This window comes from Pseudenterobacter timonensis, assembly GCF_900021175.1.
Classification (GTDB): Bacteria; Pseudomonadota; Gammaproteobacteria; order Enterobacterales; family Enterobacteriaceae; genus Enterobacter; species Enterobacter timonensis.
Window position 1 is genome coordinate 287,281 of the sequence record NZ_FCOP01000011.1, and the last position, 57,671, is coordinate 344,951.

The 57,671-nt window shown below is 51.2% G+C and carries 47 protein-coding genes, 1 tRNA gene and 7 pseudogenes (2 of these 55 only partly in view); 36 read left to right on the plus strand and 19 right to left on the minus strand.

The features are described 5' to 3' along the window. A protein-coding gene (argL, locus tag BN3796_RS21165; RefSeq protein ID WP_407681202.1) for a putative translational regulatory protein ArgL crosses the window boundary here: on the minus strand, positions 1-30 show its 5' portion. 117 nt of this gene lie to the left of the window's left edge; only the first 30 of its 147 coding nucleotides appear in the window; it begins with the start codon at positions 28-30; its stop codon lies off the left edge, out of view. A 48-nt stretch (positions 31-78) separates the two neighbouring features. Between argL and rraB the strand changes: the two genes are divergently transcribed. The 7 genes from rraB to BN3796_RS07745 all read left to right on the plus strand — a co-directional run bounded on the left by rraB (position 79) and on the right by BN3796_RS07745 (position 4,482). Further along, a complete protein-coding gene (gene rraB / locus BN3796_RS07720; protein WP_061707795.1) occupies positions 79-501 on the plus strand; it encodes a ribonuclease E inhibitor RraB in 423 nt (140 codons plus the stop codon). Positions 502-547: 46 nt separating this feature from the next. Continuing rightward, positions 548-1,306, plus strand: coding sequence for a tRNA isopentenyl-2-thiomethyl-A-37 hydroxylase MiaE (gene miaE / locus BN3796_RS07725; protein WP_061707796.1), 759 nt, complete (start codon positions 548-550; stop codon positions 1,304-1,306). 19 nt (positions 1,307-1,325) lie between these two features. Then, positions 1,326-2,042 carry a hypothetical protein gene (locus BN3796_RS07730; RefSeq protein ID WP_061707797.1) on the plus strand — a complete coding sequence of 239 codons (717 nt, stop codon included), beginning with the start codon at positions 1,326-1,328 and terminating at the stop codon, positions 2,040-2,042. Positions 2,043-2,140: 98 nt separating this feature from the next. Next, positions 2,141-2,225 (plus strand) — tRNA-Leu (locus BN3796_RS07735). A gap of 501 nt (positions 2,226-2,726) precedes the next feature. Next, positions 2,727-3,293 carry a hypothetical protein gene (locus BN3796_RS20555; protein ID WP_081430643.1) on the plus strand — a complete coding sequence of 189 codons (567 nt, stop codon included), beginning with the start codon at positions 2,727-2,729 and terminating at the stop codon, positions 3,291-3,293. Between the two features lie 23 nt (positions 3,294-3,316). Next, entirely contained in the window at positions 3,317-3,814 is a 498-nt protein-coding gene (locus BN3796_RS07740; RefSeq protein ID WP_061707798.1) for a hypothetical protein, read from the plus strand. 200 nt (positions 3,815-4,014) lie between these two features. Next, entirely contained in the window at positions 4,015-4,482 is a 468-nt protein-coding gene (locus BN3796_RS07745) for a hypothetical protein (RefSeq protein ID WP_061707799.1), read from the plus strand. Positions 4,483-4,489: 7 nt separating this feature from the next. Here BN3796_RS07745 and BN3796_RS07750 read toward each other — a convergent pair whose 3' ends face one another. Beyond that, a complete protein-coding gene (locus BN3796_RS07750; protein ID WP_061707800.1) occupies positions 4,490-4,699 on the minus strand; it encodes a hypothetical protein in 210 nt (69 codons plus the stop codon). A gap of 9 nt (positions 4,700-4,708) precedes the next feature. Then, entirely contained in the window at positions 4,709-5,269 is a 561-nt protein-coding gene (locus BN3796_RS07755) for a tyrosine-type recombinase/integrase (RefSeq protein ID WP_162267581.1), read from the minus strand. Between the two features lie 1,627 nt (positions 5,270-6,896). Here BN3796_RS07755 and BN3796_RS20870 point away from each other — a divergent pair. From BN3796_RS20870 to BN3796_RS07815, 10 genes are all read left to right on the plus strand, one after another. Next, complete coding sequence (locus BN3796_RS20870) at positions 6,897-7,055, plus strand: hypothetical protein (RefSeq protein WP_061707803.1); 159 nt, start codon at positions 6,897-6,899, stop codon at positions 7,053-7,055. Further along, a complete protein-coding gene (locus BN3796_RS07770; protein WP_073885154.1) occupies positions 7,021-8,478 on the plus strand; it encodes a DEAD/DEAH box helicase in 1,458 nt (485 codons plus the stop codon). Before BN3796_RS20870 ends, BN3796_RS07770 begins: the two co-directional genes overlap by 35 nt. 404 nt (positions 8,479-8,882) lie before the next feature. Then, complete coding sequence (locus tag BN3796_RS20955) at positions 8,883-9,266, plus strand: hypothetical protein (protein ID WP_061707806.1); 384 nt, start codon at positions 8,883-8,885, stop codon at positions 9,264-9,266. Further along, on the plus strand, positions 9,259-9,597 hold the full coding sequence (locus BN3796_RS07785) for a hypothetical protein (protein WP_061707807.1): 339 nt from the start codon (positions 9,259-9,261) through the stop codon (positions 9,595-9,597). Before BN3796_RS20955 ends, BN3796_RS07785 begins: the two co-directional genes overlap by 8 nt. A gap of 672 nt (positions 9,598-10,269) precedes the next feature. After that, entirely contained in the window at positions 10,270-10,485 is a 216-nt protein-coding gene (locus BN3796_RS07790; RefSeq protein WP_033801630.1) for a hypothetical protein, read from the plus strand. Further along, entirely contained in the window at positions 10,482-10,841 is a 360-nt protein-coding gene (locus BN3796_RS07795) for a hypothetical protein (protein WP_061707808.1), read from the plus strand. Before BN3796_RS07790 ends, BN3796_RS07795 begins: the two co-directional genes overlap by 4 nt. 16 nt (positions 10,842-10,857) lie before the next feature. Beyond that, complete coding sequence (locus tag BN3796_RS07800) at positions 10,858-11,889, plus strand: major capsid protein (RefSeq protein ID WP_060614978.1); 1,032 nt, start codon at positions 10,858-10,860, stop codon at positions 11,887-11,889. 132 nt (positions 11,890-12,021) lie between these two features. Continuing rightward, a complete protein-coding gene (locus BN3796_RS20060) occupies positions 12,022-12,219 on the plus strand; it encodes a hypothetical protein (protein WP_033801633.1) in 198 nt (65 codons plus the stop codon). After that, positions 12,212-13,753, plus strand: coding sequence for a hypothetical protein (locus BN3796_RS07805; protein WP_061707809.1), 1,542 nt, complete (start codon positions 12,212-12,214; stop codon positions 13,751-13,753). Before BN3796_RS20060 ends, BN3796_RS07805 begins: the two co-directional genes overlap by 8 nt. A gap of 42 nt (positions 13,754-13,795) precedes the next feature. Further along, positions 13,796-14,964, plus strand: a protein-coding gene (locus BN3796_RS07815; RefSeq protein ID WP_148381775.1) for an IS3 family transposase whose coding sequence is annotated in 2 segments (ribosomal slippage) — positions 13,796-14,045 and positions 14,045-14,964 — 1,170 coding nt in all. Because the reading frame shifts where the segments join, the coding sequence is not laid out codon by codon here. A gap of 8 nt (positions 14,965-14,972) precedes the next feature. On the opposite strand, the pseudogene BN3796_RS20565 reads toward BN3796_RS07815, so the two are convergent. Continuing rightward, a pseudogene (locus BN3796_RS20565) lies at positions 14,973-16,078 on the minus strand (IS3-like element ISEcl10 family transposase); the annotation flags it as partial. A 276-nt stretch (positions 16,079-16,354) separates the two neighbouring features. Here BN3796_RS20565 and BN3796_RS20960 point away from each other — a divergent pair. Together BN3796_RS20960 and BN3796_RS07835 are read left to right on the plus strand one after the other, a co-directional pair. Next, a pseudogene (locus BN3796_RS20960) lies at positions 16,355-16,540 on the plus strand (hypothetical protein); the annotation flags it as partial. A 104-nt stretch (positions 16,541-16,644) separates the two neighbouring features. Beyond that, positions 16,645-17,127 carry a hypothetical protein gene (locus tag BN3796_RS07835; RefSeq protein ID WP_061707812.1) on the plus strand — a complete coding sequence of 161 codons (483 nt, stop codon included), beginning with the start codon at positions 16,645-16,647 and terminating at the stop codon, positions 17,125-17,127. Between the two features lie 18 nt (positions 17,128-17,145). Here BN3796_RS07835 and BN3796_RS20070 read toward each other — a convergent pair whose 3' ends face one another. Together BN3796_RS20070 and BN3796_RS07840 are read right to left on the minus strand one after the other, a co-directional pair. Continuing rightward, complete coding sequence (locus BN3796_RS20070) at positions 17,146-17,388, minus strand: hypothetical protein (protein WP_073885155.1); 243 nt, start codon at positions 17,386-17,388, stop codon at positions 17,146-17,148. Between the two features lie 271 nt (positions 17,389-17,659). Then, on the minus strand, positions 17,660-18,910 hold the full coding sequence (locus BN3796_RS07840; RefSeq protein WP_061707813.1) for a site-specific integrase: 1,251 nt from the start codon (positions 18,908-18,910) through the stop codon (positions 17,660-17,662). 351 nt (positions 18,911-19,261) lie between these two features. Between BN3796_RS07840 and BN3796_RS07845 the strand changes: the two genes are divergently transcribed. From BN3796_RS07845 to BN3796_RS07870, 7 genes and pseudogenes are all read left to right on the plus strand, one after another. After that, positions 19,262-20,521, plus strand: coding sequence for a tyrosine-type recombinase/integrase (locus tag BN3796_RS07845; protein WP_061707814.1), 1,260 nt, complete (start codon positions 19,262-19,264; stop codon positions 20,519-20,521). Positions 20,522-20,943: 422 nt separating this feature from the next. Further along, positions 20,944-21,984 (plus strand): annotated as a pseudogene (locus BN3796_RS07850) (IS481 family transposase). A gap of 59 nt (positions 21,985-22,043) precedes the next feature. Continuing rightward, positions 22,044-22,817: pseudogene (locus BN3796_RS07855) on the plus strand (tyrosine-type recombinase/integrase); the annotation flags it as partial. 210 nt (positions 22,818-23,027) lie between these two features. After that, on the plus strand, positions 23,028-26,540 hold the full coding sequence (gene hsdR, locus BN3796_RS07860; RefSeq protein ID WP_061707815.1) for a type I restriction-modification system endonuclease: 3,513 nt from the start codon (positions 23,028-23,030) through the stop codon (positions 26,538-26,540). A gap of 70 nt (positions 26,541-26,610) precedes the next feature. Then, positions 26,611-28,197, plus strand: a complete 1,587-nt coding sequence (gene hsdM / locus BN3796_RS07865; RefSeq protein WP_061707816.1) for a type I restriction-modification system methyltransferase — start codon at positions 26,611-26,613, stop codon at positions 28,195-28,197. Continuing rightward, positions 28,197-28,625: pseudogene (locus BN3796_RS21170) on the plus strand (restriction endonuclease subunit S); the annotation flags it as partial. The gene hsdM and the pseudogene BN3796_RS21170, both read left to right, overlap by 1 nt. After that, positions 28,602-29,516: pseudogene (locus BN3796_RS07870) on the plus strand (restriction endonuclease subunit S); the annotation flags it as partial. The pseudogenes BN3796_RS21170 and BN3796_RS07870, both read left to right, overlap by 24 nt. Before the next feature lie 71 nt (positions 29,517-29,587). On the opposite strand, the gene BN3796_RS07875 reads toward BN3796_RS07870, so the two are convergent. Both BN3796_RS07875 and BN3796_RS07880 read right to left on the minus strand, forming a co-directional pair. Then, positions 29,588-35,908 carry a DEAD/DEAH box helicase gene (locus BN3796_RS07875; protein ID WP_061707817.1) on the minus strand — a complete coding sequence of 2,107 codons (6,321 nt, stop codon included), beginning with the start codon at positions 35,906-35,908 and terminating at the stop codon, positions 29,588-29,590. 12 nt (positions 35,909-35,920) lie between these two features. Next, on the minus strand, positions 35,921-39,208 hold the full coding sequence (locus BN3796_RS07880) for an STY4851/ECs_5259 family protein (RefSeq protein WP_061707818.1): 3,288 nt from the start codon (positions 39,206-39,208) through the stop codon (positions 35,921-35,923). Between the two features lie 439 nt (positions 39,209-39,647). On the opposite strand from BN3796_RS07880, the gene glgS reads away from it, so the two are divergent. Further along, entirely contained in the window at positions 39,648-39,854 is a 207-nt protein-coding gene (gene glgS / locus BN3796_RS07885; protein WP_238379224.1) for a cell surface composition regulator GlgS, read from the plus strand. A 37-nt stretch (positions 39,855-39,891) separates the two neighbouring features. Here the strand turns inward: glgS and BN3796_RS07890 are convergent, their stop codons facing one another. Next, the gene (locus BN3796_RS07890) at positions 39,892-40,764 is read right to left on the minus strand and encodes a phosphorothioated DNA-binding restriction endonuclease (RefSeq protein WP_061707819.1); all 873 of its coding nucleotides are present in this window, start codon (positions 40,762-40,764) and stop codon (positions 39,892-39,894) included. 172 nt (positions 40,765-40,936) lie between these two features. On the opposite strand from BN3796_RS07890, the gene BN3796_RS07895 reads away from it, so the two are divergent. Further along, entirely contained in the window at positions 40,937-41,926 is a 990-nt protein-coding gene (locus BN3796_RS07895) for a restriction endonuclease (protein ID WP_148381798.1), read from the plus strand. A 263-nt stretch (positions 41,927-42,189) separates the two neighbouring features. Further along, positions 42,190-42,588 carry a hypothetical protein gene (locus BN3796_RS07900; protein ID WP_061707821.1) on the plus strand — a complete coding sequence of 133 codons (399 nt, stop codon included), beginning with the start codon at positions 42,190-42,192 and terminating at the stop codon, positions 42,586-42,588. A 35-nt stretch (positions 42,589-42,623) separates the two neighbouring features. Here the strand turns inward: BN3796_RS07900 and ompA are convergent, their stop codons facing one another. The 4 genes and pseudogenes from ompA to BN3796_RS07920 form a co-directional block, all read right to left on the minus strand. Then, positions 42,624-43,667 carry a porin OmpA gene (gene ompA / locus BN3796_RS07905; RefSeq protein WP_061707822.1) on the minus strand — a complete coding sequence of 348 codons (1,044 nt, stop codon included), beginning with the start codon at positions 43,665-43,667 and terminating at the stop codon, positions 42,624-42,626. A gap of 113 nt (positions 43,668-43,780) precedes the next feature. Further along, on the minus strand, positions 43,781-44,410 hold the full coding sequence (locus BN3796_RS07910; RefSeq protein ID WP_061707823.1) for a helix-turn-helix domain-containing protein: 630 nt from the start codon (positions 44,408-44,410) through the stop codon (positions 43,781-43,783). 62 nt (positions 44,411-44,472) lie between these two features. Next, on the minus strand, positions 44,473-45,648 hold the full coding sequence (locus BN3796_RS07915) for an OmpP1/FadL family transporter (RefSeq protein WP_061707824.1): 1,176 nt from the start codon (positions 45,646-45,648) through the stop codon (positions 44,473-44,475). 271 nt (positions 45,649-45,919) lie between these two features. Beyond that, a pseudogene (locus BN3796_RS07920) lies at positions 45,920-46,252 on the minus strand (mechanosensitive ion channel protein MscS); the annotation flags it as partial. Between the two features lie 268 nt (positions 46,253-46,520). Between BN3796_RS07920 and BN3796_RS07925 the strand changes: the two are divergent. Further along, positions 46,521-46,934, plus strand: coding sequence for a FosA family fosfomycin resistance glutathione transferase (locus tag BN3796_RS07925; protein WP_061708821.1), 414 nt, complete (start codon positions 46,521-46,523; stop codon positions 46,932-46,934). 13 nt (positions 46,935-46,947) lie between these two features. Here BN3796_RS07925 and BN3796_RS07930 read toward each other — a convergent pair whose 3' ends face one another. Both BN3796_RS07930 and BN3796_RS07935 read right to left on the minus strand, forming a co-directional pair. Next, positions 46,948-47,472, minus strand: coding sequence for a rhodanese family protein (locus BN3796_RS07930; RefSeq protein WP_061707826.1), 525 nt, complete (start codon positions 47,470-47,472; stop codon positions 46,948-46,950). A 1-nt stretch (position 47,473) separates the two neighbouring features. Continuing rightward, positions 47,474-47,773, minus strand: a complete 300-nt coding sequence (locus BN3796_RS07935; protein ID WP_061707827.1) for an ArsR/SmtB family transcription factor — start codon at positions 47,771-47,773, stop codon at positions 47,474-47,476. Positions 47,774-47,863: 90 nt separating this feature from the next. Here BN3796_RS07935 and BN3796_RS20690 point away from each other — a divergent pair, with 90 nt between their 5' ends. Further along, positions 47,864-48,079 (plus strand): hypothetical protein, encoded by a 216-nt coding sequence (locus BN3796_RS20690; RefSeq protein ID WP_148381776.1) that lies wholly within the window; start codon positions 47,864-47,866, stop codon positions 48,077-48,079. A gap of 201 nt (positions 48,080-48,280) precedes the next feature. Here the strand turns inward: BN3796_RS20690 and BN3796_RS07940 are convergent, their stop codons facing one another. The 4 genes from BN3796_RS07940 to BN3796_RS07955 are packed head-to-tail and all read right to left on the minus strand — an operon-like array spanning position 48,281 to position 53,020. Then, a complete protein-coding gene (locus BN3796_RS07940; RefSeq protein WP_061707828.1) occupies positions 48,281-49,102 on the minus strand; it encodes an alpha/beta fold hydrolase in 822 nt (273 codons plus the stop codon). Between the two features lie 26 nt (positions 49,103-49,128). Continuing rightward, the gene (locus BN3796_RS07945) at positions 49,129-50,745 is read right to left on the minus strand and encodes an MFS transporter (protein ID WP_061707829.1); all 1,617 of its coding nucleotides are present in this window, start codon (positions 50,743-50,745) and stop codon (positions 49,129-49,131) included. Next, positions 50,742-51,149 carry a DoxX family protein gene (locus tag BN3796_RS07950; protein ID WP_061707830.1) on the minus strand — a complete coding sequence of 136 codons (408 nt, stop codon included), beginning with the start codon at positions 51,147-51,149 and terminating at the stop codon, positions 50,742-50,744. The genes BN3796_RS07945 and BN3796_RS07950 overlap by 4 nt, the downstream gene beginning before the upstream one ends. Further along, positions 51,149-53,020, minus strand: a complete 1,872-nt coding sequence (locus BN3796_RS07955; protein ID WP_061707831.1) for an amidohydrolase — start codon at positions 53,018-53,020, stop codon at positions 51,149-51,151. The genes BN3796_RS07950 and BN3796_RS07955 overlap by 1 nt, the downstream gene beginning before the upstream one ends. Positions 53,021-53,243: 223 nt before the next feature. Between BN3796_RS07955 and BN3796_RS07960 the strand changes: the two genes are divergently transcribed. The 5 genes in view from BN3796_RS07960 to BN3796_RS07980 are tightly spaced (at most 58 nt apart) and all read left to right on the plus strand, a layout consistent with a single transcriptional unit that may run on beyond the window. Further along, positions 53,244-53,930, plus strand: a complete 687-nt coding sequence (locus tag BN3796_RS07960) for a hydrolase (RefSeq protein ID WP_061707832.1) — start codon at positions 53,244-53,246, stop codon at positions 53,928-53,930. Positions 53,931-53,988: 58 nt separating this feature from the next. Then, positions 53,989-54,195 carry a DUF1427 family protein gene (locus tag BN3796_RS07965; RefSeq protein WP_061707833.1) on the plus strand — a complete coding sequence of 69 codons (207 nt, stop codon included), beginning with the start codon at positions 53,989-53,991 and terminating at the stop codon, positions 54,193-54,195. Next, on the plus strand, positions 54,192-54,446 hold the full coding sequence (locus tag BN3796_RS07970) for a XapX domain-containing protein (RefSeq protein ID WP_061707834.1): 255 nt from the start codon (positions 54,192-54,194) through the stop codon (positions 54,444-54,446). The genes BN3796_RS07965 and BN3796_RS07970 overlap by 4 nt, the downstream gene beginning before the upstream one ends. Positions 54,447-54,470: 24 nt before the next feature. Further along, entirely contained in the window at positions 54,471-54,848 is a 378-nt protein-coding gene (locus BN3796_RS07975) for a response regulator transcription factor (protein WP_061707835.1), read from the plus strand. 23 nt (positions 54,849-54,871) lie between these two features. Continuing rightward, positions 54,872-57,671, plus strand: partial view of a trifunctional serine/threonine-protein kinase/ATP-binding protein/sensor histidine kinase gene (locus tag BN3796_RS07980; protein WP_061707836.1) — the 5' portion only. It continues 2,786 nt past the right edge of the window; only the first 2,800 of its 5,586 coding nucleotides appear in the window; the start codon lies at positions 54,872-54,874; its stop codon lies beyond the right edge, outside the window.

A 57,671-nucleotide genomic window follows, 5' to 3' on the forward strand; every position in this document is an offset into this window, starting at 1 on the left:
CTTTATCACATTAAGTGGAGGCAAACACATCCGTATGTGAAAATAGAAGTATCTGCCGAACTTAAAGAGGAACGAGCCATGGCAAACCCGGAACACCTGGAAGAGCAGCGCGAAGAGACGCGTCTGATTATTGAAGAATTACTGGAAGACGGCAGCGATCCGGATGCGCTGTATACCATCGAGCACCATTTCTCTGCGGATGACTTCGACGCGCTGGAGAAACTGGCGGTAGAGGCGTTCAAGCTGGGCTATGAAGTGACCGAGCCGGAAGAGCTGGAAGTGGAAGAGGGCGATACCGTCATCTGCTGCGATATTCTGAGCGAAGGCGCGCTGAAAGCGGAACTTATCGACGCCCAGGTGGAACAGCTAATGAACCTGGCCGAGAAGTTTGAGGTGGAGTACGACGGCTGGGGCACCTACTTCGAAGACCCGAACGGTGAAGAGGGCGACGAAGACGACGAAGACTATATCGACGAAGAAGACGACGGCGTACGTCACTAAGCGTTTCTGGCGGTGGCGCAGGCCACCGCTTCTTTAAGGCATCACTATGGATTACCCGCAGATACTCGCCCCCGTTCTCAACTTCCTCCAGTGCCCGACCCCGCAAGCGTGGATTGATAAAGCCCGCGATCCGGCCAACCTGCCGCTGCTGCTGACCGACCATATGGTCTGCGAGCTGAAAGCCGCGCAGACCGCGCTCCTGCTGGTGCGTAAATATGTCGCTGACCAGAGCGGCGCCGACGCGCTGCTCGACTGGCTTAAGCCCTATGAAGCATTCACCTTCCGCGAGGGGCCGGAACCCGATTTTGTCGCCCTGCACCGGCAGATTGGTAAAAGCGTCATGCCCAAAACCGTCGATCCCTGGGGGCAGGCGCTTATCGACAGCATGGTGCTGCTGATCAAAGAGGAGCTGCACCACTTCTGGCAGGTGCGCGAGGCGATGCTCGCCCGCCACATTCCGTACGTTAAAATCACCGCCAGCCGCTACGCCAAGGGGATGCTGAAGGAAGTGCGCACCCACGAACCGCTGACGCTGATCGACAAACTCATCTGCGGCGCCTACATCGAAGCCCGCTCCTGCGAACGCTTCGCCGCGCTGGCACCCTTCCTCGACGAGGATTTGCAGAAGTTCTATCTGTCGCTGCTGCGTTCGGAGGCGCGCCACTATCAGGACTATCTGACGCTCGCGCAGCAGGTGAGCGAGGAGGATATCTCCCCCAGAATTAAGCATTTTGGTGAAATTGAGGCCACACTTATTGCGACACCGGACGAAGAGTATCGCTTTCACAGCGGCGTACCGGTCTAAATCGACAATAAGGATATCTATGAACAAGCGGATGCGTATCGGCGCTGTCGTGGTAATCGCGGTGGCCGTAATCAGTGTAATTTATTTCAGTCAACAACCGAGCCGCGACAGCCAGCCTGACGCGGCGTTCAACGACATGCCGGCCTGGCAGGTGATCAAGGAGCAGGATCCCGCTTTCCATAAGCGGATACAGGATCAGATGGTGGTCATGCAGAAAGAGGGTAAAACCGAGCAGCAGATCATCGACGCCGTGCAGCCGCAGATCCTGAAGCTTCAGGTCGGGAAGCTGCAGCACGCCCCGGACGAGAACGTGGTGGAGTATATGCGTCTCAATATGGAACAGACCGCCGCCATGCAGAAGGTGAGCGACGACGACTGTTTCCGCTTCCTCTACCCGGCGGTGAAGGGCGGGGTAAACCCGATGCGCGTGCTGGATAAATCGTTAATGGACCGCCGTATGCAGGCGGATGTGGAGATGATGCGCGCCGCCGCCGGCCCGGACAGGCACACCGTGACCCAGCAGGAGCGTGATACCGCGCGGGCGGACGTCGCGCCGATTATGCAGAAGCTGGCGAAGAAATATGGCGACGATTTTCAGCTCTTGCAGAACCCGCGTAAGGGCGTCGGCAAAGAGAAGCTCTCCTGCGATCTGGTGCAGGATCTGTGGGGTAATGTCCTCGATCTGCCAGAGGAGAGAGCGGCTGGCGTCATTCGTTTAGCCGTATCGGAGATGTAAGCTGTTTTTTTCAGCACTTAGCGTAACTTGCGCGCGCTGCCGCTTGCATGGCCGCGCGCGACAGGTATAATCCACAACGTTTCCGCATCCCCTTCAGTGCCGAAGTGGCGAAATCGGTAGACGCAGTTGATTCAAAATCAACCGTAGAAATACGTGCCGGTTCGAGTCCGGCCTTCGGCACCAAGTCACTAAATTCCTTACAAATCAATGAGTTAGTGTGAAAAACCCATCTCATTTGCATGTAAGAAATACCAGTTTCTCATCAAGTACAAAAGCCACTGTGAATGTTAATGGCTTTGGTATGTTATCACGCAGTGGCAAGTAGTTACCAGGCTCAACCTTGTACAGCTTTTCCCTTTGAAGCCGGAAGACGTGCCACCGTCTCTAAACGCTATACCAAAACAGATTGATCATACGCATTCAAGCCCGATGTGCGGCCTTATGAGCCACGTAAACAGGTTTATGGTGATAACGTACCTACAAACGACATGTAGGCTCTATCAGCGCTTCAGCCACGCTCCCGCAAGGGTACACGGTTATCCTGATAAGGTATGATCCCTCTAACAATCTGATGAAGTCGCTACGCTCCGCTTGTTGCTGTATCACCAACGGGGCTTTATGGCTTCTATTCCCTTAATTTAAATATGGTATCATGTAGAGGAAATCTTAAAAGAAGGGTAGTTTATGGGCTGGTCTTCGTTGGTTAGGATAACCATTGGTACATTTCTATTGGCTGGGTTGTCATTCTCTGCACACGCTAAGAACTGCAAGAAAGGTATTCCATGTGGTAATTCGTGCATTGCGGTTGGAAAAACGTGCCGGATTGGGTCAGGCACCTCATCTACGTATAACAATTATTCATACTCTTACCCGTCATCTTCTCTTCATAGTTCAATCCCTAAATCCTCTTCCCCTTCCTCATCAGCTAAGGTTGACGGAAAAAATACGTCTTCAACTGCTAAAACGTATCTCTGTCAATATGCTATTGCAGCGATACAGAATGGAAGAATCGGTGCTTTACGTGTGTTGGGTAGTGCCGAGGTAACGTTGTATGTCGATAGCTTCAAAGCTAACCGTTTAAATGGTACGTACCTGCTCTCACCAAAGCTGAAAGCTAACGGTAAGTTGATGATGGCAGATGATAAAAGCAAGGTGTACGCCTATGATCCGCCGCTGGGAAACTTTGCAATTAGTGACCGCATCGCAAGAAGCACTGAGCAATGGGATCATTGTAAACTGGTTCATAATTAATAAACTCAATTCGTGGGGATGGAATGAAAAAATTACTAATGGCTTTCGTGATTCTAACTTTACCCCTGCTCTCGTTCGCTAAAGGTATTGGTTACGGAAACACTAAATGGGACATGAATCCATCAGAAGTTGTAGCTGCTCAGGGCAATGGTGCACATCTGATCTCACCAGAAAAGTATAAGGATAACTTTGGGAAAGTGCGGATTGATAATGTATCGATTGGTAGCGGTCTGTATACAGTGACATTTTTGTTCGACAGCGCTGATCGTCTTGTTCAAACGAACGTAGCCAGCAATGAAAAGAAAAATGAAGGCATTGCTGCACGTCAATTTAGCACATTAAATCAATTACTAACTCAGAAGTATGGCAAGCCTGAATTTTCTGATCCAAGTAAAGTAACCTGGAAACTTCCTGACACAACGGTTGAGTTAAGTAAGATGGTCATTTCTGGGATCATGGCCCAAACTTTTGTTCGTTACATTCCAAACAGTATGGTAGCAAACGATACATCTAATCTTTAAGCCCTTACGCAAGAAACGCACACTTAACACTATAATCCAAAGGGGGCATTACGCCCCCTCGTATCATTACTGTAAAGCCCGTAGCCATATCATCAGAAAATTAAGCTGGCTTCCTGTCATTGCTGACACTTATTATCTTGAATTACATTGATTTTGTTATAACCTTGATGTAACTACAATAACATAGTAAGGAGAGGAAAATGGCAGGAGATTACAGAATTTATTATCTCATCGGTAATGAGGAACATTCTCTCAAAAAGTGGTTAGAGACTGATGCACCAACACTTCAGAGCGAAGAAGTTATTGAGGCAGTTATGAGTGTCGTCCCACATGGTAAAGCACCCAGTATCCTACGTCTTGTTGATTTGGATAAAGATGGAAAACCAATGATTTATGACGAGTTTCTCATACAAGGCTTTGGTGGCATTAACTTCGGGCTTATTTATCGTCGAGTGGGACATGATGGTTGGTTCTATCTTACAGATCCTCAGGTGTATGGTTTTAGAGAGGGGATTAAAATTACGGATAATAAACTAACCGTCGTAGCGAACTCTCGTTATTCATTTTCTGAAAAAGCTGATTTCCCGGTAATAGCTACCATCGATTGGGACAGGCTTAGTTTACGTTATGGATATAAGGAGCTTTACTTAGTCCCCACATCGGCTTAGAAAATAACTACGGTTTAGCATCCCCTGTGTGAAACGTTTTGGCATAGGGGCATGAGCCTTTCGTGGTATAAGTGAAAATATACTGGCTATTCTCGTAAACACACAGCGCTTTTCCGTTTTCTGTCTGTTCCTCTTGCGGGTTGACCATGGTTATCTGTCCGGCATTCGCCAGGGCTGGCATGATCGCCAGCGTCAGCACCAGTAAGCTGTTTTTCATGTGTACCCCTTATAAGTCCATCTCATTGATCACACGGCTAACGGCTTGCTTGTCTAAGTCCAGATAGCGCCTGGTGTCAGTGATGTTGCTGTGATTAAGCACGGTCATAGCTAAAGCGATGTTGTTTGCTGAACGCTTGTAGATGGCATTCCCGCCAGCTTTGCGGAAGCTGTGAGCCGATACAGTGCCATGAATGCCGATAGCTTTCGCGGCTTCTGCGATTTGCTTGCTCACTTCTTCGCGTCGTACAGGTGCTTGCTTGTTCATCGAGCGGTTACGCTGGCTCCTGAACACATGAACATCATGCGGATACTCAGCACGGCGACGTGTGATCATCTGCACCACTGGAGCCGGAAGGGTGAGGGCTTTACGCTTCCCTGTCTTCTGTTCTTCTATGTCTATCTCTCCATTGAGCACTTCGTCGAAGCGCAAAGCTACGGCATCCCCCACACGCAGTACGGCGGCTTGCATCATTAATGTAACGTCAGCTATTAGGCTCTTGTTATGAGCGTTTAGCCACTCCCTAATCGCTTTGGCTTGCTGTTCGTCTAACACGACTGCTCTGTTCAATTTGCCCTCCTTCAAGGTCACATATCTAAACATATTGAATAAACTATATGATCAATTTCAGTGAGTTACAATAAAGATGATCAAAAATCGAACTGTGTTGTGTGTGGTAAATGGCGCGATTGTGTCCAGTGCTTAACGCGAAGATCAGGCACACCCAGATCGAAATCTGCATGATTTTGAAATATCTGAATAAAATCATAGTGTTGGCATTTATAAACATGTGTTTGAACATTGCCAAATCCTCTACTTTGCACGAAGAACAGCGGCAACACCCGAACATCACACTACCAATGCTTGTGTGTGGTTACTGCCTATCTCATTGATTTAAATGTGATAAATGTAAGGTTGTTAGGCAAGGGCGGCGCTAACCTGCCTTTATGCACTGATTATGCGGAGTTTATGCACTTGAAACTGATTGCATAATGAAATGATTAAAATACTAACTAATTGGTGGGTTTAGGCATGAAAATAAACCGATGTTTCAATTTTAGAAAACTCGTTCAGCACTGTGCATCGAATATGGAAGTGCTCATTGTGGACAATGACCGCTGTAAGCCTTGCGCCGTGCGGCTTTACGCAAAGTGAGTGATTGTTACTATTTGCTCACTACGGTAACTTTACCCTGTAACAAGGGCATTCTTTACCTGTCATTTAAGGTAGATTAAGGAGGGATTTACCGTGGATATAACGGGGAAATTTCCGGCGCTATGGAGGCGAGTATTCGCGATTAACACGTAATCATGAGTGAAACGAGGGATGTAGGGTTAATTCTCCATAAAGTGGAATGTACAATTTGATATGCGCGTGATCAGCGCATGGAAGATAGCTATACAGGAGAGTTACCTTTGCATAGAGTTATTGATGAGAAGTGTTTCTCCTGTTAGAGATAACTTGTCATGTTCGCTTCACTCACTGACACAAACCAATTACTAACTACCCTTAATTAAATTAAGGTTATTAATTATCTCTCTTATGTTCTCGTATTCCTCGAACATACATCATTGTGCAAGATGATCATGAGCAGATACTTTTTCATGCGACATTCACCCGCTGATCGCTGGTTCATTGTGAGCCTACACTTTCCGAAGGTATCAAAATAAATGTAAAAGGGCTTATCATTTAAAATGATACCCCCTCTTACGTGATACTCTCGTAATCAGCTTGATTGTGCAAATGGCGTAGCCATAAGATCGGCTCACTCGCATGAAGAGCCGGAAATGATACCCTCGCTTGAGTTGCCATCTTCTCAAACTCACAAAAGTGATTGACATGGAATTTATTTTGTGATAGCCCTTGACAGGTGGGTAGGAAAAATGTTATAGTACTCATATCGCATAAAACTTTATCCACATAATCCAATCAACGCACTTCGAAACCATCAGGTTTGCGAGGTGTTTTTGTTTATACACCTATCCAAGGAGACTGAATATTGAGATATTTCGACGTTGAAGACACACTTCAACAATTAAAAGATGGAACTACCACCCGTTACCACATCCAAGCATTACGTAATTCCTGCCGCGCTCGTGGATATCAGGAACGGGAAGATTTCTTCACCGAAGTATTGAAGCGATGGGATACAATCCGCGCTTCTACAACCGAACAGACCAAATAGAAGGAATAGAAAATGAAAATCAACTTCACCCCTGAGACTTATCAGGCGCTGATCGCGCGTGCCAATCGTGAAAATAAAGCCGCTGCCGCACTGGTGAGCGAATTAATAACGACAGTCCTTAACAAAGAGGAACCCAATGAACCAAAGAAGAAAAGTAATAACCTACGTTGATGCAATTTGCGGATCTGGAAAATCCACCACGTTACAGCACTACATCAAGTCAAGTTTATTAACAAATTCCGAAGCAATTCCCCCTCGTTATCTTCTCGTGATGCCAACACATGATTTATGTAATCAAGTGAAGGAAGAACTTGAAAGCCGAAGGGTGAAGAGTTATCACGTAGACACCGAAACAGAAGCTGTAAGACACCTAATTTCCACCCTGGAATACGATTTCCAGCATTCGGTGATCATCTGCACACATCAATGTTTCATTCATTATTGCTATCGCGCAGCGCTTGAAACGGAACTTCAAAACCTTCTCCGTAATTTCAGAATTTTTGTTGATGAAATCCCTGATGCAATGTTTGGCGCTTACATCAAAGTGCAGCATACAAATCGGACGGAACAAAATTTCCCATTCTTGGATATGCTGGAAGAGCGGGACGGATTGTTATTCCTGCGTGAGGATGAGCGTGAAAATTTCTACGCCTACTGGCATGAAAAACAGTCGAGTGGTCAGGATTTAAAGCGCCTACTCTGGGCGATTATGCAGGGTGCTGGACTTCTCTACGAAGAGAATAAACACCTATTCGCCTTCACTGCTTCACCAATTATCAGATCTGTAGAATGGGCTGAACAACTTACACTCTTAGGTGCTGGCTCTTCTCGAAGTTTGTTTGTCTGGGCTGCTGAACATCTGGCGAAATACGAAGTTGAGGAAGCTGGTGAAGATTTAAAGCCGCCACTTGAAAGACGTAAGCATAAGCGTGTACCGATCTCCTTGGTCGCCGTATGTGAAAACAGATGCACCTTGACAGCATTACAGAAAGTTTTTCATGAACATCTCCAGGAAATCATCCAGCGCGTGCCTGGTGAATTTATCTTCGCTACCAACAGAGATAAATCCCTGTGTCAGTTTACTACGATAGGAGATGAAATTCTTACCGATGCTTCCCGTGGTATCCGTGTTTCAATGGCTTCCTATGGCCTGAACCATTACCAGCACATACACAATGCTGTATTTCTCGGATGCAGTAACCTTGATAAAGATTTCCAAGGTAAATGGCGGCAGTATGCGGAGCTTAACGGATGGGATGTTGAAGAATTTGAACATAAACAACGTGCCGCGATGAATTATGAAAGGTGCTACCAGTTTATTAGTCGTACATCTATCCGTAATGCTGACACAAATCACCCTCTGATGTTCGTAGTACCGGATCTGGCAACTGCTGAATACATCAAAGAGCATTATTTTCCTGGTGCAAAGATTGAATGTCTGAAATATGGGAAAGTGAGAAAGAAACGCGATACAAGGAAAGGCGACAACACCCGCGTCGAAGTGCAGAAACATAAAGCCAGTGGGCTTACTCAGAAACAAACTCAAGAAGTTATGAATGTTGGAATAGCAACAATCAAACGAAACTGGAACTAATCAGGAGGACTAATTGATACAATACATAAAACTGAACAACACAAACCAGATACAGATCAACGATAGCGGGAAGGGCGTTTATTATGCACTTGTCTGGTTCTGGAAAGGAAGGAAAACCAAAATTTCTTACGGAGAGCTATCTGATAAATCCGGTGTAAGTGATAACGGGATCAGATTCTGGCTTCGTGCGCTGCGCAACATTGGTGTGATTGAGATAGACGATGAAAGCCATTATCTATCATTCACGCTGAAACACATCGAACGAGACAATGTAGAATTTATCTACTCTAATTTCTAAAACACACAATCGGGAAACTTTATGATTACTGCTTTATGGTGGTTCACCATATTCTATGGCTTTTACGTCTTAACCAGACAAGGAGTTTCCCCTCTACGAGGAATGAATGGGACGAAAAGAACGAAATCCAATTAAACGGATAGAACAAGCAACACGCATCAGCAAACGTAAATACACCTCTTCTCTACAAGACCTCGCACGAGAGTCTATTCCAGGAGAATGGATCACCGAAATAATAGAATACCCTGCAACGGTGCCCGTAGGGGCAGAGTTTGAACTATTGCAGGATGTTTTAGCTTCTTCGGATAACGTCTTCTATAAACCACGCCGCCGCCGTGAATACCGTGTTGATTCATCGAATCTTAAGAAGTGGCAGCTATACGCAGAAAACTATATTGACTGGGTGGGGTATTCCCAAACTAACGGCTTATCTCACCACATACAAGATTTTGACATTCTCTTTGACGACAAGGAAAACAACAATGAATAATAAAACTATGGACATCGTGAACACCCTAATTAACTCCTTCCACGACAACTGGCATTTACCAACCTTACAGCTTGTTAATGCAGCGTGGCGTGAGAGAACGCCCTCCGCGCTTCTGGAAGCGTTGCAATACACTGAAGAGGCAATCACTGCCCTTGAACATCTGCAAACGTCTGTAGCTCGTTTGGTGCAGCGTGACGGTAGTACGATCACACCAGAAGAAGCGTGGCGTGTAGCTAATGACCTTGAGGAGCTTGCTTGCTCTCTGCAATACATCACCGTTGAACTCGGAGAGCTTTCCATCCATATCGCGGAAGAATGCGCTATAACATAAAAGTTACAAAATGTCTTGACAATATGTGCTATGTGTGTCATAATGAGTTATAGGGTAAGCATTCCAATCACTTCACCCTCGTATGTCAATACGCACTCCTTGAGAATGCCGTTTCCCATGGCGGCACTCTCTCCCTCTGAATGCTATTTTTCTGAAAGTGTTGGTTCTTTCCTCTTTGTCTTGTTTAGTTCCGAAGGAATGCGCGGGATGTAATATCTTGTTGTGTTGGTATTGCATCGCAATCACCGCGCATCTCCGACTTTTTCAGAAAGGGCATTCGCTCTTTGCTCATTCATTCCGTTAGGATGAATGTAGTCAGACTGAATAAACGCCGTAAGCGGTAGTTACGTTCAGGCTGGCAATCTCTTATTGCTATTCCAGTGGTGATATTGAGATTCCATTCCCACTTCTCGCCATGACAGAAGGGCTTCTGTTTTGAAGTGGGGCAATGACGGGCGATCCTACTTCTGTTATTCGTAACAGTTGCGCCCTTCATTTTATTCAAGAAACCATTCTTTAACTTCATAATCCTCCCAAACGATGACGTTAAACAATGCTTTCTAACAAGGGCATCTCTCCAGGGGCTTAATTGCCCCTTTTTAACAATCTGCATGTAACACTTCCGTTATTAATGGAAGGATGAACGCAGTTATAACGCGAAGGAACAACAGAATGTTCTTAATAAACAATCGCGACCGAATCCTAAAATACAAATCCGAAGTGATTCAAGTTAATCCTGAGTTAATAGCTAAAGTGGCTGAAATGGCAGGATGTACCGTTGAAGAAATAGAAAAAGCTGTAGACCAGTATTTCCCTTCTGAGGACACACCTCAACTTAGTATGCAGGAACGGATCGCAATCAAATCCAAGGAAATCAAACAACAATGATTGTAGACCTAACCGAACTTTTCCCAATTCGTAAGAGTTTCACTGACGTAGTGAGCTACGCCACTGATTCTTTTGCAGTCGTAGAAGGTCGTGTTTTCGACCTGCCAGCGGATATTCAATGCGCCGATGTTATCGGGGCTGATGGCGCTTTATACACCTCCGGCGATGATGCCTTTGTGGTGGTAAGTGATTTCGTGAGTGCTGGCGACGGTAAGACCGTGAATGTCCTACGTGCGCCTAATGTTGGCAGCTTCGTAGCACTGAAAGCCGACAACCTGCACGCAGCTAATCACGCCGCAGCTATCACCACGCTCGAATCCAAAGGGTTCGTATGCCGTCCATTCTTTACCTCTTAATCAAGGAAGATAAATAATGAGTAAAATCGCAATTGGGCGTGAGATGGTCGATTTAGCGCCAATCTTCCAGGCTCTGCCGGAACGTAACTATCTTATGAATGCCCTCGACCTATTCGACGGGGTAGGTGTTCAGAATCCGAAAGTGGTGGTGACACAGCTTCTGGATGATAACTACAGCCTGTTTAACACCCCGCAGAGCCGTTATTCATCAAACCACGACACTACCGCGCGTCAGAATGGCAAAGAATACCTTATCGAGATTCCTTGGTTTGCAAGGGAAGATGAGTTTAAACCTGTAGACGTACAAGGCCGCAGAGTGCAAGGAACGGACTACGAGCAAACCGTTACCGACCTGTACACCGAATACACTGGCAAACATAAGATTGCTTATCTGCGTACCCGTGAGTCTTACCTGGCCCGTGCTCTGTTCAAAGGTGAAGTTTATACGCCTGCAACTGATGACCTACTGATCTCTTATGCTGAACTGTTCGGTGTGGTGCCAATGACAGCCAGCGTGAGCACAGCGACAGCGGCACAGGATTTTGATGCCATCTTAGACAAAGTTCAGGCTGCCGCAGGTGGATTGGCTGGACAGATTGAACGAGTGATCGTATTCGCTAAACCTGCTGCATTTAGCCAGATTCGCTTCTCTGACAGTATGTCTAAGGCGTTCCAGTATGTAGCGCCATATGACGACCGTAACCTATTCTACCAGCGTCACGAGCTTCTCCCTGGTGTTAGTACGTTTAGTCTGCCTGGTGCGCCGATCGACATTGTTAAAGTGACAGATCCGCTGATCCTTGCACAGATGCCAGATGATGCTGACATGGTGGCGGTTCCGGTGTTCAGTAAAGGCACAAATGCTTATCAGAACATCTACGGCGCTGCCTCTGGTAACTTCGCGCTGATCGATGCTGCACCTGCTGAATACTACTCTTGGGGCTACCTGAGCGAGCGCGGCGATGCTTACCACGTTATGCACGAAAACAGCGCATTACCAGTGAACCATGCGTTAGGTATGCAGGTGAAGATCACCATCACTGCTTAATGAGCAAGCGGGAGCCTGACCCGCTGGAAATAATCAGGCTATTGAATAGGGCGTGTGAACGTTGGGAACTAAGAGAGCGCAAATCTCCCCAGTGTTCCCGCCCTTTTTTATTTCCAGAATGAGGAAAGATAAATGCAAGTGATTGTAAAAAGCGCGGGGCTTCACCTCGCCGTAAATGCTGAAACAGCAGAAGAGTTATTAAATCTGGCGGGAGTGTGTCGTGTGCTTGAAATAGATCACGGTCATCTACGTCAGTTATTACATCGTGGGCGTAGTGTATCAGATGCACTTAATTATCTGGTGAGTAAGAAAGGCGGTGGCGATGCTTGATATTTCGGTCAGTCAGATCCGCAATACGGTTACATTCGTGGTGGATAAGCAGAGCATTGCTCTGGCTAAAGCCGCAGCGGATAACCTTCAAAAGCACTTCCAGAAAATAGCCGATCCCAAGATTCGCTTCCAGGCTCAGAAGCAGCGCAGAGCTAAAGCGCGTGAACAAGTAGCAGATGCTAAGGTGGCTCCCTCTAAGAGCGCCAGTGATTTAAAACAACAGCGTCAAGCTGAGAAAGCGGCAAAAGTTCAGGCTCGTGAGGCTGACAAGCTACGCCGTCGCAATGAAACCGCCGACCTGAAACGCAGATCATCCATTCTCCAGATGAAAGGTGTAGCTGGTAAGTATGGGATTGATCCGGCTAAACAATACCAGTTTGCAAAGTTTGCTCACGAGCAGACAGAGCTTTTCCGTAACGGTCAGATCAGTAGCCAGAAGATGAACTATGAGCTACGCGAACGTATTGCTCTTATGCGTCGTGAGGCAGCGTTACAGGCAAAAGTAACTGCGTCCACTCAGGCACAGGCGGCAGCACTCAGACATGCTAAGAAAACCGACTATGCAGGGGCTGCAAAGGGTATTAAAGAAAAAGGGCTGAATGTTATCGGTGGCGGTGCTGGCTTTGTTGGTGCTACTGCTGCATTAGCTGGCGGGGCTGGTGTCTTGTCTCGTATCCGTGACAAAGGGAATGAGAACTTGGACCTGGTGAGAAAATCAGCCCTGGTTAAGACTAATCCTAACGTTGTGAAAACTCTGGTTGCATACGGACAACAACACGGCATAGATAGCGCATCTGTAGACAAGGTGACGGACAACTTCAAAGACGTGCGCGAGCGTTTGGGTGAGTCGGTGACGAACTCCACATTCGATCAGAAGTCAGGGAAATGGAAAGGCGGCAACGGTGCTATAGATAACGTTATGAACCTGTTCGGATGGACTAAAGCCGACATTGCGAAGTTCCAGGATCGTCCTGCTGATTTCGTTCAGGCAACAGTTAACGAAGGTCAGCGCCGTGGAATGTCTCAGGCATCCATCGGGCATCTGATCGAGGATTATGGGGATGACCTCGCACACTACACCGATCTATTCCTGAATAACGGTGCAGAGTTTAACAAGACGCTAAGAACCCTTGTTGATAGTGGTCAGACACTGAACGAAGAGCAGGTAAAACAGACGCTTGCATTTGGTGATTTAAGTGTGGCTTTCGGCAATTTGCAAAACGGGATCGATAACTCTCTGCTGTATGGTTTTATGAAAGGTTTCGCTGATGGTGGTGATGACCTCGTGAAGAACACCCGTGTTATCACAGAATCAGCCGGATTGCTCGGAGAGGGTTTAGGAGATTTAGCTAAACAGATGACAGGATTTGTTTCTGAAATCTCCGGTGTTGTCTCGGATCTAAATGCAGGGCTTCGCGCTCGCTTCCCTGGTTGGTTTGCTGATAAAGATAAACCAGCGGCCCAGGCTCTCTATGATGGTGTAAATAGACCCGTTTTAGTTCCATGTAGTGGTTTACTGAATTTGGCCACCTGAACAGAGGTGATATGCTCATCTCAGAACATTACAGGTGCCTCAATGAAAAAAAGAAATTTCAGCGCAGAGTTTAAACGCGAATCCGCTCAACTGGTCCTTGATCAGAACTACACCGTTACAGCTGCGGCCAGTGCTATGGATGTGGGTCTTTCTACCATGACTCGATGGGTAAAGCAGTTGCGGGATGAACGACAGGGTAAAATACCTAAAGCCTCCCCTATAACCCCGGAACAGATTGAAATACGTGAGCTGAAGAAAAAGCTACAACGTATTGAAATGGAAAATGAAATATTAAAAAAGGCTACCGCGCTCTTGATGTCAGACTCCCTGAACAGTTCTCGTTAATCGAGAAACTCAGGGCGCAGTATCCTGTGGTCACACTTTGCCACGTGTTCGGGGTTCATCGCAGCAGTTACAAATACTGGAAAAATAGCCCTGAAAAGCCAGACGGCAAGCGGGCTGTATTACGTAGTCAGGTTCTGGAGCTGCATAACATTAGCCATGGCTCTGCTGGCGCGAGAAGTATCGCCATTATGGCAACCCTGAGAGGCTTCAGAATGGGACGCTGGCTTGCCGGAAGGATCATGAAAGAACTGGGTCTGGTGAGTTGTCAGCAGCCGACCCACCGATATAAACGTAGTGGTCATGAACACATCTCTATCCCGAATCGCCTTGAGCGACAGTTCGCAGTGACAGAGCCTAATCAGGTGTGGTGCGGCGATGTGACGTATATCTGGACAGGCAGGCGATGGGCTTACCTCGCCGTTGTTCTCGATCTGTTCGCCAGGAAACCGGTAGGCTGGGCAATGTCATTCTCACCGGACAGCAAGCTAACCATCAAAGCGCTGGAAATGGCGTGGGAAACCCGAGGTAAACCAGCAGGAGTGATGTTCCACAGTGATCAGGGTAGCCACTACACAAGCAGGCAGTTCCGGCAGTTATTGTGGCGTTACCGGATCAGGCAAAGTATGAGCCGACGCGGAAACTGCTGGGATAACAGCCCGATGGAACGCTTCTTCAGAAGTCTGAAAAACGAGTGGGTGCCAGTGACAGGCTATATAAACTTTAGCGAAGCTGCTCATGCGATCACAGACTATATCGTCGGGTATTACAGCTCGCTCAGGCCGCATGACTATAACGGTGGGTTACCGCCAAACGAATCGGAAAACCGATACTGGAAAAAATCTAAAGCCGTGGCCAGTTTTAGTTGACCACTACACCAGGCATTTTTTGAGATCCCGGCCAAATGATTGTGTTGCCGATATTCCTCCGGCGTCATATTGTTCAGTGATTCATGAGGGCGTTCACAGTTATATTCTGACACCCATCTTTCCGTGATTTCCCGCACTTCATTCAGCGTTCTGAACAGATAAAAATCGAGTATTTCTGTACGATATGTCCTGTTAAAACGCTCAATAAAAGCGTTCTGTGTCGGCTTACCCGGCTGGATAAACTCCAGCTTTACTGCATGTTTCTCTGCCCATTCAGCCAGTGCCAGCGAGATAAATTCCGGTCCATTATCCATGCGTAGCATGAGCGGATAGCCGCGATTTGCCGCGATCCTGTCGAGCACACGGACCACTCGCGGAGCTGGCAGATTCAGATCTATTTCAATCGACAACGCCTCACGGTTAAAGTCATCAACGACATTGAACGTGCGAAAACGACGGCCACAGACCAGGGCATCATGCATAAAATCGACAGACCAACTCTGGTTCAGCGCTTCCGGTGTGGCCAGTGGCGAGGGATTACGCACCGGCAGCCGTTGTTTACCCTTACGGCGAAAATTCAGCTTCAGCAAACAATAAATACGATGGATCCTTTTGTGATTCCACGCGTATCCCTGCCGCCGCAGAACCTGGAAAAGTTTTGGAAAACCGTATCGTGGGTATCGTTCAGCTGCCGCCTGCAATGCGGTAATAACGGGTTCATCACGCGTGGTATCCGGACGGTAATGATAAACCGTTCTGCTCAGATTGAGACTCCGACAGGCCTGACGGATACTGAGTCCGAATGCCGTTATCAGATGAGTGACCAGCTCACGCTTAAAGGCTGGTTTTAAAGCTTTTTTTCGATAACGTCTTTCAGCGCCCGGTTCTCAAGGCTCAGGTCGGCAAACATTTGTTTGAGGCGTCGGTTCTCGTCCTCAAGCTCCTTGATCTTTTTAATATCAGAAGCTTCCATACCGCCGTATTTAGACTTCCAGTTGTAGTAAGTCGCTTCAGAGATACCGGCCTCCCGGCAGACATCCTTAACCGTTCGTCCGGCTTCAACCGACTTAATCACGGCGATGATCTGATGCTCAGTAAAACGGGCTTTACGCATAGCGATCTCCTTTGTTGGCAGATTGATTATGCCGGAGGATCTCTAAATGTGAATGGCACGATTATGCGGGATACTTACAATGGTGCTGTTACAGGCTCTGCCAATGATACTGCGCAGTGGATCGCTGATAAGACGGGCTTCGATACCCGTTCAGTGGCTCCAGCTATCAAAGATTGGCTGGGCTTCGGTAATCAGCAAGCAGGAACAGCGGCAAGTGGTTACGACCTGAATGGTGAGGCATTACGTAATAGTGCAATGTCGCTCAATAGCGCCAATGTGCCAGCTTACAATCTGAGTCCAATATTCAATCTAACAGTTGAGCCTACCGTACCTCTAACTATTCAAAGTGACACCTCACGCCTTGCTGATTATGTAGATTTCCAGGCTAAAGCAAGTCAGGCAAGCTTTATGCAGAGCTTAACGCTACAAATGAGTAGTGGACAGTCATCAACAGGTGGCTAAAATAAAGTGTGTGTAAAACTCCTTTATTATTTTCTTTCAATGTAAATAACCTAAACGTTGCTATGGTAAAATAATGTATTTGAACCAAATGCATAAGGGAAAAAATGAACTTTGACGACTTATCTTATCGTGAGCTTGATCACCACGCGATGGAACGCCTTGTGTTTGATGAGGAAGAGCTTTCACCGATTCTTAAAGGTCATATATTTATTGAAAAAGTGCTTGAAACCCTTATATCCAGAAACCTTGTTGAACCTAAAGCCTTTTTTAAAGGAAATCGGTCATTTGATTTAAAGGTAGATCTTGCCTTATCGATGGGGTTGATTGATGAGCATTATTATTCAGCTTTTAAGGCGATAAACAAAGTTAGAAATAACTATGCTCATAAGCATGACTACAAAGTTTCATTTTCTGATTTGAATGCATTCAAGTTTGATTGGGCCGATATTCAAAATCAGGCATTTGCGGTCGCATGTAAGCAGGGAGTTGGTGAAGCTGCACGAATAGCCACTATATTTCTTTGTTGGAAAGCAATACATCTTATTAGCTCTCCTGATGAAGATGACTATGAAAATAAAGGGGCCTAAGGCCCCTTTTTTCGTAGCTTATTTTGTTGACTGAGCTAACACCGTTGCTGCAAGCCGTTTGGTTTTTTCGCTTGAGCGCGGGTTATCGAGAGCCTTAGCTGCAACCGTTTCCATAGTTTCGCTGGTATGGCTGGAGGGGGCACGCTGAGAAAGAGCAGAGGCTGCCAAGCGCTTTTGTAGTTTCGAGGCGTTTGGATCGGACAGAGTTTGACCAGCGAGAGAACCAACATTCCTTGACGTTTGCTTTGGGTTTTTAGCCATGACTTTAGTCCTTCTGGGCAGTTGAGGTGAAATATATAGTGCTTATCTTCCTTATGGGCACTATATATAGTGTTATGCTAACTATCTCCGCTTCGCTTGACAAGATGTTGTAGCAACTTCACTTGATCACTTCATTTTTGATTATTTGTGCGGTGTTTTATTCTGTTAATTTGAAGATTTGTATTTCTATTTGGAGTTTTTAACTGGTTAAATAGTATGATATTTATCCGATTTTATCGTGCGATTATTATCCCCGAATGCATACCCTTTTTCATTGGTTCTCAATCTCTGGATAACGTAACAACTCGATATATTGTCTTAGCTCCACCGGAGAGGCCGCATTCTTGCTGTACGTCTTGAAACTTTCTGTAGAGCCGCGCTCATGGCCAAGTAGCAAGGCAATGCGGTCTTCTGGAACAGGCTTTAACTTCTCTATGCCAATGCCGCCCCTGTCCAGCATTTGCGCCACTTGGTGGCGTAAACTGTGGAAAACTTTTAACTCTGATCCCGCTTCGCCTAATGCCTTGCGTTTAGCCCTGGTAAAACGCTGTGAATGCCACGTAGAGCGCTTTCCGTCTGCACGGTCAGTGATTGAAGCACGATAGAATAAAAAACCGTTGTAAGGCTTCTCACGTAGAGACAACACTAACGGAGTGATAAGGCTATGCACGGGAACAATGCGGACGGCTGATTTTGTCTTTCCCTCAGTTACTTCGAAACATAACACCCCCTCAATCTCTCGGATGTTGGCTGTACGTAAAGAACAGATCTCATTCAATCTCATCCCGCTATACATCCCGATCAGTGTTACGTTCTGCATCTCTTCATCATCTGCCATTACAGCGAATACCTTCGCCAATTCTCCAGGTTCAAACACCTCATAGCTCACCTTGCTACTTTTGGCCTCCAGAGCATGGCCTCGCCAGATATTTTCCTGCGGTGCATCGTGATAACGGTTACGAGCCAGATCCCAGATCTGAGCCAATGCACTAACGTAGTTTTGTATGGTCTGTGGTGCTTTCTCCGTCTTGAGCTTATCAAGCCAGCCTGTAACAGTGGTTCGGTTAATGTCACGAAGCTGAACATCGCGCTTATTGAGATGTTCTAAGAAAACTTCTACGGCTTTGTTTGTCTTCGATAGGGTGGTGAGCTTGCGCTTCTCGCTGAACTGGAGAATGTACTGATCCCGCATCCTCAAGAGGGAGGGGCAACTCATTACAGGAGGGCTTAATGGCTCCGGCGCTTCATGTGCATACGTACCAACTTGACGTAGTTCATTGAGGATTTGCTCTACCTTCGAGCCTCGATCACGCTGCGGCTTTATCAGGTTACGAATCTTAAACCACTCCAGAGCAACCGCATCACGAAAGAGACGGGCTTCGCGCACATCGCGTGTCCCTGTGCTCTTCACGTAGTTACGTCGTCCTCCGAACAGGTGACGCATGTACTTCGGTATGGCGATCCTCACCAGATAGTTTCCGCATGGATCTAAAACTAAGTAACGATCTCTCTTGTAAATCATGCAAACCCCAGCTATTTTGTCAGGGCTTTTGCACTTGAATTTGAATAGTGTGAAATGTCGAAGTCTTTTCCTGTTTTTGCAGTTGATTCAAAGCATTACAGGAGCTTGCCAGACAAGCGAACGACCGTAGAAATACGTGCCGGTTCGAGTCCGGCCTTCGCACCAAAAGCATGTAAATGGACCTCAACTGAGGTCTTTTTTTATGTCTAAAATCCAGTATTTATCTACCTTTCCCGCTATATTAACTCTCTCAAGGTCAACCTACATCAACGTACATCTACCAACACATGTTGGTACAGATGATGGTATTTACGGTTCGATAATGCTTGTACCAACAGGAAGGGGATAAGCATGGCGTTAACAGATATCAAGGTCAGAACAGCCAAGCCAACGGATAAGCAATACAAACTGACCGATGGCAGCGGTATGCATCTTCTCGTCCACCCAAATGGTTCAAGATACTGGCGTCTGCAGTACCGCTTTGGTGGAAAGCAAAAGATGCTGGCTTTGGGTGTATATCCAGAAGTGTCTCTTGCAGATGCCAGAGCTCGTCGTGATGAGGCTCGTAAGTTGTTGGCAAATGGCATCGATCCGGGAGATAAAAAGAAAAATGATAAGGTTGAGCAGGAAGAAGCACGTACTTTCGAACAGCTTGCTATTGAGTGGCATACCACAAATAAAAAGTGGTCGGAAGAACATAGCCGACGAGTGCTGAAAAGCCTGGAGGACAATCTCTTTCCCGCCATTGGTAAGCGGAATATTGCTGATCTCAAAACTCGAGACCTGCTAGCCCCAATCAAAGCGGTAGAGTTGTCGGGGCGACTAGAGGTGGCATCCCGTCTACAGCAGCGCACTACTGCAATTATGAGATATGCCGTTCAGAGTGGTTTACTTGATTACAATCCCGCGCAAGAGATGGTTGGTGCTGTCGCTTCGAGTAACCGTCAGCATAGACCTGCGTTAGAGTTGAAACGTATTACCGAACTACTTCAACGGATTGATAACTATACCGGCAGGCCTCTAACTCGCCTTGCTGTTGAGCTAACCCTTCTTGTTTTCATTCGTTCCAGCGAATTGCGTTTTGCTCGATGGTCTGAGATCGATTTTGAAACATCAATGTGGACGATTCCAGCCGAGCGAGAAGTTATCGAAGGGGTAAAACACTCACAGCGTGGCTCAAAAATGCGCACACCTCATTTGGTGCCGTTATCTCGTCAGGCGTTAGCAATCCTTAAACAGGTACACAAACTTAGTGGCGATCGCGATTTTGTTTTCATTGGCGATCACGACCATCGCAAACCGATGAGTGAGAACACGGTGAACAAGGCGCTGCGCGTTATGGGTTATGACACGAAGGTAGAGGTTTGTGGACATGGTTTCAGAACAATGGCCTGTAGTTCGTTGATTGAGTCTGGATTGTGGTCGAGGGATGCCGTGGAACGGCAAATGAGCCATATGGAACGTAACTCAGTACGTGCTGCTTACATTCATAAAGCTGAGCATCTGGATGAGCGCAGACTGATGCTGCAGTGGTGGGCTGATTTTCTGGATGTTAATCGGGAAGGGGTAGTGAGTCCGTTTGATTTTGCGAAAATTAATTCAGGGAAATAGATAAGCCTTATTGAGTATAGTATTTGCAACATACGACATAGTGTTGCTGGCGATCTATCTCCAAGAGGACCTTTGATAAAAAAATGTCAGTAAAGCAGGCATCTGAACATGAGGATGGTTGGATGTCTGCTTTAAGCTTCACTGAATAGATTAACAAATACTTAATTTCATCTATTTATATACTTCAGGAAGCATGCTTTTAATTGGCGTGTTTTTGTGCAACTGTTTCCACGAAAATAATATCATGATCTTAATATATTTTCTCGATGCCATTTTAGATAGTGATGATGCTGTGCCGAGAATGGTGGGATATTTTTAGGTGTATTAGTCGCGACTTGATCTGACACATGGCCTTGAAAGGTTGAGAGTTACCGGTTTTGATATGGGTGTCGAATCCTTATACAAAACACGAGGTAACTCTCATGCTTCATACTACCAATCCCGTCATCAAACACAAAGCCGGTTTACTCAATCTGGCTGAAGAACTCAGCAACGTATCCAAAGCCTGTAAAATCATGGGCGTTTCGCGGGATACATTTTATCGTTATCGCGAACTGGCCGATGAAGGCGGCGTGGATGCACTGATTAATCGTAGTCGCCGCGCCCCTAACCTGAAGAACCGTACCGATGAGGCAACTGAGCAGGCTGTTATTGATTACGCCGTCGCTTTCCCGGCGCACGGTCAGCACCGGACCAGCAACGAGCTGCGCAAACAGGGCGTTTTTATCTCCGGCAGTGGTGTCCGTTCTGTCTGGTTACGCCATAATCTTGAAAACTTCAAAAAACGGCTGAAAGCACTGGAAGAAAAAGTGGCCCGCGATGGCATTGAACTGACCGATAGCCAAATCGCGGCGCTGGAGCGTAAAGCCAGTGATGACGAGGCCTGTGGCGAAATCGAAACGGCTCATCCGGGGTATCTGGGTTCGCAGGACACGTTCTATGTAGGCAATCTGAAAGGCGTCGGGCGTATTTATCAGCAGACCTTCGTTGATACGTACTCTAAGGTGGCCCACTGCAAGCTCTATGTCACTAAAACGCCGATTACTGCGGCTGATTTACTGAATGACCGTGTACTGCCATTTTATGCGTCTCAGGGCCTGCCAATGCTGAGGATACTGACCGACAGAGGCACGGAGTACTGCGGTAAAGTGTAGCAACATGATTATCAGCTTTATCTGGCGATAAATGACATCGAACACACGAAAACGAAGGCAATGTCCCCGCAGACCAACGGCATCTGCGAGCGGTTCCATAAAACGATACTGAACGAGTTTTATCAGGTGACGTTCCGCAAAAAGTTATATGGCGATCTTGATACATTACAATCGGATCTTGATGAATGGCTGGCTCACTATAATAATGAGCGAACCCATCAGGGGAAAATGTGCTGTGGCCGGACGCCAATGGAGACATTGCTTGATGGAAAACACATCTGGGCTGAGAAAAACTTAAGCCAGATGTAATCTGGCAGATACCTGTATAAATAACCGGTAACTGTCAGATCAGGTCTGAGCTAGTACAGATTATGCGCTTTGCCGTACAGAGCGGCTTAATCGACTACAACCCCGCGCAAGAGATTGCCGGTGCGGTTGCTACGGCTAAAAGACAGCATCGTGCGGCATTAGAACTTAACCGCATTCCCGAATTACTTCATCGAATTGATCACTACTCCGGTAGGCCGTTAACCCGGTTAGCTGTTGAACTCACCTTGTTGGTTTTCATCCGTTCAAGCGAGCTACGCTTTGCTCGCTGGTCAGAAGTGGATTTCCAAACTGCTATGTGGACGATTCCGGGCGAGCGTGAGCCACTGGAAGGAGTCAAGCATTCTCAGCGTGGTTCGAAGATGCGCACTCCACATCTTGTTCCTTTGTCGCGACAAGCTCTCGCTATGTTGGAAAAGATCAAAAGCATGAATGGGAACCGAGAGCTGATTTTCGTGGGCGATCACGATCCGCGTAAGCCCATGAGTGAGAATACGGTTAACAAGGCTCTGCGAGTGATGGGATACGATACGAAAGTTGAAGTTTATGGGCATGGATTCAGGACGATGGCGTGTAGCTCACTTATTGAATCAGGATTGTGGTCGAAGGATGCAGTGGAGCGGCAGATGAGCCTGGGAGCGTAGTTTTGTGCGTGCAGCTTATACCCATAAAGCGGAACATCTGGGGGAGAGGAGTTGATGCTGCAGTGGTGGGCTGATTATTTTGATGCGAATCGGGAGAAGAGGGTTAGCCCGTTTGATTTTGGGAATAATGGTAATGTATTGAAATATTTTAATTATTCATCGATTTTATGATTTAAAAGTGTGTTCGATATGGTCAGCTGACTTGGTTGAAGAGTTTGGGGCTTTTTGTGTTTAGTACAGCACTACAAAATAGACGAACCCTTAAGAATTAGTCAGTTGCTGTGACGTTGCTCATTGCCCGGTAAGATGTGTAAAGCTAAGATAAAGAGTTATGAGCCTTAAATATATGGATAGGCTTGTACAGCGATGGATTAAAACTTAATGATGACTAAATCCAATTTTGAGTTCCTGAAAGGCGTCAACGATTTCACCTATGCCATCGCCTGTGCGGCGGAAAATAATTACCCGGATGATCCCAACACCACGCTAGTGAAAATGCGTATGTTTGGCGAAGCGACGGCTAAACACCTTGGCCTGCTACTTGATATCCCCCTCGGTGAGAATCAACACGATCTTCTGCGTGAACTAGGCAAAATTTCCTTTGTTGATGACAACATCCTTTCTGTATTCCATAAATTGCGCCGAATTGGCAACCAGGCCGTCCACGAATACCATAATGATTTGGATGATGCTCAGATGTGCCTGCGCCTGGGTTTCCGTCTTGCCGTCTGGTATTACCGGCTGGTAACCAAAGATTACGACTTCCCTGTGCCGGTTTTTATGCTGCCTGAGCACGGTGAGAAGCTCTACTACGCCGAAGTCCTCACGCTCAAACAGCAACTGGAACAGCAGACACAGGAAAAAGTACTAAGCCAGGCGGAGCTAGAAGCTCAGCAGCAACGCTTAATTGCACTCAACGGTTACATTGCCGTTCTCGAAGGCAAACAGCAGGAAACCGAAGCACAAACCAAAGCACGCGTGGCCGCACTGGAAGCGCAACTCGCCGCCAAAAACGCCGAGTTAGCAAAACAAACCGAACAGGAACGCAAGGCATATCATAAAGAGATTACCGACCAGGCTATCAAGCGCACACTGAATCTCAGCGAGGAAGAAAGCCGCTTCCTGATTGATGCCCAACTGCGTAAAGCGGGCTGGCAGGCCGATAGTAAAACGTTACGTTTCTCCAAAGGCGAGCGTCCGGAACCGAGTGTAAATAAAGCCATTGCCGAATGGCCAACTGGCAAAGATGAAACCGGGAAGCAAGGTTTTGCGGATTATGTTCTGTTCGTGGGCCTTAAACCTATCGCAGTGGTCGAAGCAAAACGTAAAAATATAGATGTTCCCGGCAAACTCAACGAATCATATCGTTACAGTAAATACTTCGATAACGCGTTCTTACGCGACACGTTGTTAGAACATTACTCTCCTGATGAAATACATGAAGCGATACCTGCTTACGAAATTAGCTGGCAGGACACCAGCGGCACACAGAGTTTTAAAATCCCCTTTTGCTACTCCACCAACGGGCGTGAATACCGCGCGGCAATGAAAACCAAAAGCGGTATTTGGTATCGCGACGTCCGCCACACCACCAATATGTCGAAAGCGCTGCCGGAATGGCATCGCCCGGAAGAGCTGCTGGATATGCTGGGCAACGACCCGCAAAAACAGAATCAGTGGTTTGCCGATAACTCCGGAATGAGCGAACTGGGTCTGCGTTATTACCAGGAGGATGCCGTTCGTGCGGTAGAGAAGGCCATTGTTAACGGCCAACAAGAGATCCTGCTGGCGATGGCGACTGGTACTGGTAAAACCCGTACCGCCATCGCCCTGATGTTCCGCCTGATCCAGTCGCAGCGTTTCAAACGCGTCTTGTTCCTGGTTGATCGTCGCTCGCTCGGCGAGCAGGCGCTGGGATCGTTTGAAGATACACGGATTAACGGCGACACTTTTAACAGCATTTTCGATATCAAAGGATTAACCGATAAATTCCCGGAAGACAGCACCAAAATTCACGTCGCCACGGTTCAGTCGCTGGTTAAACGCACACTGCAATCAGATGAACCGATGCCGGTCGGCCGCTACGACTGTATTGTCGTCGATGAAGCACATCGCGGCTACATTCTCGATAAAGAGCAGACCGAAGGCGAGCTGCAGTTCCGAAGCCAGCTGGATTATGTTTCCGCCTACCGCCGCATTCTCGATCATTTCGATGCGGTAAAAATTGCGCTGACCGCCACGCCAGCGCTGCACACGGTCGATATTTTCGGCGAGCCGGTTTACCGCTACACCTACCGAACGGCGGTGATCGACGGCTACTTGATCGACCAGGATCCCCCCATTCAGATTGTCACACGTAACGCGCAGGATGGGGTCTATCTTTCCGAGGGCGAACAGGTGGAGCGCCTGAACCCGCAAGGTGAGCTGATCAACGACACGCTGGCTGACGATCAGGATTTTGAGGTTGCCGATTTTAACCGCGGCTTGGTGATCCCGGCGTTTAACCGTGCGGTATGCGGTGAGCTCACCAAATACCTGGATCCCACCGGCCAGCAAAAAACGCTGGTGTTCTGTGTCACCAACGCCCATGCCGACATGGTGGTTGACGAGCTGCGCACCGCGTTTAAGAAAAAGTATCCGCAGCTGGAGCACGACGCGATTATCAAGATCACCGGTGATGCCGATAAAGACGCGAAGAAAGTGCAAAGCATGATCGTCCGCTTCAACAAAGAGCGGCTACCCAATATCGTGGTCACTGTTGACCTGCTGACCACCGGCGTGGATATTCCGTCTATCTGCAATATTGTGTTCCTGCGCAAAGTCAAAAGCCGCATTCTCTACGAGCAGATGAAGGGCCGCGCCACGCGTCTGTGTCCGTCGGTAGGGAAAACCAGCTTTAAGATTTTCGACTGCGTCGATATCTACAGCTCGCTGGAAAGCGTCGATACCATGCGCCCGGTGGTTGTGCGTCCGCAGGTGGAACTGCAAACGCTGGTCAATGAAATTACCGACTCAGAAACCTACAAAACCATTGAAGCGGATGGCCGCATTTTTGCCGAGCACAGCCATGAACAGTTGGTCGCTAAGCTGCAGAGAATCATCGGCCTCGCCATTTATAACCGCGATCGCAGCGAAGCTGTGGATAAGCAGGTTCGCCGTCTGGACGAGCTGTGCCTGGATGCCGCGGGCGTCAACTTTGGCGGTCTGGTCTCACGACTGCGGGAAAAAGGACCGCACTGGAGCTCCGAGATTTTCAATAAGCTTCCCGGTTTTATCGCGCGCCTCGAAAGGCTGAAAACCGATATCAACGCCCTGCGCGACGCCCCCATCTTCCTTGATATTGACGATGAGGTGGTGAGCGTCAAATCGCTGTATGGCGACTACGACACGCCGCAGGATTTTCTCGAAGCGTTTGATGAGCTGGTGCAGCACGCCCCGAACGCCCAGCCCGCGCTGCAGGCGGTGATCAATCGCCCGCGGGATCTTACCCGTAAAGGGCTGGTAGAATTGCAGGAGTGGTTTGACCGCCAGCATTTTGAAGAGTCATCCCTGCGCAGCGCATGGAAAGAGACGCGCAACGAAGATATTGCCGCCCGCCTGATTGGCCATATCCGCCGTGCGGCGGTGGGCAATGCGCTCAAACCGTTCGACGAACGTGTCGATCACGCGCTGGCGCGCATCAAAGGTGAGAACGACTGGAGCCCTGAGCAGCTAAGCTGGCTCGACCGTTTAGCGCAGGCGCTCAAAGAGAAAGTGGTGCTCGACGACGACGTCTTCAAAACCGGCAATTTCCACCGTCGCGGCGGTAAGCCAATGTTACAGCGCACCTTTGACGACAACCTCGATAGCGTGTTGGATAAGTTCAGCGATTACATCTGGGATGAGCTCGCCTGACGCGTTATCATCCCCGGCAATTTCTTCTTCTGCGGCCCCAATAAGGGCCGCTGTTTTACATGGGATCTTCATGAACAATAACGATCTGGTCGCCAAGCTGTGGAAACTGTGCGACAACCTGCGCGACGGCGGCGTCTCCTATCAAAACTACGTCAATGAACTCGCCTCGCTGCTATTTTTGAAAATGTGTAAAGAGACCGGCCAGGAAGCGGACTACCTGCCAGAAGGCTACCGCTGGGATGACCTGAAATCGCGCATTGGCCAGGAGCAGTTGCAGTTCTACCGTAACCTGCTGGTGCATCTGGGCGCAGACGAGAAAAAACTGGTGCAGGCGGTGTTCCAGAACGTCAACACCACCATTACCCAACCGAAGCAACTGACCGAGCTGGTGAGCAATATGGACTCACTGGACTGGTATAACGGTAGCCACGGTAAGTCTCGCGATGACTTCGGCGATATGTACGAAGGGCTGCTGCAGAAGAACGCTAACGAAACAAAATCCGGCGCGGGTCAGTACTTCACCCCACGTCCGCTGATCAAAACTATTATCCATCTGCTGAAGCCGCAGCCGCGTGAAGTTGTGCAGGATCCGGCCGCCGGGACCGCGGGCTTCCTGATTGAAGCCGACCGTTACGTGAAGTCACAGACTAACGATCTGGATGACCTTGATGGTGACACCCAGGATTTTCAGATCCACCGCGCGTTTATCGGCCTTGAACTAGTGCCCGGCACCCGTCGTCTGGCGCTGATGAACTGTCTGCTGCATGATATTGAAGGTAACCTTGATCACGGTGGCGCCATCCGTCTGGGCAACACGCTGGGCAGCGACGGCGAGAATTTACCGCAGGCCGATATCGTCGCCACCAACCCGCCTTTTGGCAGCGCCGCGGGCACCAACATTACCCGCACCTTCGTGCACCCGACCAGCAACAAACAGCTGTGCTTTATGCAGCACATTATCGAAACCCTGCGCCCCGGCGGTCGTGCAGCGGTGGTGGTGCCGGATAACGTGCTGTTTGAAGGCGGTAAGGGCACCGATATTCGTCGCAACCTGATGGACAAATGCCATCTGCACACCATCCTGCGTCTGCCGACCGGCATCTTTTACGCCCAGGGCGTTAAAACCAACGTACTGTTCTTTACCAAAGGCACGGTCGCCAATCCGCATCAGGATAAAAATTGCACCGATGACGTGTGGGTGTATGACCTGCGAACCAATATGCCGAGCTTCGGCAAGCGCACGCCGTTTACCGAACAGCACCTGCAGCCGTTTGAAACCGTCTACGGTGAAGATCCGCATGGCTTAAGTACGCGCACCGAGGGCGAGTGGAGCTTTAACGCTGAAGAGAGCGAAGTCGCCGACAGCGAAGAGAACAAAGACACCGACCAGCACCAGGCGACCAGCCGCTGGCGCAAGTTCAGCCGCGAGTGGATCCGCACCGCCAAATCCGATTCGCTGGATATCTCCTGGCTGAAGGATAAAGACAGCATCGACGCCGACAGTCTGCCGGAGCCGGACGTGTTAGCCGCAGAGGCGATGGGTGAGCTAGTAGAGGCGCTGAGCGAACTGGATGCGCTGATGCGCGAGCTGGGTGCGGGCGATGAAGCGGATGCGCAGCGTCAGTTGCTGAATGAAGCGTTTGGTGAGGTGAAATAATGTTATTACAAAATACGCGCATTTGGCCAAAAATAAAGCTTCTTGATATTTCAGATGTTAAAACAGGTAAGGTTGATGCAAACCATGCTTCTGCTTTTGGTAAATATAAATTTTTTACATGTGCGTTAGAACCTCTTGCTGCTGATACATTTACTTTTGAAGGTGAATTAATCATTCTTCCTGGTAATGGAGCTAATGTAGGCCAAGTATTTTATTATAATGGTAAAGCTGAAGCCTATCAGAGAACTTATGTTTTATATAATTTTCTATGTTCTCCAAAGTTTATTTATTATCATTTAAGATGGCGGTGGAAGACAGTAAATCAAAAAAAACAATATGGCTCTGCGACTAATTATATAAAAATGGGTAATTTCACGGATTATGATATAAAACTTCCGTCATTACATGAACAAAAAATCATCGCCGAAAAACTCGATACGCTACTGGCGCAGGTAGACAGCACCAAAGCACGTCTTGAGCAAATCCCACAAATCCTGAAACGTTTTCGTCAGGCGGTCCTGGCTGCGGCAGTGAGTGGAAAACTGACAACCGCCTCTAGAAATAGCCATAGCCTTATTGGCTGGCATACTATAAACCTCGGGGCCTTAATTGTCGATTCCAGTAATGGGCTGTCTAAAAGACAAGGATTAAATGGTAATGAAATTACTATTTTGAGATTGGCCGATTTTAAAGACGCTCAGCGTATAATTGGCAATGAAAGAAAAATAAAATTAGACTCTAAAGAAGAAAGTAAGTATTCATTAGCAGATGGTGATATCTTAGTTATAAGAGTGAATGGAAGCGCGGATTTGGCTGGTCGATTTATTGAATATAAATCAAACGGTGATATTGAAGGGTTTTGCGATCATTTTATACGTTTACGCTTAGATTCAAATAAAATTATGTCTAGATTTTTAACTTACATTGCAAATGAAGGCGAGGGTAGATTTTATCTACGTAATAGTTTGTCAACAAGTGCAGGACAAAATACAATTAACCAAACATCAATCAAAGGACTTAGTTTTTTACTCCCACCATTAAAAGAACAACACGAAATCGTCCGCCGCGTCGAACAACTCTTCGCCTACGCCGATACCATTGAAAAACAGGTTAACAGCGCCTTAGCCCGCGTCAACAACCTCACCCAGTCAATCCTGGCGAAAGCCTTCCGCGGTGAGCTTACCGCCCAGTGGCGTGCTGAAAACCCAGAGCTTATCAGTGGTGAAAACAGCGCCGCCGCCCTGCTGGAAAAAATTAAGGCCGAACGCGCCGCCAGCGCCGCCAGCGGCGGTAAAAAAACCGCGCGTAAAAAAGCGTAATGATGGTTATCGGCTATCGCTGACTCGAGTCGTTTTAGCACTCCCAATTCCTTATTGGGAGTGCTAATCCATTAAGACGTCATCACCTCTACCAGCACATCCGTTGCCCAGCTCTCCTCGCTATTAAGGACTTTGCCCTCCTGGCAGGCTTGCGCCATTTTTACTAGCTGATAAGTCACATCATCAGTAAAGTCAAAGTTACGCCAAACGTTAGGGAAGTCGATACGCCAGTATCCCATTCCCTGGTCGAATCGAATCTTCAACGTCTGACCATCCTCAAAGGCCACCGTCAGCTTACGATGATGTGGAATATCTCGCGGTGAATCGAACACCGTCAGTTCTATTGCTCTACCCATGGCTGCCGCAAACCACTGGTCGGCGAAATCCTGAAAATCCGCGTCGCTCATCCAGTCATGAAATGGCCGGTTGCCGGGGCGATCTTTGGGCTTAAACAGCGTATCAAGCCTCAGCTCCACGTTATCGGTCAGCTTTGTTTTTAGCGGTTTCAGGATCTCCCCCAGCAGTGCCAGCGCAACCGGGTTTTGCAGATAGCGATCGGTATAGTGAACGCTGGTGATTCGCTGGTTTTTCATCAGCGATTGTGCTTCTTCATGGCTGTTAAACAGCGTGTCCCAGAAGAGTTGTCCGAACTGCGAAAGTGGACCATTTAACTGTTTATGAATCTCTATGTCTTTTACACGCTCAACAGAGTTCGCCGCTTTCCCCGGTAGAACAAACTCGTTCAGTTTTACCGTTTTATAGCCGAGGCTGCGAACGACCAGTTTGTCATTCAGGTGCCAGCCTGGCCCCGGGATAGTTGCCTGCTGGCTGCGTGAAGCCAGCGTCATTATGCGATCGGCAAAGGCGATTTGCGCCACAATCGGCAATTCCAGAGCCTGTTCGCTATGACACAAACGCACACCCAAAGCAGTAAACTGCGAAAGCTCATGCAACAGCTCCGGATCATCGACGCCAGCAGGAATGACAAGGTCGACCGCAACATTGTCTTTAACCCGGTAGTTCTGAATAGCCGCCCGGAATTGACGGGCATAAAGATCCCATTCATTGAGTGGCCCATTCATCCACAGTGTGAGTTTTTCAGCTCCCTCGTTAATCGCCCGACGAAGGGTATCGCTAATCGGTCCCGGGCAATATCGGGCATCTGGTAGCGAGAATGTCTCTTCATCTGGTAAACCAATGTAGAAACTGAAGTCATCCCCAAGCCAGGTCAGCGCCGCTTTACGATCCAGCAGGTCATGATCGTGGCGGGTTTGAGAATCGAGCAAACATTCACTGCATGCGGTATCACAATGGTTGCAGCCCAGCTGATTCACCATCCCCAGCAGAATGGTCTCAATGTGTAATGGCGCACTGGACGCAAAACCTGCGCCACCGCTAATCACATCGTAGAGTTGAACGGCTAACACCGATTGTCCATCTTCCAGTCTGACTGGACGCACGGCGTAGCCCAGTTCTGCAGCAGAAATACCCAATACACCTGCCAGCGTCTGACGCAGGGCAACTGCCAGAGTCATGGCGACAAGCCGACCCTCTTCTGTATTATCCGGGAGGTATTCACCGTTTTGTGGCTTGCGCAGAACCATTTCAAATACATCCGTTCGCGCTAATGCACCCAGCGTGACGTTTTTCATCAGTGCCGTCGAACCGGGGCAAATCAGCCGCTGATTTTGGCTATCGCGGTCCGCTTTTCCCGGACGCGGTGGGTAGTGAGCTTCCATACTTCTCGGTGCATCATTTTCATTCAGCATCGACTCCGCACGCCCACAGCTCAGGCATAACGCGTAACCATGACCACCTTCTCCGAGACTTTGCTGGAAAACATGACCATCAGCACCAGACGTCATATACCCCATTGTCGGGTTAGGCAGCGGTACGGGTTCCGCTTTAACAAACACCCAGGCAGGGACAACCGGGATAAATTTCATGGCTTCAATGTTGTTTGTCACCGGCGCATGCGCATCGGTTACAAACCCGGCAGGCTGCAGCACCTGGCGGCGATTATCCATGATGATTTTTTCACCACAGGTGCTGTTGGTACAGCATAATACCCCGGAACTGCTCATTCCCTCTTCATAGCCGATGGTCCCGCATTTGTGGCAGCGCCAGGCACAATCCAGACGCTGCGCTTCATTGGTATCGGCATTAATATTGTGCCAGTGCAGTGAGACGCCAGCAGAGCGGAAGACTCTACCATCAAGAATTATCTCTGCACCTGGTGCATATTCACGGATGGCAACGCCCAGGTTACGCGAGGGAAGTCCTTTATAACGTGACACGTTATCTTCGCGATCTTTTTTATCCCGGCTTTTCTGTGATTTTTCACGGATATAGTCTTCCATAGTGAAGTTATCAAACGTCACCACATCCGTTGGAAAGCCGTATCCGGGAAGGAAGGTTCTGGCCGCCAGATCGCGCAGTAAATATTCGCCACAATGTCGTTTTTTTTCCAGTTCTATGCGCTTGCGATAAGGCGTTTGCGGCTGCGATTCGCGTTCCTGTGCAACAAGATCGCGATAGACGGAAAGCCATCTCTGTTGCAGAAAAGTAATCGCATCAACTGTTTTCTCTCGCAATTTGTGGGAGCTGGCGCCATGCAGCGCCGTGCCTTTTACCAGCCTTTCCAGCGCTGCGTCAATATCAAGTACGGGGCGTTCAAGCCAGACTTTAAAGCGTTCACACTTTGATTGCCCGTCGTCTTCACCGAAAAACCAGAGGCTATCAAGACTGGTTTTTTCTTTATCCGTTTCGCCAATAACGTGACATAAAAAGTCGGACAGTAATAACGCATTGACGTGGCGTTGCACCAGCCGGGCGGAATTCATTGCCACCATCGGGGCTGGGATCATCGTTTCAAACGGCCAGAGCGGGTTGGCAAATACCTGTTGATCGTGCGGGTTACCTTTACACAATGTGTAAGATATCGCGCGCGATTCCTTGCTACGTCCGGCTCGTCCGGCTCGCTGTAAATAATTTGCCGGATGCGGCGGTACGTTGTTCATCACCACGGCGGTAATGCCACCGATATCAACCCCCATTTCCATGGTGGTGGAACAGTTGAGAACATTAAGCTGCCCGTTCTTAAACATCTTTTCGTAGCTTTGCAGGCGTTCTGAAGACTGCTGGGCAGAGTGCTCTGCAGTGCGGTAGTAGAAGCCACCTTCTACGACACGATCGTTGATATCCGTCCAGACATTTTCCGAACGCAATTGTGCGATCAGCGGCTCGTTGCTGACCCAGTCACGTACTTTAGCCAAACCCGGAGCGTAGTCTTCTTGTGAGCGATCCACCTTCCAGATCTCTGGCATGGTGACCTTTTGCGCGACAAATGCGTCATATTGCGTCTGGGTGAGTTGTTCAAAGGAAATGTGAGTGGGTAGATATGGGGTTAACCCTTTAAAAGCAGTGTCCAGAATTTTATTGGTGACCGGACAAATCCAGGCATCCGTGATTAAAGAGAAGGTCAAATGCTCTTTCGGCAAATAGAAACGGTTACCATCAGGCTTCAGTACGGCAAGTGACCCGGTAAGCTGGTTCCATGCTTCTTTTAACCATGTATTGATAATATCAATCGTCGCCGTATTTACTTTTTTTAATCCCGCACCAAGCATTAATAGCTTCACCAAACGATGGGACAAATTGCCATTACGAATTTGTGGCCAGCGTCTGTTCTGATTATCTTCAGGATCTTTTGTTTCCGGGTTACGGACGAATTTTGACGAAAAACGACTACCAATCCAGTTTTTTAACTCATCGTCCAGTTGTGTGAAGTTGCTTTCACGTACGTACAGATCCAGAGTAACCTTAAGAAAATCTTTCCAGTCATCCAGCGTCAGCCCTTGCTCTTGCCAATGCATCGGCATCTTATGAATCTTCTCTAGCCCCTGATAACCAACCCGCACCAGCCCTTGCGTTTCCAGGCTGTTAGTTCGTTTAGGACGACGCATGAACTCCCGGAAAAGCAACATTTCCGAAAGCTTCAGCGGCCCGCCGTTTTCGTTGAAAATTTCAGGCTTCAGATAGTGATTATATTGCAGAATAGGGCCGCTAATATCGGCTTTCTCTCTAAGCTCATTGACTATTTCTATCCATGTTCGGGAAATGAGAATGGTCGCTACGTTACCTCCGGTCGCAGCCTGAAAAGCTTGTTCAAGCTGCTCAGCCTGTACTTCTGCCAGCTTCGCTTGTTCAGGTAATCCCCAGCTTCTAAATTCATCGGCCTGTTGGCGTGCCTGTTTTGCCAACGCTGCTAACTTTTCCAGATCTGTATTGGCATTTGGTGTGGTGGAAGTCTGTGTTCGTTGATGCCAGCCCAATATTTCTACTACGCTGCCACGTAAGCGACTGCGTTCAGCTTCTTGCTGCATGCGTACCGCCATGCGCGCTGTTCCCTGGCGGCTGTCGGTGAAGGTAATGAGACGGCGGCCTCTACCTGGCAGTGAATCAGGCCCCACTCCCTCCTTTCCATCTTCGCTGACAAAGTCCTGACAATACTCCAGAACGGTTGGCACAATATTGGTGACATAAAACGGTCCACCCAACAATGCGCGGCGGAAAGGTTGTTTTCCGCTCGTGCCTCTGTAGCCGCAGCCACTGGCACTACATACCTGTTCAATATCGTTAATAATCAGTTCAATACTTTCATTATTAACTACACCAATACGACGAGTCTTGCGATCGAGTCGCTGTAGGATATAACCTGCTTCACTGGCCTTTTCTGCCGCAATAATAAGTGGAGGGCGGTAACTACTTTCTTTCTCAACTTTTTCTTCAGTAGCGTCGTTTTCAACATTCACCTCATCTTGCAAAGAAAATTCATCGCCACCTTTATTTTCCCATTGGACAAGTTTGCCATTTTTATCCCGGGCCAGAAGATGCGGTTCGTTACATTCATTACAGAATGCCAGTTCGTAGACGGGGCTCCCGCATTCACAATTTTGCCGTTGATTCACATACACATAACCAAAGGGCCAGCCCTTTTCCAGCGGAGTACCATGCTTTTGTCTGCACTCTTTATCAACACAAGCCCACACTCCCTGGGTATTGCGCTGGAAAATATGCGCTCTTATCTTCAGGAATGCCGGATCTTTAGGATTAGGTTGTGTACCAGAGCAGACGTCGATCCAGCGAAGTACTTCCTGCTGGCTATAATTCTGCTTGGTCAGCGTATTCAACCGCTTCGTCATCGTATCCAGCTTCATTGGATCCGGCTGAGTAACTAACATTTCACGCAAGTAATGTGCTTCAGGTGAATGCGTAAGAGCTTCAAAGCGCTCTGGGCTTACGCCCTTCATGTCTGTATCAGGGATTTGTTCAATTTCTTCTAAAGGAATATAAACGTGTTTGCACGATGCTAGTTTCGGAATCACCCGGCTTCCGTCCAGTACGTCGATGCGCTCCTGCGGTATACCGGATAATTCAGAGAGGAATTTTTTCAGTTGTTTTTCGGCATCGCTTCCGGCAATAGTTGCAGAGGTTGCCACGAAACGCACATCGTCTGGCGTCACGCCAAAGGCCGTCATCACGCGGCGTAACTGCAGCGCTAATTCAGCGGCCTGCGATCCGACATAGGTATGCGCTTCATCCAGTACTATCCAGCGTAATGATTTTTGTGCTTTAGACTGTTGAATAATTGGAGCATCAATTTGGCGGACCATCATATATTCCAGCATCGTGCCGTTTGTTACCAGAATTGGTGCGGGTTCTTCACGCATCTTTTCGCGTGAAAGCACTTCATTTGGCCTTTTTGCCTGCTCGCTTTTTACCGAAGCGTGAAGATTTTCTGTATTGCCATTATAAAGACAGTAACGGATCCCAGTACCAAATCCACGTGTCCACGCATCCAGGCGCTCCCGCTGTGAATTAATTAGGGCATTGAGGGGGTAGAGGAAAAGGGCCCTGACGCCGACAAGTGGGTTGTTGCCATTTTCATGTAATTCTCTGTAGAGGTCTTCCAGCACAGGAACCATAAAACATTCCGTTTTGCCTGACCCCGTACCACTTGTCACCACTACCGAATGTTTATCTTCCAGTAAAGCCTTCCAACTGGCTAGCTGGTGAGTGAAGGGTTTCCAGTCTGCACCAAAACGGTAACGACCGTTGTTATGATCATCAAGTGAATCAACAACAGCTTTACTCAGTAATGCCTTACCTTCGGTCAGGTTGCTCATTGTATAATTTGACTCTTTCCAGCCAAACATTTGCTGGAATACTGGTGAGGCAAGAAATGAGCCTGATTTCCCACAATCGGCACCCATTTGCTCTGCGAGATGCTTGCGTAAGTTCGGGTTTGTGATCCCCATAATACTGAGCGTTGCTTCGGTTGAGCGAGACAACGATTGTTCAATAAGCGACGAAAAATAGCGTGTAGTCATTCTTAACCCTTTTTATTTTTGAGCAAAATAACGTAACAGGCTGCACTGGAAAATGGCCTTAAACCAGCGGGAATCGAAGTCCCTGACCTGTCTCAGGAAAAATACAGCACCAGGTTTACGGTCAAATACGGCTTCAAAAGAGGTATTACCGCTTGCTACAGCTGCGGCAAAGACGGGTAACCAGGCAACGGAATAGCGGTATTCTGCGTCAGGATTAATGCTGATCACTGGATTTTTTTGTGATGTCATCCAGCTATGGAGCCGCTTGCTGCCGTACTCTGGCCAGCGAGCTTCACTATGCTCACGTAAAAGCTCCTGATACCACTCGCGAATGAAGAACTCTGGAATGGGCGGAGGGAATTGTCCGTAACTTAACCATTTCTCAATTTCGTCGGCATATGTCGGAAAAACGAGCCCCAATCGCTGATACATGCTCTTCACCAGTAAATTCTGGGTTTCTTCCGGTGCACCCTTTTGGCTCAGGAACAATTTAAATCGATCGGCTGCGGTTTTGATTTCGAAGATGGGGAAGAACTCCCATAAAATAGGGAACTCATTTTCAATGCGGCTCAGATACTCAGCTGACATCTCAAATTTAAATAGCGACATCGCCAGTGCTCGTGGATGCTGTACTAGCGCACGCCAAACTTCAAAGGTTGCCAGCGGCAGATAACCAAATTGGTCGTACAGGCAACGCATAAACTGCCAGCCGGAATGAGCGGGATCGTTAGCCATTTGTTCAAGTACCAGCGTAATAGTATTAACTTCAGACTGGGGATTAAAAAGCTGGGTCGCTTTCTGCAATGAACGAATACAACTTTCATCCACGGGTAACGACGGTTCCCCACGGATGAAGCAGGGGCGAAACGCCATTTCCTCACCCTGTTTGGGGACGACTAACCACGGCCCATTTTTGTTAATAACCGAACTCAGTTCATATTCCCCTGTCGGTATACCTTCGCTCATTCTTGATGATAATGGGGTGATTTTTCTCTCCGGTTCACTCAATAACATGAGAAAAGGAGAAGGCATTTGCCCGGTACGATAATAGATTGATTGGCTGATGAGAACTTCTCTTTCGTAATCATAGCGTAAACTGTATTTATAGCGGCGAATCTGCCAACTCATTACAGCACCTGCGCCTTTGATTTGCATCTCTACAACCTGATCAATTCCTGTCTCGAGAGACAATAAGTTTTCAATGTGCTCTCTCAGGCTATATAAATTAAGTTCGACAGGGTGTTCCCCCGCGGTATAACACCATTCATACCATGCTTGTAACCCACTTTTGGAACGTAAATGTAATTCCAGTGAAAAACGTGTCGGATCGCCATTTTTGCCAAATAAAAATGCTCTCGAACCTAGCAAATCATGCAGAGTAATATTTTTATCCAGAGTGCATCCATTTGCATCAAGGGCCAGGCAACCTTTGGCAGGGAAAGGTAGAGTAATTTCTACTGGGGCTGCTACCAAATTTGGATAAATCTGCAAAGAGACAAACGCAGGAGGTATTCCTTCTGCTTTAAGCAATATTTCTGTTTGCCCTGCTGAGCGTTTACGAGCAACCTCTAGTGTTTTATCTTTTAAGACAGACATACAGGGATGTTGCGTTAAGATAACAATGGAACCTTCATTGGCTAACTCACCACCTTTTATTTCAATGTTAAAATCTGCCGGCAATATTCCAATTTTTCGACGCAGTAGTGTTTCATTGTGAGTATTTCTGACAGAAACATATTGCGTACCCATCATCTCTTGTACCTGACATTCATCTAACGGTATGCCACTCAGATAACGTTTGAATTGTATATCTTTAGCATTCAGATTTTTTGCCGTAACTTTAGGTACACCAAGGAACGTTTCATCAGGATGGCAATTCCAGGTCACTTGTTTCCCATAAAAATCAAATCCGCTCTGATTAGATTGTTCTCTCCCGGTGCGGATCCTGTATGTTTCATTTCCGGAAATGATTACATCCTGGCGTCCTTTTACGGACATTGTCCTAAGTCCTAATAACAAGGCTGTACCTGAAGAGCCTTCATACCCTGAAAGAGTAGTTTTTTCTTGAGGTAGGGCAATAAGAACATTGCTGTTACGTACGGTACAAGAAGCTTGTCCTTGCAATAACCAGAGTTCCTCATCATCAACAAAAGTAAGTGGTACCTCGCCAACGGCGATTTCACTACCTTCAAGTTTTATGGTGCCAACAATCATTCCTCCAGTTCGTGCAACAATCGTTAAGCTCGCAGCTGGCTGGCGTCTGACAAATCTCGACTCACTTTTACGCAGGCGAACTTTGGCATGGGCGTTCTCCAGGGATGCATAGGCGGGGCCGAGACAGGCGACTTCTTCACCATCTTCATAAATGGCAAGTTCAAATCGCGTCGTTGAGGGGGTGCTGATGATTGGGAAAGTGAGTTCATCAGGCAGCGAAATTATGGCCTGGATTTGATCGGGATGGTTTTCCGACCAATAGAATTGACAACCGGAACCCTTATTTTTTTGTAAGTGGGATTTAGTTTCTACGGAGGCAGTACATAGCAACCCATTAAGAAAGCGGGTACCTGTTTCATCATCCAGAGGCATAGGAAACTCATCGCGCCATTTGGGATGCACTTTATCAAGCTGCTTCACGGGTTCGGTATGATTGCTCAAGTTGTACATTAGAACCAGCGAGCTGAGTTTTTCCGCTATATGGCTGATGAGTTCTACAGAAGTGTCTTCGCTAAAAACAGTTGGCAGGGCTGATTTTTCTATGACAGTTCTTACTAGAGAAAGTATGGAAAATCCTGCCAGTTGTGCCTGCCCATATTGATTGAGAATCCGGGAGAATACATTCTGAAAATGGCTATCCGACTCCTTCAGCAAGCGGAACGGTAATCCCCCCTCACTGAACAATGTTCCGAGAAAATTACGTCGTTCCGATTCGTAAAATCGGATTGGGCGGTTCCAATAACCTTCCATCCCTTTAGGGATAATAATCCTTAATTCAGTCGACGTTAATGATACCCCTAATGCTTTATATATAGGGTCCCACATCCAACCACAATGACGCTCATAATCTCTGCGATACCATTCAGAGCAAAAAAGGACAAAACAGGCAGCGTAACCTTTATCATCGATATTACTCTGTACTTGACCAACTGCACGAAGTAGTTGTGTTAGATTATTGTATTCATCGTTGGTCGCATGATATTCATATAGTGGACGGCTATCAGGTTGTCTCAATCCTCTACGATTAAGAAAGTTACTTAGCCAGGAAGTACATTTTACCCAAGAAATGCATTCTGATTGACTCAAGGTAAACTCCTTACAGACAAGCGAAAAAAAACTCGTAGTTTAGTTAAAAACAGACCAGCTTACTCTTGCGTTAGTATAACTTCAACCACTAATTTTTGTGGGTAAATCTCACGAATGATTTTTAATTAAATGATAACAAAAATCAATCGATTTCATCCTATTCATTGAATCGTTGTATTATTGAAATAAAAGGAAGTTTTACTTTAGCATCGCTATGGACAATGACGAATAATTTATCTTCTATGATATAGGGCTACGATCAATCTGGCCAAGATCACAAAATATGCGTGAAACTAAAACGGGTCTATTTATAGTTCCCAAAATGTGACCACAGTCAGACTGATGCGCACGCATCGCTCAAAAAATGATCTTTCTCAGGCGGATACTGAAATCAGAAAAGCATATGACCTTGAACAGTAATCACAATGACTGGAGGGGTATGCTAATGAACCAACAAAATATAAACGCACTGAAGAATTTTGATTTTCTGGCGCGCAGTTTTGCCCGTATGCACGCCCTGGGCCAGCCAGTTAATATCGATGCCGTAACCGGCAATATGAGTGAAGCACAGCAAGCATGGTTCCGGGAGCGATACGACCACTACCGAAAGCAGGCTGAGCGGGCGAGGGTGGTAGAACTGCGGTAATGTAACGGGCAACGGGCTTAACGGCCCGTTGCGTTTTTCAGGCTTTGAAAATCTGCTTCCGGTGCCAGCCAACATACTGTTCAGCAGGCCATTGCGTTTTATCATAAGGGAGGAATAACTGCTGGCCGTCCCGGTGCCAGAACAGATGGTCTACCACCGGACTGCGGCTGACTCCGCCGGAGATGCGGATGGTCATATTCTCATCCAGCCCGAACGCCCCCATATCAAACGCATCGTGGTGCAACGTACAGAGCGCCAGGCCATTGTTTACCACGCACGGGCCACCGTACGCTTTCCAGTGAATATGGGCCGCTTCAATACCAACCAGTGCGCCATCGAGCCTGAGATCGTAACCACAGAACGCGCACCGTGAGTGGTAAGCGCGAAGAACGATATCCCTGAAACGCGGATCGCGGTTCCTGGAGCGATCGATAAAATCGAATCCCAGTTGGTTCGCCAGGATCCGCTGAATACTTTCCGGAAAGCGATCGGTGAGGATCTTCTGGGCCAGTTGGTCGATCATCTCAGGGTGGGCCAGCAATTGCTGGTAAGCCGCCTCATCGAAGCCGCCCGCCACCTGGTTATCAATCAGTTCTTTCTTTGTCGGCTGAGTATTGCCCTTACGCGGTTTGCAGCCTTCTGCGTGAGCGATCTCCCAGAAGCCGTCTGTTCGCAGCCGCCAGAACGGCATATTGGGGTAATCGGTGCGTCGCTTAGGACCAAACTCTTTCAGCAGGCGGGTAAGCGGTTCGTGGATCTCCAGACCGTAGTTAAACAGGCGCGGATGGCCCGCTTTGTACTGCGACAGCACGTACAACAGCAGCAGCGGTTTATGCGGCGCGCATACGTCACCCTGACGCCAGACAGAGACGTTAGAGATGGCGGATTGCAGCGTATCTGGAGAGAGCATAAGAATGAACCGGGTAACAGGCTGATGTTACTGCGATCATGCTCGCAAAACTTAATTGATTCAAGGCGAATGACGTAACGTTGATTTGCTTCCGGTATAGCAAATTGTGTTGTGCTAAAGTGCCGATTAACAAGCTCATTCAGAAGGGAAAATCATGGCTGGCAAGATGTGGATGATTCGTGGCGATGGTGGAAAACTATATGATGATTTTCGTGATAAGCAAGTCGCGGCGATAGGGTGGTCACCCTTTGCACCATATGTAAAACCGGGGTTATCCAGAGAAAAGTTGTTCGATTTATACCAAGAGCTTGAACCTCAAATTAAACCGGGAACTGCACGTTCTGGTACTTCTCAGATTTGGCGCTTTGTGAATGAAATGCAGAAAGGTGACTGGGCCATCACTTATTCACCTTCTAATCGAACCTACCTGTTAGGAAAGATCGTTTCAGATTTTGAATATCACGCAGAGTGGCTTGAAGATGGCATGGGCATTGCCCGCCAGGTGAAATGGAATCCGGAAGAAATCGATCGTGATAACCTGAGCGATGCAACCAGAAATACATTGGGTTCTACGCTGACCGTTTTCCGGGTTCCGGATTTTGCGATGAATGAATTGTTGCAAGGGAAAAAACCTGCATCTGACGTCGCGAAAGAAGCGCCTGGTTCAGTTGATGAGGACGAAGCAGTATCCAATCCCTTGCGTGATATGGAAATGATCGCCTTTGAAGGTATCAAAGATCGTATCAACCGCCTTGACTGGGATGAGATGCAAAATCTGGTGGCAGGCGTATTGCGCAGCATGGGGTATAAAACTCAGGTTTCGCCAGCTGGCGCGGATCGGGGCAAAGATATTATCGCCTCTCCCGACGGTTTCGGTTTTGAAAATCCGCGCATCATCGTTGAAGTGAAGCATCGCCGCGAACAGATGGGCAGCCAGCAGATCCGCAGCTTTATCGGTGGCCGCCATAAGGACGATCGCGGGCTGTATGTGAGTACCGGCGGATTCAGCAAAGATGCGCGTTATGAAGCCGATCGTTCAACGATCCCGCTGACGCTGTGGACGCTTGACGATCTGGTGCGCGCGCTGGTGGAAAACTACGAGCAGGTTGATATTGAAACGAAGCTGTTAGTGCCGCTGAAGAGAACCTATTTGCCCGCATAATCCGCAGCACACATGCGTGGGGAAGATCTATTTCGCCATCATCTTCCCCACAGCTCCGCCAGCCCCCTTAACATCCCCCCGCAGGCACCACTCCGGCCACGGCGCCGCCAACCCTCGCGTCCGCCCAAGCCAGCCTGCAAGCCAGAGCATCTATCCTGCCAGCGCGATAAGAAATAATTATTTAAAAATAAATAACTTAACCCTGCATCCCGTGCGTCGGTTCTGGATAATTGTAATGACCTATTTTTTACAGGCAGAAACCGATGAAAAAAGATCCCCGACCAATTCTGATTATCGCGCTGCTGGGCCTTGCCGGATGCAGTTCCTCCCAGCCGGATGAGGTGGAGCATATCCAGCATATGCCGGTTCCGGTGGTGCAGCCCAGCGGCAGAGCGCCACAAATTCCCTTGTCGCAGATGGCCTCTCTTTATCAACGTAATCAGCAGGAGTTAACTACGCTGACCACGTCGATAAAAGCCCGCTATCTGCAGGACGTTAAGCCGCGCGATATCTTTGACGATCGCAGCGATGTGCAGCGCGTCTACGCCTCGTTGACCCGACTCGAGCAGTTGCAGATGTTGAATGAGCAATATTTCAAAGAGCAGAACGACAGGGGATTACAGGAGATAGAGGAGCTTCTTTCTCCTCTGATGCAGGGATAAAAAAAACCGACACAGGCTGTGTCGGTTTTTTTTATTTACTTGTCGGTGATTTCCACCACCACACGGCGATCCGGTGACAGGCAGTCGATTAACGCCTGAGCCTGGCGATCGTCGCATGTCGTCCCGGTTACGGATTCGCTTTCGCCGCGGCCTTCGGCACGAATGTTCTCCGCCGGAATACCCAGCGCCACCAGTTCATCGGCTACGGTACGGGCGCGACGGGCGGAGAGCGCCTGGTTGTAAGCTTCATCGCCGGTGCGGTCGCTGTAACCCACCACCACCGTGGATTTATCTTTCGCTGGCTGCAGACCCGGGCTGTTGTACAGCTGGCGGATAGCGGCCTGGCCTTCCGGCGTCAGGGTGGCGGAGTTGTAATCGAACATCACGTCAGATTTCAGATTAAAATGCTGCGGTTCCGGCGCCGGAGCGGGGGCGGCAACCGGCGTCGCGGCAACCGGGGCATCATCATGCTGACCAAAACGGTAGGTAACGCCCGCCGTGACGGAACTGATGTCGCTGCTTACGCCGATCTGGCTGGCGTTGCCCACGTTGCTGACCCACTGGTATTCCACGCGGCCTGCCCAGTTTTTGTTGAAGGCATATTCGGTACCCACCGCCGCCAGAGGACGCACGCCGGTTTCAAAACGGTTATGCCCGCTGATGTCAGATTCCGCCCGGTAGCCCATCGCTCCGGCGCGACCATAAATATCCCAGTTATGGGTGACCGCGTAGCTGGCCTTCAGGGACATTTGCAGCCCTTGCGCTTTCAGTTTCGCGCCGTTGCCGCCATGTCTGCCGTTAATCTGCATGTTGCCTAAATAGTCATAGCCACCTTCCACGGCCAGCCACGGCGTAATTTGATAGCCGGTATAAAGACCGCCGCCGACATTATCGCGGGAGATATCAAACTGATTGGAACCGTTATTATTTTCATGCGCTTTGGAGCCGGTTTCGGTGTCAAAATAATGTGACCAACCGAATTTCGCGCCACCATACCAGGTGCCTGCATCTCCTGCCGCAAGCGCTGAGGTTGCGGTGAAAGCATTCACGATGATCAGAGCAAGAACTGTCTTTTTCATAAATTTCCCGTTTACTGGAACTCAAGTTAATTTCGTCAGAAATGCGACTCAGTGGGCAAACGATATAACGAAAGTTCCAACGGGTTAATTTCTAATCTGTTTAATTTTAAACTTCAGAAGCTCTCCGGCAAATTGCCTAATTCCATAAGATAGCCGCCGCGTTTGAAGACGATATAATTCCCCTGTTTTAGCGCAGATAAGACATTCAGAATACTGCTGCGCGATAACAGGGTGCGGTCCTGAATATAATCCAGGATCGTGGTGCGCATACGCGTCTCTTCCGGCAGTAATATCATTTCATGAAGATGGTTACGAATGACAGAATAGGTGCGCTGCTGCACCACCTGCGCGTCGCGGTAGATCAGGTAGGCGGTGTGATAGGAGAGCAAGGCAGCCACATCCTCCCAGACGCCCTCCTCGCGAAAACGCTTCGTCGCCAGCTGCGCATCGACGCGCAGCACCGTGGAGGCCGCCTCCGCGCGCAGAATATGACCGTGCGTCGGCTGTATCATCTCCGCAATGCCAAAAAGATGAGGCTCATAGACCGTAACGATAAGCAACCCGTCCGAGGCGCGGATCACGGAAAGCTCCCCCTCCTGCAGCAAATACATCTGCTGGTGGCCTTTATAACGCCAGGTCATTCGTTTTCGCGGGGCGACGGTGAGCCTCTCGGCGAGAGGCTCAATGATCGCGGTAAGACGTGAAATGGACTCTTCGGGGCGAACGGGAGGAAGAATAAGCATGACGGCTCCTTATTACAGAAGATTCATGGGAGTATAGTCCAGCGGGCACGCTAAAAAGTGAATCAAAACTGATAGCTATAGCTCACGCCGGCAAACCAGAGCGAGGGCTTGTCGAAGCGCCCGCTGTAAATAGCCGGGGAAACGACGTGCGAGGACTGCATGTGCAGATACTCCACGGCAACGCCAATCTGGCTGGCAGGGGTGATCCGGTACTGCGCGCCGGTGCCGAAACGCCACTCATCGCCGGTGGGGAGCGCCATCGAGACATTGCCCTGATCGTGATAGGGGGTACTGTCGAAGGCGACACCGGCGTCGAAGCGCCATTTTTCAGACGGGCGATACTGTGCGCCCAGCGCCATATGCCAGGTATCTTTCATGCGGCTGGCATTGTCGACCTGCCGCCCTCTGACCGTGATATCCGGGGCACCAAACTGACTCCAGTCCTGCCAGCCCAGGTCGCCCATTACCGACCACTGCGGGTTAATGTCATGCACCACGCTGAACATCAGCTGCTCCGGTGCGCTGATCTGCGCCGTAAGCGGTATCGCAAAGCTGGCGCGGGGGATCTGCGAGCTGCCGTGGATATCAAAGTCGTAGTCGGTTTGGCTGGTCCAGGTTACCCCGGCGCGGGTGCTGTCGGCGAGCGCCATCAGCAGGCCCAGCCGGTAGCTCATCGCCCAGTCGTGATCCTGCTCCTGGTACTCATCCCCCTGCACGCTACGCGTCAGGCTCAGAAAGCCGTAGTTAATATTGGCAGAGGCGCCGATGGAGAGGCGATCGTTAAGTTTCCAGGCCAGGGAAGGGCTAAGGGTCATCGCCGCCAGCGTGCTTTTTTTAATAATGCGATCGCCTGCCCAGTCACCATAGTCAAGGCCCAGCCCGTAATTACCATACAGCCCGATGCCGGCAAAAAGATTATCGTTAATTCTCTGGCTGTAAAAGGCGCTGGCATTCGGGAAGGGCTTCAGCACGTCGCCGGGGCTATTTCGGTGAGGATCGTTAAGCTGATAATCAATATTACCATCCAGCACCTGCAGTCCGCCCGTCAGCATATGATCGGGTAAGAAGGTCATTCCCGCCGGGTTGGTTAAAATAGTCGAGGCATCCTGCGCGCGTGCGGCCTGCCCGGCGCCTGCGAGGGCGGTATCCTCGGTGCCGGTCTCATAGAAATAGAGGGCGCTGGCGTGAGTCAGCGGCGAAATTAATACGCTCGCGCAGAGAATAATAAGCTTGTTCATACCAGATTCGATTACGGTTATTAGCGTTCAGAGGAAAGAAAGCACAGCCAGTTGTACAGCGATGTATGGTTATTTAAACTACAGGAAGTTTTCGGGAGGTGAGCATAAATGTTGTTTATTTTTAAATATTGCCCGCTGGCCTGCGGCGGTGAAAATTTAATATAAATTCACCGCTTTTTATATTTTCACGAGAAAATTCACATCTTTTAAAAATATTTCTCCCGTCACGGACGTTCCGGCGGCGAGGCGCACCTGAAGCTCATAGGCGATATACCAGTCCGCTCATCGCGTGGTTCATCACTCCCGCCGATCCCAGCGTCAGCATTAAACCGAAAAAGACGCTGACGCCTTTAAACGCCAGCGAATTGGCGCCGGGCAGGGAGGGGTAGGCGGCAGACAGGGCAAACAGCCAGATAACAACGGCGATGAGCTTGCGGGTAGTGCCGATGATTTTCGGATGGATCCCCGGCAGTTGCAAACGTCCCGCTTCCACCTGGTTAAGGATAATTTTGAGCACCTTGAGAATCAGGGCGGTAAGCAGAAAAATCAGCAGGACAATCAGCAGACCCGGCAGCGCGGTAACGATGGTCAGCGCGATCTGCCGCAAGGGAGGAGAAGGCCAGGACGATAAGCAGGCATGGCAACACAGCGAGCAGGACCTTATTCATTTCCACCCTCCGGGCGCAAAAAAATCGTGACGTAGAAGCTACAGCAGGCTGGTCTTTGCTTTTGAGCATAGCCCACCCCTTCGCTTGTGCAACGGGCCGCGCGCAGCCTTTATGCGGCCAGACGATCCTGCCCGTCTGCCTTTCCCGTAGAGGAATAAAAGGAAAGAGATATACTCAGAAAAATTTATGAAAAAAGAGGCCCCCGTGCTGCAATCGTTCAACCATCTTACCCTCGCCGTCAGCGACCTGGAGAAGAGCCTCGCCTTCTGGCACGCGCTGCTGGGACTCAGGCTGCATGCCCGCTGGGATGCCGGGGCCTATCTCACCTGCGGCGATCTCTGGCTCTGCCTCTCCTGCGACGAGGCTCGACGCGTAGTGCCACCGCAGGAGAGCGACTATACCCATTACGCGTTTACCGTTGCGGCGGAAAATTTCGCCCCTTTCTCGCGCAAGCTGGAGCAGGCGGGAGTGACCGTTTGGAAAGAGAATAAAAGCGAGGGGGCATCGTTCTATTTTCTCGACCCGGACGGGCACAAGCTGGAACTGCACGTGGGAGATTTAGCGGCGCGGCTGGCGGCGTGTCGGGAGAAGCCCTACGCCGGTATGCGCTTCCTGTAAGGCCGCTCCCGGCTTACGATGCCCCTTTATTCCACGGCATCACGTTCAGCAGTTTCGCCATACCGCACCAGCCGCTTATCCCGGCAAATAACAGGCCCGCGCCGACAAAACCCGGCACGATATAAAAGAGCGGATTCAGCAACGCGCCCGCCAGCGTGCCGCCCAGGGCCAGCGTGCCCGCCACGATCTGTACCTGGCGCATAAGGGGCAGCGGCTGGCTTTTATCCACCTGCGTCGCATAGCCCGCCGCTTTCCACGCGCTGAGGCCGCCCTGCATGATGACAGCGTTCGCCGGCGCGGCGGCGGCAATGAGTTTCTCCTGCGCGTTCCGGGTGCGCATTCCGCTCTGGCAGTAAAACACCACCGTATCGTCAGCGCGTAACTGCAGGCTTTCCGCGGTGAGATCGTCCAGCGGCAGCGAGCGGGCGCCGTCGATATGCTCGCGCTTCCACTCCTCGCGCTGGCGAATATCAATAAAAGTGGCCCCCTGTTCTTTCAGGGCAACAATGTCAGCGGGGCTGGCAATAACTGGATGCATTTTACTCTCCCGGGCAGTAGATCTGCTTCAGCGTATGAACCACCTTCACCACGGCGGTATCGGTAATTTGATAGTGAATGTGCCTGGCCTGACGCGAGCCTTCGATTAGCCCTTCCAGCCGCATGCGGGTCAGATGCTGGGAGGTGGCGGAGGCGCTCAGCCCCACCAGGCGGCTCAGCTCGCCCGCGCCGGTTCCCGGATGTTCAATCAGCACGCAGAGGATCATCAGCCGCTGGGGATGGCTGAGCGTCTTTAACAGGCTGGCCGCCTGGCTCGCCTGTTGTAACAGTGAATCAGACATAGCACCTCATTTTAGATTTTTCTAAATTTAGAATAGTCTAAAGTATGAGGCATCGATGTCAAGGCTGTATTGGGAAAGGGGGGTTAAAGCGTGGCGGCTGCGCCTTACCCGGCCTACGAATGGTGTTCCGTAGGCCTGATAAGCGAAGCGCATCAGGCGAAGCGGGCACGCCGGGTGGCGGCTGCGCCTTACCCGGCCTGTGAGTGGTGTTCTGCAGGCCTGATAAGCGAAGCGCATCAGGCGAAGCGGGCGCGCCGGGTGGCGGCTGCGCCTTACCCGGCCTGTGAATGGTGTTCCGTAGGCTGATAAGCGAAGCGCATCAGGCGAAACGGGCGTGCCGGGTGGCGGCTGTGCCTTACCCGGCCTACGGATGGTGTTCCGTAGGCTGATAAGCGAAGCGCATCAGGCGAAACGGGCGTGCTGGGTGGCGGCTGCGCCTTACCCGGCCTGTGAATGGTGTTCTGCAGGCCTGATAAGCGAAGCGCATCAGGCTTCGCTTTTACACGCTTACAGCGACTTCACAAACGCCAGCAGATCTTCGTTAAGCTGGTCCTGGTGGGTCAGCGCGAAGCCGTGCGGGGCGTTGTCGTACACCTTCAGGGTCGCGCCGCTAATCATCTCCGCCGCCACTTTGCCGGTGGTCTCGAACGGCACCACCTGGTCGTTACTGCCGTGGATCACCAGCGTCGGCACGTTGATTTTCGCCATATCGGGGCGGAAGTCGGTCTCTGCAAATGCCGTCACGCAGTCGATGGTTCCCTTGAGCGAGGCCAGCAGGGCGATATTCAGCGTCTGGGTCAGCGCCCCTTCCGAGACGGTCTGCCCGGCGTTGGTGCCGTAGAACGGCGTGGCGAAGTCGCTGATAAACTGCGCGCGATCTTTACGCAGGCCGTCGCGAATACCGCTGAATACCTTTTGATCCACCCCCTGCGGATAACTCTCCGATTGCCCGAAGATCGGCGTAACGGCCCCCAGCAGCGCCAGTCCGGCCACGCGATCGCTGCCGTAAGTGCTGATATAGCGGGTCACATCGCCGCCGCCCATCGAGAAGCCCACCAGCGTCACCTCGCGCAGATCCAGCGCGCTGATCAGATCGTTAATGTCCGAGGCGAACGTATCGTAATCGTAACCGTTCCACGGCTGTTCGGAGCGGCCAAAGCCACGACGGTCAAAGGCGATGGCGCGAAAACCGCGTTCCGCCAGGTAGTTAAGCTGGCTGTCCCACATGTCCGCATCCAGCGGCCAGCCGTGGCTGAACAGTACCGGCCTGCCCGCGCCCCAGTCTTTGTAGTAAATCTGCGTGCCATCTTTTGCCTTGAACGTTGCCATAGTCATTCCTCAGAAGTGATGTTGTTTTAAACCGGCGCGACCAGATAGCGGATCGCCGGCGGGGTGGAACCCTGATGAAAAGCCAGAACGCGGCTTAACAGCAGACAGTCATTCATAGTATGGCGCTCCTGCTGGCGCAGATGTTCAATCCAGGAGCCCATCAGAAAGGTCTCGATAAAGATGCCGGGACGTTCCACCTCTTCGTAGATCGCCCAGCTCATCGCCCCGGCGCGGCGGCGTACCCGGCGCAGCTCCTGGGCTGCCTGCAAAAAGGATGTCGCGTTCTGCGGGTCGATAAGGTACTCGTGCGAGACCAGCACCGGGCCGCGCTCGTTGGCGACGGGCAGATTGACGCCGTCTCCCGCATGTTGACTCTGGTCGAGGTTAAGATCAGGGTCCTGCTCCAGCCGCCAGCGAAGAACGGTGGCGGTCGCCAGCACCATGCCGATCGTCGCCACGCACAGCGAGAAAGGGGTACCAAAACGGGAAGCGAGCTGGCCCCACAGGGCGCTGCCCGCGGTCATGGAACCGAAAAAGAGCGTCAGATAGACCGCCAGCGCCCGTGCCTTCACCCAGCGGGCGGCGCTGCGCTGGGCGCCCAGGTTGAGGGTCGACAGCACCGCAATCCACGCGAAGCCGGTGAAAAACTCAAACAGGTTCAGCAGCCAGAAGTGGCGCACAAAGGCCAGCGCCAGCAGCGTCACGGCAAAGACCAGGCTCGCCGCCACCATCAGCCGATCGGCATTGAGCCGCTGACGCAGACGCGGCAGGAGTATCGCGCCGGCGATGGCTCCCAGCCCGATGCAGGCCAGCATCAGCCCGTAGCCCGATGGCCCCAGCCCCAGCTCCCGGCGCGCCACCAGCGGCAGCAGCGCCCAGCCCGCGCTGGCAAAGAGAAAAAAGGCTACCGTGCGGATCAGCACGTTGCGCAGCACCGGTGCAGCATGGACGTAGCGGATACCGGTACGCACCGCCGCGAAGAAGTGCTCCGGCGGCAGGCGGGGAAGGGCGGGGGCGGGCCGCCAGCGCCACAGCACCCAGGCGACCCCCAGCACCGACAGGGCGTTGAGCGCAAAGACCATCCACGGCCCGGCCAGGGAGAGTAAAAATCCGCCCAGCGCCGGGCCGATGGCGCGGCTGATGTTAACCCCCAGCGAGTTGAGCGCCACCGCCGCTCCCAGCTCCGGCTTCTTCACCAGATCGGGGACAATAGCCTGAAACGGCGGCGAGCTCATGGCGCTGCCGACGCTCAGCAGAAACGCCGCCACCAGCAGCACGGTCGGGGTGACGTGGCCGGTAAATGACAGCACCGCCAGCCCCGCGGCGGCGATCAGCATCCAGAGCTGGGAAAAGAGCAGGTACTTACGGCGGTCAACGATATCCGCCATCACTCCGGAGGGGAGGGCGAAGAGAAACATCGGCAGGCTGCTGGCCGCCTGCACCAGCGCGATATCCAGCGGGTCGGCGCTGAGCATCAGCATGCTCCAGTTGACGCCGACATCGCTCATCCACGAGCCGATATTCGAGACGACCGTCGCGATCCAGAGCATGCGGAACACCGGCTGTCCCAGCGGCTGCCAGGGGGAGACCGTCGGCGCCGCAGGGGCGATATGCGCATCACGAACGTCGTTAACCTGGGTCATGCGAACCTCTGCGTCGCGCGCGGGCGCAGCCGCCACGCGCCGGGGCCGGTCAGAGCCAGCGTAGTGAAGATGATCAGCAGCAGCCAGCCAAACTGCCCTTCGGCAATCGTCCAGCCCGGGTGCACCGCCACCATCGCCACCAGCAGCACACCGATAATCGGCAGGCAGGCGAGCCGCGTGCCGATGCCCGCCATAATAAACAGCGGACAAATCACCTCGGCGATAATGGCCGGGATCAGGCTCATCCAGGGGCCAAGGCCAAACGGATCTTCAATGCGCGTCAGCTCCTCGCGGAAGTGCAGCACCTTTGGCAGACCATGTACGTAGAGCAGCAGCAGGCTGCCGGTCAGACGCAGAAAGAACAGCCCCGGGTCGATCCGGGGCGAAGCGAGAGTGTTTTTCATCAGAATGCAAAGCAGCTGCAGCCCAGCGCCCCCCAGAATGCGTTGTCGTCGGACACAGGCATCTCTGCGCTGCGCGCAAAATCGTGCTGGTGCTGATGCACCGCGCAAGGGCCGGAGCAGTGATGCACGGCGCGCAGACCCACGCGGGTCGCCTGCGGCGGGGCGCTGCGGTAGTGGCCGGGAACGTTCACCACCGGCGACCAGTCGGGTAGCACCGGAATGGCGGGAGGCGCCAGCGGGCCGAAGGCGCCCGCCGCGTAGACCACATCACCATTAACCACAGTGAGTACCGACTCGATCCCTTTAATCTCTTCTTCCGGCACGCGGAAATAATCTTTGCTCAGCACAGCCAGATCCGCGAGCTGGCCGACCTTGATCTGCCCCTTCTTATTTTGCTCGCTGGAGAACCAGGCGCTGCCCTGCGTCCAGAGCATCAGGGCAGTATCGCGATCGAGGCGGGCGCTGTGATCGTACATCTGCATCCCGCCCACGGTGCGGCCAGAGACCAGCCAGTAGAGCGCCGTCCACGGATTATAGCTGGCGACGCGGGTGGCGTCGGTGCCCAGACCCACCGGCACGCCTGTCTCCAGCATTTTCGCCACCGGCGGGGTGTGGCGGGTGGCGTCAATGCCGTAGCGTTCGGCGAAGTACTCCCCCTGGAAGGCCATGCGGTGCTGCACGGCGATACCGCCGCCCAGCGCCTTGATGCGGTCGATATTGGCCTGTGAGACCGTCTCGGCGTGGTCAAAGAACCAGTGCAGGCCGTTGAACGGAATGTCGCGGTTCACCTTCTCGAACACGTCCAGCATCCGGCTGATGGACTCGTTATAGGTGGCGTGCAGGCGGAATGGCCAGCGATGCTCCACCAGATGGCGCACCACGCGCTCCAGCTCCTCCTCCATGCCGGGGGCAAGATCCGGGCGCGGCTCGAGGAAATCTTCAAAGTCGGCGGCGGAAAAGACCAGCATCTCCCCCGCGCCGTTGTGGCGGAAGAAGTCGCTTCCCTGGCCCGGGGTGAGCATATCGGTCCACTTCTCAAAATCCTCCAGCTCGTGGCCGGGACGCTGGGTAAAGAGGTTATAGGCGATGCGGATGGTCATCTGCTTTTTGGCGTGCAACTCGGCAATCACCTCGTAATCTTCCGGGTAGTTCTGGAAGCCACCCCCCGCGTCGATAGCACTGGTCAGCCCCAGACGGTTCAGCTCGCGCATAAACTGGCGCGTGGAGTTGACCTGCTGCTCCAGCGGCAGCTTCGGCCCTTTCGCCAGCGTGGCGTAGAGGATCATGGCGTTAGGGCGGGCGATCAGCATCCCGGTCGGGTTGCCGTTGGCGTCGCGCTGGATCTCGCCGCCGGGCGGGTTCGGCGTCTCTTTGGTGTAGCCCACCACCCGCAGCGCGGCGCGGTTGAGCAGGGCGCGATCGTAGAGGTGCAGGATAAAGACCGGGGTATCGGGCGCGGCCTCGTTGATTTCGTCCAGCGTCGGCATGCGACGTTCGGCGAACTGGAACTCGCTCCAGCCGCCCACCACGCGCACCCACTGGGGCGACGGGGTACGTAGCGCCTGCTCTTTTAACATCCGCAGGGCGTCGGCGAGAGAAGGCACCCCCTCCCAGCGCAGCTCAAGGTTGTAATTGAGCCCGCCGCGAATCAGGTGCAGGTGGGAGTCGTTCAGGCCGGGGATAGCGGTGTGGCCCTGCAGGTCGATCACTTTGGTGCCTTCGTCGTGGTGTTGCATCACTTCGGCAGTGGTACCGACTTCAAGGAAAGTACCGCCACGCACCGCCACCGCTTCGGCGATGGGGTTTTCGCGATCGACGGTGTGAAAGCGCCCATTGACCAGAATTAAATCGGCTTTATCCGGGGAAACCATAACTGCTCCTGACTGAGAGAGGATTGGTCAGGATTATGGGAACCGGTTTCAGTAAAGATCCAGTTATACAATAGGATAGGTATACCAAAGTATAACTATACGAAAGGGTAGTTATACAAAGAGATAATTACGCCAGTGCGGTGACGGCCCGTAGGATGCAAGCCTCTTTCGTCGTGTCGTTTTACGGCGTTTCACGTTCACGTTAACCTCACTGGATAAAGTTATGACGACCTCTAAGCTCGAAGTATTAACCCCTGCCAACTGTCAGTTAATCTTCATCGACCAGCAGCCGCAGATGGCGTTTGGCGTACAGTCCATCGACCGTCAGGTGCTGAAAAATAACACCGTGGCGCTGGCGAAAGCGGCGAAAGTGTTCAATATCCCGACCATCATCACCACCGTCGAAACCGAAAGTTTCTCAGGCCATACCTACCCGGAGCTGCTGGATGTCTTCCCGGGTCAGGATATCCTGGAGCGCACCTCCATGAACTCCTGGGATGACCAGAAGGTACGCGACGCGCTGAAGGCGAATGGCAGGAAGAAAGTGGTGGTCTCCGGGCTGTGGACCGAAGTGTGTAACAACACCTTCGCCCTCTGCGCCATGCTGGAAGGGGACTACGAAATCTACATGGTGGCCGACGCGTCTGGCGGCACCTCCAAAGAGGCCCATGATTTCGCCATGCAGCGTATGATCCAGGCGGGCGTGGTGCCGGTGACCTGGCAGCAGGTGATGCTGGAGTGGCAGCGCGACTGGGCGCATAAAGAGACCTACACGGCGGTGATGGATATCGTGCGCGAGCACTCCGGCGCCTACGGTATGGGCGTGGATTATGCCTACACCATGGTTCACAAAGCCGCTTCGCGTCAGAAAAGCGAGCATCGCACCTTAGCGCCGGTTCCTGCCCGCTAAGCCCTGGCGGCGGGCTGGCCCCTCATCCGGCGCGCCGCGATATTAACCGGAGTCGATTATGAGCACTGGCCTGATTTCCCTTGCGGCAGGCGTGTTGATTGGCCTGATCTATGCGCTGCTGAAGGTGCGCTCCCCCGCGCCGCCCGCGCTGGCGCTCATCGGCCTGCTGGGTATGCTGGCAGGCGAGCAGGCGGCCCGCCATCTCCTGTTTCAGCCCGCCACGCCGCAGGCTCACATCACCACTTCCCAGGAGTCTTCCTCATGAAAGCCTGGATTATTTCTCTGCTTTGCGGCTTACTCGCAGGAGTCATTTATGCCGCGCTGAATGTTCACTCCCCCGCGCCGCCCGTTGCCGCGCTGCTGGGGCTGTTCGGTATGCTGGTGGGTGAGCAGCTTATTCCGATTGGCCGTCGCCTGCTGGGGCGCGAGCCGCTGACGATGGCCTGGTTTCGCCACGAATGCGTGCCAAAAATCAGCGGTACTGCGCCGCCCGCCCGTGAACGGGGCGACGCCTGATCTGTTACCTTGAGGAAAGACAGCATGACGCTGCCGTGGCGCATTGCCATCATTGACGATGAACGTTCTGTACGCAGCGGGCTGAGCAATCTGTTGCAGTCCGATGGTTATGCCACCGATACCTTCGATTCTGCGGAGGTTTTTTTAAGTCATCCCACGGCGCTGTCGAACGCTTCGCTGGTCATTACCGATATCCGGCTGCGCGGTATGAACGGGCTGGCGCTTTTTGAGAAGCTCAGGTTGCTGGCGACGCCGCCACCGCCAATACTTTTTATCTCTGGTCACGCTGACGACACGCTGCAACGGTACGCTCTGAGCCTGGGCGCCGTTGCTTTTTTTCTTAAGCCCATTAACGCCGACGTTCTGCTGGATCATATCCAGCAGGCTCTGGCCCGTCGCTAACGCCGCTACAGTAAGGATCGTGAATGAATGACAACGCGCTGCCCCTGTTCTGGCCTGCTCAGGGAAATCTTCACGAAGGACGCGCTTTTGTGCTGAAAGAGGATGTCCTCTTTACCTTGCTGGCGCAGGAGGGCTGCATCGCGTGGATGAACGCCCGTCATCCCCAGTCCGGCGGCTCGTTTATTATCGCCACGGCGATGAGCGACGATGACGAAGAGCAGGCGACGCGGCTGTTGAAAAATGAGCTGGCGCTGCGCGATTATCTTCAGGATGGGTGGGCGATCCGCGCCGTCGCCAGCACCCAGTACCGCGGCCGTTTTGCGCTGGTCTATGCCCCGTTCGCCTTTGAGCTGCTGGCGCGTCGCGCCGGGCGTGCCGTCTCCGGGCTGGACCGCTTTATCGAACAGGCGCTCCGCATCTGCGCGCCGCTGCGCCAGATGCACCTGCACAACCTGATCCACGGCGACATCAAGCCCGGCAATATCTTCGTGCATCACGACGCCACCTGCCGGCTGGGCGGTTTTGGGCTCTCAGGAACCTTCCCGGACACGTTATCCCGTACCCGGCTGGCGCACCCCGGCGGCACGCCCGCCTATATGTCTCCGGAACATACGGCGCGCACCCGGCGCGGCGTGGATGCCCGAAGCGATCTCTACAGCCTCGGGATGGTGCTCTATGAGCAGTTGACCGGCCGTCTGCCGTTCGAGGTGAGCGATGACGACCATGCGCACTGGGCCCATTACCATATCGCCTCCGAGCCGCTGGCCCCCGGCGAGGTGAGGCCGGACGTGCCCGAAATGCTCTCACTTATCATTCTTAAGCTGCTGGAGAAAGATCCGCAGAACCGCTACCAGACGGTCGACGGGCTGATCGCCGATCTGCGCCGCTGCCAGGCGACCCTCACCGCCGAAGGGGAGATTGCGCCGTTCACCCCCGGCCAGCAGGATCGCTCCCCGGTGGTTCACCTGGCGGATACGCTCTATGCCGCGCACTCGCAGGCGGGCGAGCTGGTGGCCGCCTTCGAGCGGGTGGAGCGCAGCGTGACGCCTGAGCTTGCTATCGTCAGCGGTCCGTCCGGCATCGGCAAATCCTCCGTGGTGGCGACCGCCCTGAAGGCGCTGCAACAGCGCCGGGTCTGGCTGGCGGTGGGGAAGGGGGATCAATTTTCCCCTTCTCTGCCTTACGGGGTACTCAGCTCCGCTTTTCGCACCCTGACGCTGCACCTGCTGGGGCTGCCCGCGGAGGAGATCGCCCAGTGGAAGCTGCGGCTGACGCGGGCGCTGGAGGGTTATGAGGAGCTGGCGGTGAGCTTTGTGCCGGAGCTGGGGTTGCTGCTCGATCGCACGCCGCGCTTTTCAGCAGAATCTTTTTCCATCGATCCGCGGGCGCGCTTCAGCCATATGGCGCTGGTGCTGGTGAGAACGTTCGCTACCCAGGGACGTCCGCTGGTGCTGCTGCTGGATGATATCCAGTGGATCGACGCCGCCAGCCTGCATCTGCTCCGCCATCTGCTGCTGACCAGCGGCTCCATTCCGTTGCTGACGGTGGTGGCACACCGGGATATCAACGCGCCGGGGGAGAGCGTGCTGCAACAGCAGCTGGCGAGCCTGCCGGACGCGGCGGCGAAAGTAACCCGCGTGGTGCCTCAGCCGCTTAATGTGAAAGCGGTGGCGCGCTGGCTGGCCGCCATCTTCCATACCCGCAGCGCCTGCGTAATGGATCTCGCCACCCTGATCCACGAAAAGACCGGCGGCAACCCGCTGTTCGTGAACGAATTTTTCCGCCGCATCGTCGATGACGGGCTGGTGGTGCACAACAAATATCAGGATCGCTGGCATTACGATCTCCATGCCATCCGCACGCGCCACTACACCGAAAACGTGGTGACGCTGATGCTCCAGCAGCTAAAGGAGCTGCCGCAGGAGACGCGCAGGCTGCTGGGCAGTATCGCCTGCCTCGGCTGTACTGGCGAGCTGGGGATGATATGTCGGGTACTCAGTATGACCCAGGCGGAGATCCGCTACGCGCTCCATCCGGCGGTGGTGGCGCAGCTCATTGTGCTGTCGGAGAAGGGTTACGCCTTTCTTCATGACCGGGTGCAGGAGGCCGCCTTCGCTCTGCTGGACGCTGGTGAAAAGAGCGCTATTCACCTGACCACCGCCAGCCTGCTGGCCGACGCGGCGCGGCAGGCGGCGGGCAATGAACTGCTGTTTCGCGCCGTCCACCACGTTACCGCCGCGCTGGACGCCATCCAGCCTGCGCAGCAGCGCCAGCAGTTTCGCGAGCTGAGCCTGCTGGCGGCGCAGCGTGCCAGGCGCACCGGCGATTATCTCTCCGCGCTGGGCTATATTCGCACTGCCAGAGCGCTTGGCAACCACGTTCTCCCCTCGGGCGGCGTGAGCAACTTCAGCCTGGATATCGAGGAGGCGGGCTGCGAGTTTGCCCTGGGGAATCTGGAGAAAACCCGCGAGCTGTGCGACGCCCTCCTCAGTTCGCCCTGCGGGCTGATGGAAAAAGCGCTGGCGGCAAACCTGCTGGTGGAAGTCTATATGCGCCAGTCGGACAACCGGCTCGCGCTGGAGGCGGCCCTTAACTGGCTGGCGGCGTTCGGCATTGAGATCAGCCGTCACCCGACTCCCGCCGAGTGCGACGCGGCATGGCAACGGCTCTGCGAGCGGGGCGGCACCTCGCCTTCGCGCCACTTCGCGCCGCTGGCGCGCATGAACGATCCGCAAACCGAAGCGGTGATGAATCTGCTCTACAGCGCCAGCATCTTTGCCAGCTTCGCCTGCCCGCGGCTGCACTTTTTGCTGCTCTGTCGGA

What these genes read in the sequence shown, in the direction of transcription:
- BN3796_RS07790 (WP_033801630.1), top strand. Translation starts at nt 10,270, where the DNA reads ATGTTCTTAATAAACAATCGCGACCGAATCCTAAAATACAAATCCGAA.
- BN3796_RS07975 (WP_061707835.1), top strand. Translation starts at nt 54,471, where the DNA reads ATGACGCTGCCGTGGCGCATTGCCATCATTGACGATGAACGTTCTGTA.
- BN3796_RS07845 (WP_061707814.1), top strand. Translation starts at nt 19,262, where the DNA reads ATGGCGTTAACAGATATCAAGGTCAGAACAGCCAAGCCAACGGATAAG.
- miaE (WP_061707796.1), top strand. Translation starts at nt 548, where the DNA reads ATGGATTACCCGCAGATACTCGCCCCCGTTCTCAACTTCCTCCAGTGC.
- BN3796_RS07950 (WP_061707830.1), bottom strand. Translation starts at nt 51,149, where the DNA reads ATGAAAAACACTCTCGCTTCGCCCCGGATCGACCCGGGGCTGTTCTTT.
- BN3796_RS07910 (WP_061707823.1), bottom strand. Translation starts at nt 44,410, where the DNA reads ATGCTTATTCTTCCTCCCGTTCGCCCCGAAGAGTCCATTTCACGTCTT.
- BN3796_RS07940 (WP_061707828.1), bottom strand. Translation starts at nt 49,102, where the DNA reads ATGGCAACGTTCAAGGCAAAAGATGGCACGCAGATTTACTACAAAGAC.
- BN3796_RS07805 (WP_061707809.1), top strand. Translation starts at nt 12,212, where the DNA reads ATGCTTGATATTTCGGTCAGTCAGATCCGCAATACGGTTACATTCGTG.
- glgS (WP_238379224.1), top strand. Translation starts at nt 39,648, where the DNA reads ATGCTAATGAACCAACAAAATATAAACGCACTGAAGAATTTTGATTTT.
- BN3796_RS07840 (WP_061707813.1), bottom strand. Translation starts at nt 18,910, where the DNA reads ATGATTTACAAGAGAGATCGTTACTTAGTTTTAGATCCATGCGGAAAC.
- BN3796_RS07795 (WP_061707808.1), top strand. Translation starts at nt 10,482, where the DNA reads ATGATTGTAGACCTAACCGAACTTTTCCCAATTCGTAAGAGTTTCACT.
- ompA (WP_061707822.1), bottom strand. Translation starts at nt 43,667, where the DNA reads ATGAAAAAGACAGTTCTTGCTCTGATCATCGTGAATGCTTTCACCGCA.
- BN3796_RS07800 (WP_060614978.1), top strand. Translation starts at nt 10,858, where the DNA reads ATGAGTAAAATCGCAATTGGGCGTGAGATGGTCGATTTAGCGCCAATC.
- BN3796_RS20955 (WP_061707806.1), top strand. Translation starts at nt 8,883, where the DNA reads ATGGGACGAAAAGAACGAAATCCAATTAAACGGATAGAACAAGCAACA.
- BN3796_RS07930 (WP_061707826.1), bottom strand. Translation starts at nt 47,472, where the DNA reads ATGCATCCAGTTATTGCCAGCCCCGCTGACATTGTTGCCCTGAAAGAA.
- BN3796_RS07745 (WP_061707799.1), top strand. Translation starts at nt 4,015, where the DNA reads ATGGCAGGAGATTACAGAATTTATTATCTCATCGGTAATGAGGAACAT.
- hsdM (WP_061707816.1), top strand. Translation starts at nt 26,611, where the DNA reads ATGAACAATAACGATCTGGTCGCCAAGCTGTGGAAACTGTGCGACAAC.
- hsdR (WP_061707815.1), top strand. Translation starts at nt 23,028, where the DNA reads ATGATGACTAAATCCAATTTTGAGTTCCTGAAAGGCGTCAACGATTTC.
- BN3796_RS07970 (WP_061707834.1), top strand. Translation starts at nt 54,192, where the DNA reads ATGAAAGCCTGGATTATTTCTCTGCTTTGCGGCTTACTCGCAGGAGTC.
- BN3796_RS07965 (WP_061707833.1), top strand. Translation starts at nt 53,989, where the DNA reads ATGAGCACTGGCCTGATTTCCCTTGCGGCAGGCGTGTTGATTGGCCTG.
- BN3796_RS20060 (WP_033801633.1), top strand. Translation starts at nt 12,022, where the DNA reads ATGCAAGTGATTGTAAAAAGCGCGGGGCTTCACCTCGCCGTAAATGCT.
- BN3796_RS07730 (WP_061707797.1), top strand. Translation starts at nt 1,326, where the DNA reads ATGAACAAGCGGATGCGTATCGGCGCTGTCGTGGTAATCGCGGTGGCC.
- BN3796_RS07785 (WP_061707807.1), top strand. Translation starts at nt 9,259, where the DNA reads ATGAATAATAAAACTATGGACATCGTGAACACCCTAATTAACTCCTTC.
- BN3796_RS07915 (WP_061707824.1), bottom strand. Translation starts at nt 45,648, where the DNA reads ATGAACAAGCTTATTATTCTCTGCGCGAGCGTATTAATTTCGCCGCTG.
- BN3796_RS07740 (WP_061707798.1), top strand. Translation starts at nt 3,317, where the DNA reads ATGAAAAAATTACTAATGGCTTTCGTGATTCTAACTTTACCCCTGCTC.
- BN3796_RS07890 (WP_061707819.1), bottom strand. Translation starts at nt 40,764, where the DNA reads ATGCTCTCTCCAGATACGCTGCAATCCGCCATCTCTAACGTCTCTGTC.
- BN3796_RS07955 (WP_061707831.1), bottom strand. Translation starts at nt 53,020, where the DNA reads ATGGTTTCCCCGGATAAAGCCGATTTAATTCTGGTCAATGGGCGCTTT.
- BN3796_RS07960 (WP_061707832.1), top strand. Translation starts at nt 53,244, where the DNA reads ATGACGACCTCTAAGCTCGAAGTATTAACCCCTGCCAACTGTCAGTTA.
- BN3796_RS07945 (WP_061707829.1), bottom strand. Translation starts at nt 50,745, where the DNA reads ATGACCCAGGTTAACGACGTTCGTGATGCGCATATCGCCCCTGCGGCG.
- BN3796_RS20070 (WP_073885155.1), bottom strand. Translation starts at nt 17,388, where the DNA reads ATGGCTAAAAACCCAAAGCAAACGTCAAGGAATGTTGGTTCTCTCGCT.
- rraB (WP_061707795.1), top strand. Translation starts at nt 79, where the DNA reads ATGGCAAACCCGGAACACCTGGAAGAGCAGCGCGAAGAGACGCGTCTG.
- BN3796_RS07895 (WP_148381798.1), top strand. Translation starts at nt 40,937, where the DNA reads ATGATTCGTGGCGATGGTGGAAAACTATATGATGATTTTCGTGATAAG.
- BN3796_RS07770 (WP_073885154.1), top strand. Translation starts at nt 7,021, where the DNA reads ATGAACCAAAGAAGAAAAGTAATAACCTACGTTGATGCAATTTGCGGA.
- BN3796_RS07750 (WP_061707800.1), bottom strand. Translation starts at nt 4,699, where the DNA reads ATGAAAAACAGCTTACTGGTGCTGACGCTGGCGATCATGCCAGCCCTG.
- BN3796_RS20870 (WP_061707803.1), top strand. Translation starts at nt 6,897, where the DNA reads ATGAAAATCAACTTCACCCCTGAGACTTATCAGGCGCTGATCGCGCGT.
- BN3796_RS07900 (WP_061707821.1), top strand. Translation starts at nt 42,190, where the DNA reads ATGAAAAAAGATCCCCGACCAATTCTGATTATCGCGCTGCTGGGCCTT.
- BN3796_RS07935 (WP_061707827.1), bottom strand. Translation starts at nt 47,773, where the DNA reads ATGTCTGATTCACTGTTACAACAGGCGAGCCAGGCGGCCAGCCTGTTA.
- BN3796_RS07835 (WP_061707812.1), top strand. Translation starts at nt 16,645, where the DNA reads ATGAACTTTGACGACTTATCTTATCGTGAGCTTGATCACCACGCGATG.
- BN3796_RS20555 (WP_081430643.1), top strand. Translation starts at nt 2,727, where the DNA reads ATGGGCTGGTCTTCGTTGGTTAGGATAACCATTGGTACATTTCTATTG.
- BN3796_RS07875 (WP_061707817.1), bottom strand. Translation starts at nt 35,908, where the DNA reads ATGACTACACGCTATTTTTCGTCGCTTATTGAACAATCGTTGTCTCGC.